The sequence below is a fragment of the Klebsiella sp. Ech2A genome (genome assembly GCF_030078455.1).
Lineage (GTDB): Bacteria > Pseudomonadota > Gammaproteobacteria > Enterobacterales > Enterobacteriaceae > Klebsiella > Klebsiella terrigena.
Genome location: NZ_JAQGFU010000020.1, coordinates 1 through 50,565, shown reverse-complemented (window position 1 = coordinate 50,565; position 50,565 = coordinate 1). Strand labels below are relative to the sequence as shown.

At 59.6% G+C, this 50,565-nt stretch carries 45 protein-coding genes; 20 read left to right on the top strand and 25 right to left on the bottom strand.

The features are described 5' to 3' along the window. Positions 1–310 (top strand): nucleoside hydrolase (locus PFH44_RS07115; RefSeq protein ID WP_283824660.1); only part of this gene is annotated, 310 nt, incomplete at its 5' end. A 5-nt stretch (positions 311–315) separates the two neighbouring features. On the opposite strand, the gene PFH44_RS07110 is transcribed toward PFH44_RS07115, so the two are convergent. Next, the gene (locus tag PFH44_RS07110) at positions 316–1,218 is read right to left on the bottom strand and encodes a LysR family transcriptional regulator (RefSeq protein WP_283824659.1); all 903 of its coding nucleotides are present in this window, start codon (positions 1,216–1,218) and stop codon (positions 316–318) included. A gap of 92 nt (positions 1,219–1,310) precedes the next feature. On the opposite strand from PFH44_RS07110, the gene PFH44_RS07105 reads away from it, so the two are divergent. The 3 genes from PFH44_RS07105 to PFH44_RS07095 all read left to right on the top strand — a co-directional run bounded on the left by PFH44_RS07105 (position 1,311) and on the right by PFH44_RS07095 (position 3,393). Continuing rightward, the gene (locus PFH44_RS07105; RefSeq protein WP_283824658.1) at positions 1,311–1,940 is read left to right on the top strand and encodes an alanyl-tRNA editing protein; all 630 of its coding nucleotides are present in this window, start codon (positions 1,311–1,313) and stop codon (positions 1,938–1,940) included. 114 nt (positions 1,941–2,054) lie between these two features. Then, complete coding sequence (locus PFH44_RS07100) at positions 2,055–2,618, top strand: glucose-6-phosphate isomerase family protein (protein ID WP_045860004.1); 564 nt, start codon at positions 2,055–2,057, stop codon at positions 2,616–2,618. Further along, positions 2,611–3,393 (top strand): glucose-6-phosphate isomerase family protein, encoded by a 783-nt coding sequence (locus PFH44_RS07095; RefSeq protein ID WP_045860002.1) that lies wholly within the window; start codon positions 2,611–2,613, stop codon positions 3,391–3,393. The genes PFH44_RS07100 and PFH44_RS07095 overlap by 8 nt, the downstream gene beginning before the upstream one ends. 80 nt (positions 3,394–3,473) lie before the next feature. On the opposite strand, the gene PFH44_RS07090 is transcribed toward PFH44_RS07095, so the two are convergent. From PFH44_RS07090 to PFH44_RS07070, 5 genes are read right to left on the bottom strand one after another with little or no spacing between them, the layout of a single operon-like run. Beyond that, the gene (locus PFH44_RS07090) at positions 3,474–4,292 is read right to left on the bottom strand and encodes a PTS system mannose/fructose/sorbose family transporter subunit IID (protein WP_045859999.1); all 819 of its coding nucleotides are present in this window, start codon (positions 4,290–4,292) and stop codon (positions 3,474–3,476) included. Then, positions 4,292–5,089, bottom strand: a complete 798-nt coding sequence (locus tag PFH44_RS07085; RefSeq protein ID WP_283824661.1) for a PTS mannose/fructose/sorbose/N-acetylgalactosamine transporter subunit IIC — start codon at positions 5,087–5,089, stop codon at positions 4,292–4,294. Before PFH44_RS07085 ends, PFH44_RS07090 begins: the two co-directional genes overlap by 1 nt. A gap of 10 nt (positions 5,090–5,099) precedes the next feature. After that, the gene (locus PFH44_RS07080; RefSeq protein ID WP_045859996.1) at positions 5,100–5,594 is read right to left on the bottom strand and encodes a PTS sugar transporter subunit IIB; all 495 of its coding nucleotides are present in this window, start codon (positions 5,592–5,594) and stop codon (positions 5,100–5,102) included. Between the two features lie 12 nt (positions 5,595–5,606). Beyond that, positions 5,607–6,035, bottom strand: a complete 429-nt coding sequence (locus tag PFH44_RS07075) for a PTS sugar transporter subunit IIA (protein WP_283824657.1) — start codon at positions 6,033–6,035, stop codon at positions 5,607–5,609. Between the two features lie 3 nt (positions 6,036–6,038). Next, positions 6,039–7,784: a class I mannose-6-phosphate isomerase gene (locus PFH44_RS07070; RefSeq protein WP_283824656.1), complete on the bottom strand. Its 1,746-nt coding sequence runs from the start codon at positions 7,782–7,784 to the stop codon at positions 6,039–6,041. 189 nt (positions 7,785–7,973) lie between these two features. On the opposite strand from PFH44_RS07070, the gene PFH44_RS07065 reads away from it, so the two are divergent. The 5 genes from PFH44_RS07065 (at position 7,974) to PFH44_RS07045 (ending at position 15,286) form a co-directional block, all read left to right on the top strand. Then, complete coding sequence (locus tag PFH44_RS07065; RefSeq protein ID WP_283824655.1) at positions 7,974–9,008, top strand: LacI family DNA-binding transcriptional regulator; 1,035 nt, start codon at positions 7,974–7,976, stop codon at positions 9,006–9,008. A 206-nt stretch (positions 9,009–9,214) separates the two neighbouring features. Further along, positions 9,215–10,036 (top strand): 4-hydroxy-tetrahydrodipicolinate reductase, encoded by an 822-nt coding sequence (gene dapB, locus PFH44_RS07060; RefSeq protein WP_283824654.1) that lies wholly within the window; start codon positions 9,215–9,217, stop codon positions 10,034–10,036. Between the two features lie 458 nt (positions 10,037–10,494). Next, positions 10,495–11,643, top strand: coding sequence for a glutamine-hydrolyzing carbamoyl-phosphate synthase small subunit (carA, locus tag PFH44_RS07055; protein ID WP_041143997.1), 1,149 nt, complete (start codon positions 10,495–10,497; stop codon positions 11,641–11,643). A 16-nt stretch (positions 11,644–11,659) separates the two neighbouring features. Beyond that, the gene (gene carB / locus PFH44_RS07050; RefSeq protein WP_283824653.1) at positions 11,660–14,884 is read left to right on the top strand and encodes a carbamoyl-phosphate synthase large subunit; all 3,225 of its coding nucleotides are present in this window, start codon (positions 11,660–11,662) and stop codon (positions 14,882–14,884) included. A gap of 168 nt (positions 14,885–15,052) precedes the next feature. Further along, positions 15,053–15,286: a YgdI/YgdR family lipoprotein gene (locus tag PFH44_RS07045; RefSeq protein WP_041143999.1), complete on the top strand. Its 234-nt coding sequence runs from the start codon at positions 15,053–15,055 to the stop codon at positions 15,284–15,286. A gap of 54 nt (positions 15,287–15,340) precedes the next feature. Here PFH44_RS07045 and PFH44_RS07040 read toward each other — a convergent pair whose 3' ends face one another. From PFH44_RS07040 to idnO, 3 genes are read right to left on the bottom strand one after another with little or no spacing between them, the layout of a single operon-like run. Then, positions 15,341–15,808, bottom strand: a complete 468-nt coding sequence (locus tag PFH44_RS07040; protein ID WP_283824652.1) for a NanQ anomerase/TabA/YiaL family protein — start codon at positions 15,806–15,808, stop codon at positions 15,341–15,343. Further along, on the bottom strand, positions 15,805–16,335 hold the full coding sequence (locus tag PFH44_RS07035) for a gluconokinase (RefSeq protein WP_133600691.1): 531 nt from the start codon (positions 16,333–16,335) through the stop codon (positions 15,805–15,807). The genes PFH44_RS07040 and PFH44_RS07035 overlap by 4 nt, the downstream gene beginning before the upstream one ends. Before the next feature lie 14 nt (positions 16,336–16,349). Continuing rightward, a complete protein-coding gene (idnO, locus tag PFH44_RS07030; RefSeq protein WP_123710145.1) occupies positions 16,350–17,114 on the bottom strand; it encodes a gluconate 5-dehydrogenase in 765 nt (254 codons plus the stop codon). Between the two features lie 288 nt (positions 17,115–17,402). Between idnO and PFH44_RS07025 the strand changes: the two genes are divergently transcribed. From PFH44_RS07025 to folA, 6 genes are all read left to right on the top strand, one after another. Next, positions 17,403–18,395 (top strand): LacI family DNA-binding transcriptional regulator, encoded by a 993-nt coding sequence (locus PFH44_RS07025; protein ID WP_045859976.1) that lies wholly within the window; start codon positions 17,403–17,405, stop codon positions 18,393–18,395. A 210-nt stretch (positions 18,396–18,605) separates the two neighbouring features. Beyond that, positions 18,606–19,556 (top strand): 2-hydroxyacid dehydrogenase, encoded by a 951-nt coding sequence (locus tag PFH44_RS07020; RefSeq protein WP_283824651.1) that lies wholly within the window; start codon positions 18,606–18,608, stop codon positions 19,554–19,556. Positions 19,557–19,646: 90 nt separating this feature from the next. After that, the gene (locus PFH44_RS07015) at positions 19,647–20,951 is read left to right on the top strand and encodes an MFS transporter (RefSeq protein ID WP_045859972.1); all 1,305 of its coding nucleotides are present in this window, start codon (positions 19,647–19,649) and stop codon (positions 20,949–20,951) included. 96 nt (positions 20,952–21,047) lie between these two features. Further along, positions 21,048–21,578 carry a glutathione-regulated potassium-efflux system oxidoreductase KefF gene (kefF, locus tag PFH44_RS07010; RefSeq protein WP_283824650.1) on the top strand — a complete coding sequence of 177 codons (531 nt, stop codon included), beginning with the start codon at positions 21,048–21,050 and terminating at the stop codon, positions 21,576–21,578. Beyond that, a complete protein-coding gene (gene kefC, locus PFH44_RS07005) occupies positions 21,571–23,436 on the top strand; it encodes a glutathione-regulated potassium-efflux system protein KefC (RefSeq protein ID WP_283824649.1) in 1,866 nt (621 codons plus the stop codon). Before kefF ends, kefC begins: the two co-directional genes overlap by 8 nt. A 155-nt stretch (positions 23,437–23,591) precedes the next feature. Then, complete coding sequence (gene folA, locus PFH44_RS07000) at positions 23,592–24,071, top strand: type 3 dihydrofolate reductase (protein WP_045859966.1); 480 nt, start codon at positions 23,592–23,594, stop codon at positions 24,069–24,071. 81 nt (positions 24,072–24,152) lie between these two features. Here folA and apaH read toward each other — a convergent pair whose 3' ends face one another. From apaH to lptD, 6 genes are all read right to left on the bottom strand, one after another. Next, positions 24,153–25,001 carry a bis(5'-nucleosyl)-tetraphosphatase (symmetrical) ApaH gene (gene apaH, locus PFH44_RS06995; protein WP_283824648.1) on the bottom strand — a complete coding sequence of 283 codons (849 nt, stop codon included), beginning with the start codon at positions 24,999–25,001 and terminating at the stop codon, positions 24,153–24,155. A 4-nt stretch (positions 25,002–25,005) separates the two neighbouring features. Beyond that, a complete protein-coding gene (apaG, locus tag PFH44_RS06990) occupies positions 25,006–25,383 on the bottom strand; it encodes a Co2+/Mg2+ efflux protein ApaG (RefSeq protein WP_041144010.1) in 378 nt (125 codons plus the stop codon). Positions 25,384–25,385: 2 nt separating this feature from the next. Beyond that, the gene (gene rsmA, locus PFH44_RS06985) at positions 25,386–26,207 is read right to left on the bottom strand and encodes a 16S rRNA (adenine(1518)-N(6)/adenine(1519)-N(6))-dimethyltransferase RsmA (RefSeq protein WP_041144011.1); all 822 of its coding nucleotides are present in this window, start codon (positions 26,205–26,207) and stop codon (positions 25,386–25,388) included. Beyond that, positions 26,204–27,193 carry a 4-hydroxythreonine-4-phosphate dehydrogenase PdxA gene (gene pdxA, locus PFH44_RS06980; protein ID WP_283824647.1) on the bottom strand — a complete coding sequence of 330 codons (990 nt, stop codon included), beginning with the start codon at positions 27,191–27,193 and terminating at the stop codon, positions 26,204–26,206. Before pdxA ends, rsmA begins: the two co-directional genes overlap by 4 nt. A gap of 183 nt (positions 27,194–27,376) precedes the next feature. Then, a complete protein-coding gene (surA, locus tag PFH44_RS06975) occupies positions 27,377–28,663 on the bottom strand; it encodes a peptidylprolyl isomerase SurA (RefSeq protein ID WP_045859961.1) in 1,287 nt (428 codons plus the stop codon). 54 nt (positions 28,664–28,717) lie between these two features. Continuing rightward, complete coding sequence (lptD, locus tag PFH44_RS06970; protein WP_045859960.1) at positions 28,718–31,063, bottom strand: LPS assembly protein LptD; 2,346 nt, start codon at positions 31,061–31,063, stop codon at positions 28,718–28,720. Between the two features lie 244 nt (positions 31,064–31,307). Between lptD and djlA the strand changes: the two genes are divergently transcribed. Next, entirely contained in the window at positions 31,308–32,135 is an 828-nt protein-coding gene (gene djlA / locus PFH44_RS06965) for a co-chaperone DjlA (protein WP_041144015.1), read from the top strand. A gap of 30 nt (positions 32,136–32,165) precedes the next feature. Here djlA and PFH44_RS06960 read toward each other — a convergent pair whose 3' ends face one another. Then, positions 32,166–32,864: a response regulator gene (locus PFH44_RS06960; protein WP_283824646.1), complete on the bottom strand. Its 699-nt coding sequence runs from the start codon at positions 32,862–32,864 to the stop codon at positions 32,166–32,168. Next, entirely contained in the window at positions 32,854–34,479 is a 1,626-nt protein-coding gene (locus PFH44_RS06955; protein WP_283824645.1) for an ATP-binding protein, read from the bottom strand. Before PFH44_RS06955 ends, PFH44_RS06960 begins: the two co-directional genes overlap by 11 nt. 286 nt (positions 34,480–34,765) lie before the next feature. On the opposite strand from PFH44_RS06955, the gene PFH44_RS06950 reads away from it, so the two are divergent. Then, positions 34,766–36,133, top strand: a complete 1,368-nt coding sequence (locus PFH44_RS06950) for a 2-hydroxycarboxylate transporter family protein (RefSeq protein ID WP_045859954.1) — start codon at positions 34,766–34,768, stop codon at positions 36,131–36,133. Between the two features lie 168 nt (positions 36,134–36,301). Continuing rightward, a complete protein-coding gene (locus tag PFH44_RS06945) occupies positions 36,302–36,790 on the top strand; it encodes a citrate lyase holo-[acyl-carrier protein] synthase (protein ID WP_045859952.1) in 489 nt (162 codons plus the stop codon). A gap of 110 nt (positions 36,791–36,900) precedes the next feature. On the opposite strand, the gene rluA is transcribed toward PFH44_RS06945, so the two are convergent. From rluA to araB, 6 genes are all read right to left on the bottom strand, one after another. Then, positions 36,901–37,560: a bifunctional tRNA pseudouridine(32) synthase/23S rRNA pseudouridine(746) synthase RluA gene (gene rluA / locus PFH44_RS06940; RefSeq protein ID WP_041144020.1), complete on the bottom strand. Its 660-nt coding sequence runs from the start codon at positions 37,558–37,560 to the stop codon at positions 36,901–36,903. Between the two features lie 12 nt (positions 37,561–37,572). Continuing rightward, a complete protein-coding gene (rapA, locus tag PFH44_RS06935; protein ID WP_283824644.1) occupies positions 37,573–40,479 on the bottom strand; it encodes an RNA polymerase-associated protein RapA in 2,907 nt (968 codons plus the stop codon). Positions 40,480–40,613: 134 nt separating this feature from the next. Next, positions 40,614–42,971: a DNA polymerase II gene (gene polB, locus PFH44_RS06930; RefSeq protein ID WP_283824643.1), complete on the bottom strand. Its 2,358-nt coding sequence runs from the start codon at positions 42,969–42,971 to the stop codon at positions 40,614–40,616. A gap of 83 nt (positions 42,972–43,054) precedes the next feature. Further along, positions 43,055–43,750: an L-ribulose-5-phosphate 4-epimerase gene (gene araD, locus PFH44_RS06925; RefSeq protein WP_283824642.1), complete on the bottom strand. Its 696-nt coding sequence runs from the start codon at positions 43,748–43,750 to the stop codon at positions 43,055–43,057. An 83-nt stretch (positions 43,751–43,833) separates the two neighbouring features. Then, the gene (gene araA / locus PFH44_RS06920; RefSeq protein WP_283824641.1) at positions 43,834–45,336 is read right to left on the bottom strand and encodes an L-arabinose isomerase; all 1,503 of its coding nucleotides are present in this window, start codon (positions 45,334–45,336) and stop codon (positions 43,834–43,836) included. A 10-nt stretch (positions 45,337–45,346) separates the two neighbouring features. Continuing rightward, positions 45,347–47,056: a ribulokinase gene (gene araB / locus PFH44_RS06915; RefSeq protein WP_283824640.1), complete on the bottom strand. Its 1,710-nt coding sequence runs from the start codon at positions 47,054–47,056 to the stop codon at positions 45,347–45,349. Between the two features lie 337 nt (positions 47,057–47,393). Here araB and araC point away from each other — a divergent pair, with 337 nt between their 5' ends. Beyond that, positions 47,394–48,239, top strand: a complete 846-nt coding sequence (gene araC / locus PFH44_RS06910; RefSeq protein ID WP_283824639.1) for an arabinose operon transcriptional regulator AraC — start codon at positions 47,394–47,396, stop codon at positions 48,237–48,239. 128 nt (positions 48,240–48,367) lie between these two features. Next, the gene (locus PFH44_RS06905; protein WP_045859937.1) at positions 48,368–49,132 is read left to right on the top strand and encodes a DedA family protein; all 765 of its coding nucleotides are present in this window, start codon (positions 48,368–48,370) and stop codon (positions 49,130–49,132) included. On the opposite strand, the gene thiQ is transcribed toward PFH44_RS06905, so the two are convergent. Together thiQ and PFH44_RS06895 are read right to left on the bottom strand one after the other, a co-directional pair. Next, on the bottom strand, positions 49,119–49,820 hold the full coding sequence (gene thiQ, locus PFH44_RS06900; RefSeq protein WP_283824638.1) for a thiamine ABC transporter ATP-binding protein ThiQ: 702 nt from the start codon (positions 49,818–49,820) through the stop codon (positions 49,119–49,121). The genes PFH44_RS06905 and thiQ overlap by 14 nt on opposite strands. Then, a partial coding sequence (locus PFH44_RS06895) for an ABC transporter permease subunit (RefSeq protein ID WP_283824637.1) occupies positions 49,804–50,565 on the bottom strand: 762 nt, incomplete at its 5' end. The genes PFH44_RS06895 and thiQ, both read right to left, overlap by 17 nt.

Sequence of the window (50,565 nt, the reverse complement as noted above, 5' to 3'; positions counted from 1 at the left end):
CACGGTGCCGACGCTCAACAGGACCGGCAAAATGCTCCACGCGCTGTTCAGCCACTACCGCAGCGGCAGCATGGAGAGCGGGCTGCGCATGCATGACCTGTGCGCGATCGCCTGGCTGGTTCGTCCCGAGCTGTTTACCCTTAAATCGTGCTTTGTGGCGGTCGAAACGCAGGGGCGCTGGACGGCGGGCACCACGGTCGTGGACATCGAAGGCCGCCTTGGTCAGCCGGCGAACGCCAGCGTGGCGCTGGATCTGGACGTCGCAGGCTTCCAGCGTTGGGTCGCGGAGGTTCTGGCGCTGGCGCCATAGGTCCTTTAGCGGCGATAAATTTTCTCGCTAAGATAGTCAATCATGGCCCGCATCCTGGCGGGCATATGCTTATTTCCCGCCCACAGCAGCCACAGCTCGCCGGAGTAGCTGCTGATAAACTCCCATTCCGCCAGCACCAGGACGATCTCCCCGCGCTCCAGCGCTTCGCGGGCGGTAAACAGCGGCAGGCTGCCAATGCCTAAATCCTGCTTCACCGCATCCAGCCGCACGGCGGTGTGGTTGGCCGCGTAGCGCCCTCGGGTCTGTACGATTTCCGTTTTGCCTTCACGACGAAATTTCCAGCGCGCATCGGCGGGCGTTTCGCCGAGGCTGATGCAGCTATGGTCGCGCAGATCCTGCGGATTTTGCGGCGCGCCGTGCTGGCGTAAATAGTGCGGGGTGGCGCAGATGACGTGGCTGACCGGCATCAGCGGCTTGCCGTGCAGCCCCGGCGAGGGAGAATGGGTGATGCGCAGCGCCAGATCGATCCCGTCGTCAATCAGGTCAAGATAGCGATCTTCGAGACGCAGGCAGACGTCAACCTGCGGAAAGCGGGCGAGAAACTCGCTCATTAGCGGATGGATAACAAACCGCCCGACGGCCTTCGGCACGCTGAGCGTCAGCTTGCCCTGCGCCACCTGCTGGGCGCTGCCGGCCGCATCCATCGCCAGGCGCGCGGATTCCAGCATCTCCAGCGCATGGGCGTAAACCGTCTTGCCGGCATCGCTCAGGCGAAGTTTGCGCGTGGAGCGGTGCAGCAGCTTGCTGCCCATCTCCCGCTCAAGGCGCGAGACGCTGCGGCTGACCGCCGAGGGCGTGGTCCCCGTAAGCCGGGCGACCGCGGAAAAGCTGCCCTGCTCGACGATTTGCACGAAGAGGGCCAAATCGGGAAGTAAGCTTAAGTTCATTTGTGCTCTCCAGGCAAAGGTGCATTGACACGGGACGGGATTATCGCTGTGCGTATTATCAATATACTGTGCGTAAAGAGAGGAGAACAACCATGACCGAACGTCTTTATTACACCAGCGATGCCACCGAAGGGCGCGCGCGGGTGGTGAGCTGCGTAGAGCAGGCCGATGGCCGCTACGCAATCGAGCTGGACCAAACGCTGTTTCATCCGCAGGGCGGCGGGCAGCCGGCGGATCGCGGCTGGATAGCGGATATCGCCGTCGAAGGGGTAACGGCGTTTGGCAACAGCATTCTGCACCTTGTCCCGCAGCCGCTGGCCCCGGGCGAGGTGACGATCCGCATTGATGGCGCGGCGCGGCGGCAGCATGCCCGCCTGCACTCGGCGGGCCACCTGATTGGCCTCGCGGGAGAGCAGTGCGGCTGGCAGCCGACGAAGGCCCATCACTGGCCAGGAGAGGGGCGAATTACCTTTACCTCAGGCGCTAACGCGGCCCTGCCGGAGGCCGGCGCGCTGCAGGCTAAAGTTGCCGCCTGGCGGGCGGAAAACCTGCCGCGCCATATCTACGTGGCCGACGGGCTGCGCAGGGTAGGGTTTGGTTCGCTGCCTGATTATCCCTGCGGCGGAACCCACGTTGCCAGCCTTTCTGAGCTGGGCGAGGTGGTGATAACCCAGGTGAAAATGAAAAAGGGTCAGCTGATCGTGAGCTACACGCTGGCGTGAAGGCGCCTTTGAAGCCCGCCTGTGACGTGCGCTACAAAGTCATCCGTCCGCTCTTGGGTTAATCGATTAATCTGCTAAGCTGATTCTGCTGTTCTCCTTGGGCCGGAGACCAATATGAATGCTATCTTTTTCCAGCCACCTCAGGTGGCGTGGGCCAGCGGCCTGTTTTCCGACGGTCCGCTGCTGCGCAAGTCGACTCGTATTGCGGATCTGCACGGCGTTTTTGCCGATGAGCGAACCCGTCTGACCATGGCGGGCGACCGGGTGGTATACGAGGTTGAAATGCTCGATACCTCCTCCGCACCGGGCGAGCTCTATACCGGCGTCACCCACCTCTATCCCGGCAAGGTCGGGGATGAGTTTTTTATGACCCGCGGGCACTTTCACGCCCGCCGTGAGCAGGGCGAAGTCTACTTCGGCCTGCGCGGCAGCGGCCTGCTGCTGCTGCAAAACGAGCGCGGGGAAACCCGTCTGGAGCAGGTTTTCGCCGGCTCGGTGCACGTTATCCCCGGCTATACCGCCCACCGCTTAATTAACACCGGCGCCGACACGCTATCGGCGCTGGCGGTGTGGCCCGCCGCTGCGGGACATGATTATGCGGCGCTGGACGGCGGCTTCAGGCTGCGGGTCGTCGAGGAGAACCGGAGGATTCAGGCAAAGGAGGTGCAGAATGGCTGATTCCGCTCGCGCCTGGGGCCTGGATATGACCATTCACCAGCGCCCGCTTGGTTTCGGCTACGGCAATGACGTGACCGGACCGATGCCGGAGATCCGTCGTCTCGATCAGATCCGCGCCTCGCTGCGCGATCCGCACTGCGAAGGGCCGGACGAGGTCTACGCGATCGCCATGGACGTGGCGCGCATGCAGGATCGCGATGAGCTAAAAAAACGCATGCTGCTGTTTGGCGTCGTGACCTACGCCGCCGGAAGGCTGGGGGAAGAGCCGGTGCGCAGCCAGGGCCATATCCACCGCATCAGCCAGCACAGCGGCTGGTCGCCGCCGGAGCTGTATGAAATCTGGCAGGGGAAGGCGATTATCTATATGCAGGAGCGGGTGGAAGACGACCCCGGCCGCTGCTTTGCGGTGATTGCCGAACCCGGCGATAAGGTGCTGGTGCCGCCGGGCTGGGGGCACGCGACGATTTCCGCCGATCCCGAGGTGCCGCTCACCTTCGGCGCCTGGTGCGATCGGGAGTACGGGTTTGAATATGATGCCGTGCGGGCGTATAAGGGGCTGGCGTGGTACCCGCTGCTGCAGGATAACCACGTCGTCTGGCAGCACAATTCACGCTATCTTCCCGGCCGCCTGCAGGCGATTACGCCGCGCCGGTACGTTGAGTTTGGCCTCACCTCCGCGCCGATTTATCAGCAGTTTATCGACGATCCCGCCCGCCTGCAGTTTATCTCCAGCCCGGACAGGACGGCGGAGCTGTGGCACAACTTCCATCCATAAAAAAACCGGGGCGATGCCCCGGTTGCGAGAATAACGGCTAAGGTGGCGCCCCGGTTTGCGAACCGGGGTATTCTTCGCGGCTAGCCGGCAAACAGACCGCTGGCGACGCCCGCCGCGGCCAGCAGCAGCAGCATGACCATCGCCTTCACCGGCGAAACGCCGCGCTTCGCCATGAGGTACCAGGTCCCCAGCACCACCACCAGCGGCAGGAGCTGCGGGAATATGCCGTCCAGCATCTGCTGGACGTGGATATTGACGCCGTCGCGGGTAATGAACTCCAGCCCGGTTCCCAGCTTCACGTAGCTCGCCGCGACGCCGCCCATCACGAAGACGCCGAGCAGCGACAGGGCCTCGCGCAGGCGGGTGGAGCGGCTGCTGACCAGCATCTCCACCGAGCCTGAGCCCATTTTGTAGCCCTTTAAAAACAGGAACCACGAGCCGGGGATAATAATCGCCAGCCAGGCGACGATATAGAACAGCGGCCCAAGGACGTTGCCGCCAGCCGCCAGTGCCATACCGATGCTCAGCAGGATAGGGATCAGCATCCCCGGGATCATCGAGTCGCCGATCCCGGCGATCGGTCCCATCAGGCCAACCTTCAGGGTGTTGATCGTCTCACCGTCGATGGGCTCGCCGTTGGCCTTTTTCTCTTCCAGCCCGAGCACCATTCCGTTGACGATCGCGCCGATCTGCGGCTCGGTGTTGTAGAAAGAGGCGTGGCGGCGCAGCATTTCCGTGCGCTGGGCCGCGTCGGGATAGAGCTTTTTCGCCACCGGCAGCATGCTCAGGCAGAAGCCGAACGACTCCAGGCGCTCAAAGCTCATCGACGAGAGGTTGTGCATCATCCACGCCCGCCAGCAGCGGCGCAGATCTTTACGGTTCAGGGTACGTTCTTCCATCAGAATTCATCCTCATCATCGACGGCCGGCCTGTTGCCCGCGGCCTGCTGCGGTTCCGGCTTATAGTTGTAGTGGATCAGCGCCAGCAGCGAGCCCACAATCACCAGCGCGACCATATTGAGCTTTAAAAAGACGATGCAGACGAAGCCGACGAGAAAATAGATCAGCATGCTGTAGTTCTTGATGATCTGTTTAAGCAGAATCGCGATCCCCACCGCCGGCAGAATGCCGCCGAGCACGTTCATCGTGGAGAGCACGATTCTCGGCAGGCTGTCCATAAAGCCGCTGATGTACTGGGCGCCAAAATAGACCGCAATAAAGGTGGGAACAAAGCGCAGCACGAAGTTACTGACCTGCGGCCAGATGGCGCTGTTCAGATAAAGGCCGCGCTCATCGCCGCGATCCAGCGCCACGTCGGCGCGATGGTTCCAGAAGGAGTTCAGCACCATCATCGCGTTGAACAAAATCGTGCCGGCGATTCCGATAGTCGCCGCCAGCGCCACCGCGACCTCCGGTCCCTTACCCGATAAAATCCCCAGCGCAATCGCCGGCCAGGCGACGAAGTTAAGGTCGGCGGGCATCGAGCCGCCCGGCGTCACCATGGCGATATACACCGCCTGGACCGCAACGCCTATCAAGATCCCGGTCTTCAGGTCGCCCAGAATCAGGCCGACCAGCATGCCGGAGACCAGCGGCCGGCTAATCAGATACCAGCCGCCGGTCAGGCCTAAAAGCCAGGGGCTGCTGAGGGCCCCCAGGTAGCAAAGAATGCCAATCAGCGTCGCTTCGATAATCATCATCCGCTCCTTATTTCAGCTTCTGCCGCGCGTCCTGCCAGCTGTAGCAGCCGGCATCCGGCACCAGACGGAATTCAACGTGATGCCCGCGCTGCACCAGCCAGTCGAAGGCGGCGATCTCGGCGGCATTAACCGACTGATTTGGCCCAATGGTGGTGGTGTCGGCGCGGGCGCTCATCGGGCCAACGTTGATTTTGCCGTTGGCATTTTTCAGGCTGATCCCCGCCGCTTCCAGGCGCTGTAAGGTGACCGGGGATTTGCCTATCACGAAATAGCGTTTCTCGCTGGCGATGACTTTGGGTAGTTTTTCAATGGCCGTGGCGGTGTCGAACAGCCAGACCTTGAGGTCCTGCACGGCGCCTTTCATCACCGATGAGAGCAGCGGGTCGGCCGCGACGGCGTCGTCAATCGCTACGATGCCGTCGCAGGGCAGCTCTTTGGCCCAGCGCGTCACGAGCTGCCCATGGATCACCCGGTCGTCAATACGTACAAAAGAGATACTCATAAGCGTTTTCCTCTAAAAATCATCTGGCTGAACGGCTAAAACCGGGTTGGCTTTAATCAGGGTGGGTACGGTTAACGCCAGCAGCCGTTCGGCAGCGGCGTGGACATCCTTCAGGTGGAGAATCTCTTCACACTGCAGCAGCATCGGGAAATTCACCCCCGCCAGCACGGCGACGGGGGGCGCTGTTTGCGCAGCGAAGGCGTGCAGGCAGGCGACGTTCCACGGCGTTCCGCTTTGCATATCGCACAGCACCAGTACGCCGTCGGCCTGCCGTCCGGCCCACTCCAGCGCGCGGGAAAAATCCTGCTTAAAGCCCTCAATGCCCGCCTGCTCGTCGAGGGTGACGGTGGAGATATAGGGCAGCTCGCCGTACACCATCCGCCCGCTGGCCAGCAGGGCGTCAGCCAGCGGGCCGTGAGTGGCAACAATAACGTTAATCATTTCTTATCCTCTTACCCAGGCTTTGATGGTGGCCAGCTGCTGTCCGATGCCCTGACCCGCCGGCGAAATGCGGTACTCCCCGACGGCGGCCGGAACGATGAAGGTCTCGGCGTAGCGCACGCTGAAGGGGGCAAAGGCGCCGCTCGGGCTATCGACTACGGCTTCCGCGCCCTCCACCAGGTTCAGAACGTTAACCCCGCCGTGGGTATGGTGCGTGACCGGCGCGCTGAACCAGTGGCGGCGGGTTTCAATAAACTCGCGCTCGTGCATGCCCGTGCGCTCCTCCCGCCAGCCTTCGCCTTCGGCAAAGGGCTCAATGCGGTTAACCAGGTTGTCGTTGACCCATTGGGTATCGCGCTGCCAGTCGATGACCTGTTCGCCGTGCTGCAGATGCACCGGGCGAGGCCGTCCGTCTAAACCTAAACGCCCCCAATCCCAGAGCTTGAAGGTGAAGATATACGGCGTCGCGCTGATTTCGAGCACCATCGTGCCGCTTCCCGAGCAGTGCACCGTACCGGCAGGGATAAGAAAGTGATCGTGCTTGCGCGCCGGGATTTGGTTAACGAAACGCCGATCGTCAAAGGCCTTCTCGCCGCGGCCGGCGGCCTGCAGATCGGCGAGCATCTCCTGCGGTTCGATCCCCGTTTTCGTCCCCAGATAGACGACGGCTTCCGGCTCCGCCTCGAGGATGTAGTAGCTCTCATCCTGGGTGTAGTGCATGCCAAACTGCTGCTGGATATATTCGGTTACCGGATGAACCTGGAAACTCAGGTTTTGCCCGCCGATAGTGTCGAGAAAATCGAAACGGATCGGGAACTCGGCGCCGAAGCGGGCGTGGACTTTTTCACCCAGCAGCGCGCGGGGGTGCAGCAACACCAGGTCCTGAGAGGGGATCTCGATCCGTACGTCACCAAAACGCAGTAACAGGCTGTTTTCCTCGGGCACGCAATCAAAACACCACGCGTAGTTGGCGGCCGTAGGATCGAGATCGAATCGTTGCTTCATCCACTGGCCGCCCCAGACGCCGGGATCGAAGAAGGGGGCGACGCGGAACGGTTGAGCGGTGGTCTGCTGCAGCCCGGCGCGCAGCGCTTCGCCGCTGACCAGGGCCGGAGCCTCTTTTACCGTGGTATCGAGTAAAAAATCGGCGCGCTTGAGCAGCGGTACCTTATGGCGATCGAAGACGCGCCACTCAATGAAAAAGGCGCGCTTGTAGCGGCGGAGGATATCTTCATCCTGGTTATCCGCGCCCCAGTTCCCCAGGCCGCTGTGGCGCATGCGCTGCTGGATCTCCCAGCGCGGCATGTCGGCGTACACCAGCAGATCGCCGGGATGAACCAGCGCCGCGCCTGGCCCGTAGATGACCACCACGCCCCCGGCTTCAGCGGTAACCTGCTGGCGCAGCTGCTCCAGCTTATTGGGATCAAAAAACTCCTCAAGATGGTGGCAGGAGAGCACGCCAAACACGCGGTCGTCGGTAAGATTGCGCGCCAGCAGAGTGTGGATGGCCTGCTCGTCGCGGCGGGCAGATTCGACGTTAAGGCTCAGCGCGGCGCCGAGCGCCGGCAGCAGATGCTGTTCCAGCTCTTCCAGCCGCACGCCCGGATAGCAGTCGATAACCAGCACGGTTTTCGCGGCCGTCGAGGCTCTGGCGCTAAGCGCGGCACGGATGGACTCCCAGCCCCGGCAGGCGTGGTCGTCATAGCCCCGAACCGCAACCTCAGGGTATTTGTTATAGGTGGTGTGCATTTTCATTCTCCATATTGGCTAAATGAAGATTAATCGATTAACCTTGTTTTGACAGCGTGGTTAACGCGATTAACCCGCCATAATCGACAAGTCAGGGGGTGAAGTGGCCTTTAATGTGAAGGCAGTCACAGGGAAAAAACCAAAATTTAGGTTATTCGATTAACCTGAGGCGAATAAACGGGAGGGATGATGACGACAGTGACGCTGGCGCAGGTGGCAGAGAGAGCAGGGGTATCAACGGCGACCGTCTCGATGGTGCTGCGTAACCGGGGACGGATTTCACAGGCCACGCGCGAAAGGGTACTGAAGGCGCTGGATGACGCGGGCTATGTTTACAATCAGACCGCCGCCAATCTGCGCAATCGCAGCAGCAATCAGGTCGGGCTGCTGCTGCACGATATTACCAACCCCTTTTACGGCGAGATGACGGCGGGGCTGAGCCATGAGATGGAGCGGCACGATCTGCTGCTGTTTCTGGCTAACAGCGAAGAGTCCGGCGAACGCCAGCAAAAATTTGTCGATTCGCTGATGCGCAATAATGCCTGCGGCATGGTGCTGTGCGCCGCGCGGGAGACGCCGGCCTCATTTTTTGAGGCCCTGAAGCGGCGCAATATTCCGGCCATTATGGTGGTTCGCCCGCTCAGCGATCCGGATTTTGATTTCGTCGGCACCGACAACTTCCTCGGTACCCAGATGGCGACGCGACACCTGCTGAAAATGGGCCATCAGAATATTGCCTTTATCGGCGGCAGCCCGAGCTCAGGCACCCGGGCGCAGCGTATTGGCGGCTTTACCAGCACGCTGCTGGAAAGTGGGATTTCGCCGAATTCGCAGTGGATTGTGACCGCGCAGGCCAGCCAGATCGACGGCGCAAAGGTGGCGGAAGTGCTGCTCTCCCGCTATCCGGAGATCACGGCGGCGGTCTGCTATCAGGATATTGTGGCGCTGGGGGTGATGCAGGCGCTGCGCAAAACGGGCCGGGAGCCGGGGCGGGATTTTGCGCTGGTGGGCTTCGATGATATTACCGAAGCGGCGCTGGTTCAGCCGGCGCTGACCACCGTATCGGTAGCGGCAAAAGAGATCGGCCGTAAAGCGGGGGAGCTGCTGTATAGCCGTATTCAGGGTAACGATGAGCCGCCGAAACGGATCATCCTGCCGCCGGCGCTGGTCATCCGTGAATCATGCGGGTTTCGCCGGGAAGAATCAGCGATATCAGGCCATTAGCGGCGCATGTCGCGCGCTATCTGCTGGGGGAACGGCGCTTCGCCAGACGATATCGTTGCAGCGGGCGATGACAAACATATAGTTTTTACTGATATCGACCGCGGTTTGTCATAAATTTCTAATTATCGGCGTTTTTGAGTAGCGGCCCATCGATGGGCTGGTTACTCTGAAAACAATTTACGTAAAGTTAACAAAAGAGAATAGCTATGCATGATGCACAAATCCGCGTGGCCATCGCCGGCGCGGGCGGCCGGATGGGACGCCAGTTAATCCAGGCGGTACAGCAGATGGACGGCGTGGCGCTTGGCGCGGCGCTGGAGCGCGATGGCTCCTCCCTGATCGGCAGCGACGCCGGTGAGCTGGCGGGCGCGGGCAAGATGGGCGTCACGGTGCAAAGCAGCCTGACGGCGGTGAAAGAGAGTTTTGACGTGCTGATCGATTTCACCCGTCCGGAAGGGACGCTGGCCCACCTCGCATTCTGCCGCGAGCACGGTAAAGGGATGGTGATCGGCACCACCGGTTTTGATGACGCCGGAAAACAGGCCATTCGCGATGCGGCGCAGGAGATTGCTATCGTCTTCGCGGCTAACTTCAGCGTCGGCGTTAACGTCATGCTCAAGCTGCTGGAAAAGGCGGCGAAGGTGATGGGCGACTACACTGATATTGAAATTATCGAAGCGCATCACCGCCATAAAGTGGATGCCCCGTCGGGTACCGCGCTGGCGATGGGCGAGGCGATTGCCGGTGCGCTAAACAAAGATCTGAAAGATTGCGCGGTCTACAGTCGCGAAGGTTATACCGGCGAACGCGTTCCGGGAACGATCGGCTTTGCCACGGTACGCGCGGGGGATATCGTCGGCGAACATACGGCGATGTTCGCCGATATTGGCGAGCGAATCGAGATCACCCATAAAGCCTCAAGCCGAATGACGTTTGCCAACGGTGCGGTTCGCTCGGCATTGTGGCTGAAGGGCAAGAAAAGTGGCCTCTTTGATATGCGAGATGTCCTTGATTTGAACGCTTTATAAGATTTATTACCCATCGTGATGTGGTTATGGCATTCAATAAGTAATTGATTGCAGAGGGCAATGTTTTATTGCCCTTTTTATTTTCAGCCAGTTTTTATCTATTTTTAATTAGAATTTATATAATTGACGCTTATCCTCCTTGTTTCTGTTATTTTTATGTAAATTTTGACCATCCGGTCTACTTTTTCACATTAATAAGCCATGTTTTACAACCCAGACGCTGCGCAAGCGTTTTCTAACGCTACTTTGTTGATCTTTTTAGCTGCTAAAGCAGCGCTAATGGGCCAGTGGCGTAAAATGATATTAAAAATATGCGCTTTAAGTTGACTTTTGCCCGACATCTCTCCAGAATGCCGCCGTTTGCCAGAAATCCATAGGTAAGCAAATTTGCATTGATTCATGCTACGCGAATGCATTAATATGCAAATAAAGTGAGTGAATATTCTCTGGAGGGTGTTTTGATTAAGTCAGCGCTATTGGTTCTGGAAGACGGAACCCAGTTTCACGGTCGGGCCATCGGGGCAACGGGCACGGCGGTTGGGGAAGTCGTTTTCAATACTTCAATGACCGGTTATCAAGAAATCCTCACTGATCCTTCCTATTCCCGCCAAATTGTCACTCTTACTTATCCCCATATCGGTAACGTCGGCACCAACGCCGCCGACGAAGAGTCTTCCCAGGTACATGCTCAGGGTCTGGTTATTCGCGACCTGCCGCTGATTGCCAGCAACTTCCGTAATACCGAAGACCTCTCTTCTTACCTCAAGCGCCATAACATCGTGGCGATTGCCGATATCGATACCCGTAAGCTGACCCGCCTGCTGCGTGAAAAAGGCGCGCAGAACGGCTGCATCATCGTTGGCGATAGCCTCGATGCGCAGCTGGCGCTGGAAAAGGCAAAAGCATTCCCGGGCCTCAACGGGATGGATCTGGCGAAGGAAGTCACCACCTCAGAAACCTACGGCTGGACGCAGGGTAGCTGGACTCTGGAGGGCGACCTGCCGGAAGCGAAGGCGGAAAGCGAGCTGCCGTTCCACGTAGTGGCCTATGATTTCGGCGCTAAGCGCAACATCCTGCGCATGCTGGTGGACCGCGGCTGCCGCCTGACGGTCGTGCCGGCAAAAACCTCTGCGGAAGAGGTGCTGAAAATGAATCCGGACGGCATCTTCCTCTCCAACGGCCCCGGTGACCCGGCGCCGTGCGACTATGCGATTGAGGCCATTGAGCAATTCCTCACCACCGATATTCCGGTATTCGGCATCTGCCTCGGCCATCAGCTGCTGGCGCTGGCGAGCGGAGCGAAGACCGTTAAGATGAAGTTCGGCCACCACGGCGGCAACCACCCGGTTAAAGATATTGATAATAACGTGGTGATGATTACCGCGCAGAACCACGGTTTTGCGGTAGACGAAGCCTCCATGCCGGCTAACCTGCGGGTGACCCACAAGTCGCTGTTCGACGGCACGCTGCAGGGCATTCACCGCACCGATAAGCCGGCCTTCAGCTTCCAGGGACACCCGGAGGCGAGCCCAGGCCCGCACGATGCCGCGCCGTTGTTCGACCATTTCATCGAGTTAATTGAGCAGTACCGCCAGTCAGCGAAATAATCAGGAGAAAAAAGCCATGCCAAAACGTACAGACATAAAAAGCATCCTGATTCTTGGCGCTGGCCCGATCGTTATCGGCCAGGCTTGTGAATTTGACTACTCTGGCGCCCAGGCCTGTAAGGCCCTGCGCGAAGAGGGTTACCGCGTCATTCTGGTGAACTCTAACCCGGCCACCATCATGACCGACCCGGAAATGGCCGATGCCACCTATATTGAGCCGATCCACTGGGAAGTGGTACGCAAAATTATCGAAAAAGAGCGTCCGGACGCCGTGCTGCCGACCATGGGCGGCCAGACCGCGCTGAACTGCGCGCTGGAGCTCGAACGTCAGGGCGTGCTGGAAGAGTTTGGCGTGACTATGATTGGCGCCACCGCCGATGCGATTGATAAAGCGGAAGACCGCCGTCGCTTCGACGTGGCGATGAAAAAAATTGGCCTCGACACCGCGCGTTCCGGTATCGCGCACACCATGGAAGAAGCGCTGGCGGTTGCCGCTGACGTGGGCTATCCGTGCATCATCCGTCCCTCCTTCACCATGGGCGGAACCGGCGGCGGTATCGCCTATAACCGCGAAGAGTTTGAAGAAATTTGTACCCGCGGCCTCGATCTCTCTCCAACCAACGAACTGCTGATCGATGAATCGCTGATCGGCTGGAAAGAGTACGAGATGGAAGTGGTGCGCGATAAGAACGATAACTGCATCATCGTCTGCTCCATCGAAAACTTCGACGCGATGGGCATCCACACCGGCGACTCCATCACCGTGGCTCCGGCGCAGACCCTGACCGATAAAGAGTATCAGGTGATGCGTAACGCCTCGATGGCGGTGCTGCGCGAAATCGGCGTGGAAACCGGCGGCTCCAACGTTCAGTTCTCGGTGAACCCGAAAGACGGTCGCCTGATTGTTATCGAAATGAACCCGCGCGTATCGCGCTCTTCGGCGCTGGCCTCGAAAGCGACCGGCTTCCCGATTGCCAAAGTGGCGGCGAAGCTGGCGGTGGGCTACACCCTTGACGAGCTGATGAACGACATCACCGGCGGCCGTACCCCGGCATCGTTCGAACCCTCTATCGACTACGTCGTCACCAAGATCCCGCGCTTCAACTTCGAGAAGTTCGTCGGCGCTAACGACCGCCTGACCACGCAGATGAAATCGGTCGGCGAAGTGATGGCGATTGGCCGCACCCAGCAGGAGTCGCTGCAGAAAGCGCTGCGCGGCCTGGAAGTGGGCGCGACCGGCTTTGACCCTAAAGTGAGCCTCGACGACCCGGAAGCGCTGACCAAAATTCGCCGCGAGCTGAAAGACGCCGGCGCCGAGCGTATCTGGTATATCGCCGACGCCTTCCGCGCGGGCCTGTCCGTCGACGGCGTTTTCAACCTGACCAACATCGATCGCTGGTTCCTGATGCAGATTGAAGAGCTGGTGCGCCTGGAAGAGAAAGTGGAAGAGGCCGGCATCAACGGCCTTGACGCCGACTTCCTGCGGATGCTGAAGCGTAAAGGCTTTGCCGATGCGCGCCTGGCTAAGCTGGCGGGCGTGCGCGAAGCGGAAATCCGCAAGCTGCGCGACCAGTACAACCTGCACCCGGTCTACAAGCGCGTGGATACCTGCGCGGCGGAGTTCGCAACGGATACCGCCTACATGTACTCCACCTATGAAGACGAGTGTGAAGCGAACCCGTCGGTTGACCGCGATAAAATTATGGTGCTTGGCGGCGGCCCGAACCGTATCGGCCAGGGTATTGAGTTCGATTACTGCTGCGTGCACGCCTCGCTGGCGCTGCGCGAAGATGGTTACGAAACCATTATGGTTAACTGTAACCCGGAAACCGTCTCCACCGACTACGACACCTCCGACCGCCTGTACTTTGAGCCGGTAACCCTCGAAGACGTGCTGGAAATCGTGCGTATCGAGAAGCCGAAGGGCGTTATCGTCCAGTACGGCGGCCAGACTCCGCTGAAGTTGGCGCGCGCGCTGGAAGCGGCCGGCGTACCGGTTATCGGCACCAGCCCGGACGCGATTGACCGTGCGGAAGACCGCGAGCGTTTCCAGCAGGCGGTTGACCGTCTGAAGCTGAAGCAGCCGGCGAACGCCACCGTGACCGCGATTGAGATGGCCGTTGAGAAGGCCAAAGAGATTGGCTACCCGCTGGTGGTGCGTCCGTCCTACGTTCTTGGCGGTCGGGCGATGGAAATCGTTTACGACGAAGTCGACCTGCGTCGCTACTTCCAGACCGCGGTAAGCGTCTCTAACGATGCGCCGGTGCTGCTGGACCGTTTCCTTGACGATGCGGTAGAAGTCGACGTTGACGCTATCTGCGACGGCGAGATGGTGCTGATTGGCGGCATTATGGAGCACATCGAGCAGGCCGGCGTTCACTCCGGTGACTCCGCATGCTCGCTGCCGGCCTACACCCTGAGCCAGGACATCCAGAACGTGATGCGCGAGCAGGTGCAGAAGCTGGCCTTCGAGCTGCAGGTACGCGGCCTGATGAACGTCCAGTTCGCGGTCAAAAACAACGAAGTGTATCTGATTGAAGTGAACCCGCGCGCGGCGCGTACCGTCCCCTTTGTCTCCAAGGCCACCGGCGTTCCGCTGGCGAAAGTGGCGGCACGCGTAATGGCTGGCCAAACGCTGGCGCAGCAGGGCGTGACCAAAGAGATTATCCCGCCGTATTACTCGGTAAAAGAGGTGGTGCTGCCGTTCAACAAGTTCCCGGGCGTTGACCCGCTGTTAGGGCCAGAAATGCGCTCTACCGGGGAAGTGATGGGCGTCGGCCGCACCTTTGCGGAAGCGTTCGCCAAGGCGCAGCTGGGCAGCAGCTCGACGATGAAAAAACAGGGCCGCGCGCTGCTCTCCGTTCGTGAAGGCGACAAAGAGCGCGTGGTGGACCTCGCGGCTAAGCTGCTGAAGTTTGGTTTCGAACTGGATGCGACCCACGGGACCGCGATTGTCCTCGGTGAAGCCGGGATCAACCCGCGTCTGGTGAACAAGGTGCATGAAGGTCGTCCGCATATTCAGGACCGCATCAAGAATGGCGAATACACCTACATCATCAACACCACCGAAGGCCGCCAGGCGATTGAAGACTCCAAGCTGATTCGCCGCAGCGCCCTGCAGTACAAGGTGCACTACGACACCACCTTGAACGGCGGCTTCGCCACGGCGATGGCGCTGAACGCCAACGCCATGGAGAAGGTGACCTCGGTTCAGGAAATGCACGCGCAAATCAAAAAATAAGCCGTGCCGGCGCTGCCGGCTGCGCAACAAAACGGGCTAACGCTATCGTCGGCCCGTTTTTTTATGTCGGCCATCTTCGGAGAGTTCTGCTTTTAACTGCCTCCCGGCTCGGGCTAACTATAATTAGCACGATAACAATACTCATTGACGGAAAAACAGGAGGATACAATGCGGAACAAAATTCTGGTGGCATCCGCGCTGGCAGCGACGGCGGTGTTGTTTGTGGCGGGGTGTTCATCAAACCAGTCGCTGAAAACCACCGATGGCAGAACCATCGTCACCGACGGCAAGCCGCAGGTCGATAGCGATACCGGCATGGTCTCGTACAAAAATGCCGCAACCGGCCGCACCGAACAGATCAATCGCGATCAGGTGAAATCGATGGACGAGCTGGATAACTAAGCGTTATCCATGGCCCCGCGAGGGTGAGTGCGGGGCCGGTTATCGCGACCGGTTCTACAGCAGGGCGTGGTCTATCTTGACGATAATTTTACGCAGCGGCGCGCCTGCATCCATGGCGCCCATCGGCCGATGAAGCTCGCCGGGAAACAGAATCGCCAGCTCCTCAGGATGTAAATGAATCAGCGTTTCGCTGCTAATCCCGGTGCAAAAGCCAATATCATGGGCGTCCTTAAACGGCCCGTCCGCGGTGATGGTCAGCCCTTTATTCCCCGCCCCAATAATCTCAACGCCTGCCAGCACGATGTGAATATCGATGTACTGACGATGGTATTCCGGGCGCTGTTCCGCCAGCGGGCGCGTCTGGCCTTCGACGACGGTGAAAAACAGGTTATCGCCATCGACCGTATATTTCCCCGGCGGCAGGGAGTGCGGCTCCTGCTGGGCGACGGCCTGCAGCGCCTGGCGAATAACCGACGGATAGAACGTATTTTTGGCCGCGGCGGCTAAGGTATCAATAATCATGCCGGCATTCCCTGTAGTGATTGAGGCTCAAGTAAATTTAATGACTGCGCCACGATGCTGGCGACGTCGGGGGCAATATCAACGGCTAAAATATCGCGCTCGCTGGCGTCCGGCGCTTCCAGGGCGGCAAACTGGCTGCGCAGCAGCGCCTCCGGCATAAAGTGCCCCTTACGCTGCTGCATCCGCTGCAGAATGCATTCGTACTCGCCGGTCAGCCACAGAAAGCGCAGGTTGCCGCTGCCTTCGCGCAGCCGATCGCGGTAGCGCTTCTTCAGGGCCGAGCACACCAGCACGCCCGACTCATTCTTCTGCTCAAGGCTAAAAATCACGTCCGCGATCCGCTCCAGCCACGGCCCGCGGTCTTCGTCATTGAGCGGCTGGCTGGCGGCCATTTTGACGATATTCTGCCGCGGATGAAGATCGTCTCCGTCGATAAATTTTGCGCCGAGCGCCTGGGCTAACGCCTGGCCGACGGTGGTCTTTCCGGTGCCTGAGACACCCATCAAAATAATGCATTGCCCTGCCATAATGCGCTCCTTACTTAGACTGCAACCAGCATACCGCCGTCGACGAACAGCAGATGGCCGTTGACGAAATCAGAGGCTTTAGAGGACAGGAACACCGCGGCGCCAACCAGCTCCTGCGGATCGCCCCAGCGGGCGGCCGGCGTGCGCTTGCACAGCCAGTCGGTGAAGGCTTTATCATCAACCAGCGCCTGGGTCATGGCGGTTTTAAAGTAGCCCGGCGCGATGCCGTTGACCTGGACGTTATAGCGTGCCAGTTCGACGCACATGCCGCGGGTCAACATTTTTACCGCACCTTTGGCGGCGGCGTACGGCGTGATGGTGTCGCGACCAAGCTCGCTCTGCATTGAGCAGATATTGACGATTTTCCCGCGCTGGCGAGCGACCATCCGCTTAGCCACCGCCTGGGAGACGAGAAATACCGCGGTTTGGTTCACGGAAATAACATCGTTCCATTCCTGCAGCGGAAATTCGGTAAACGGATGGCGCCGCTGAATGCCCGCATTATTAAATAACACATCGATAGCGCCAATTTCCTCTTCGATTTTACCAATCGCCTGCTCGACGGAATCAGCATCGGTAACATTAAATACCGCCGCGTGAGCGATGGCGCCTTCATCACGTAATTTCATGACCGCATCATCTGCACGGGGGGCAGAAATATCGTTGATAATAATTTCTGCGCCATATTGTGCAAGGCCCTGGGCCATGACAAAACCAATGCCTTGTCCGGCGCCAGTAATTAAAATTCGTTTGCCCTGTAAGCTGAAAAGATCTTTCATCTTGATATCCTGATTAACGGCTGAATATAAATGACGGTGTTCGCTTTTATTCCTGATTCACGAAAAGGCAAAGCGGAAGAACCTGTGCTCTATCTCACGGATTTTTGCCGGGTAAAACCGTGATCGAGATCACTCAAAACGGTGTTACGAAAAGGGGTTACATTAAACGTGAGGCCGGGCGTAAATTACCGTTACTCAAAGGGTTAACGAGAGTGAGGTTCGATTCTCTTTTTGTTCATCGGCAGGCATAATAACCTGATGCAGTGGACGTATTTGACGGGCAGGTAGATGAAAGCACAACGCATAACGCTCAATGATATTGCAGCGCTGGCTGGCGTAACCAAAATGACCGTCAGCCGCTATTTACGGACGCCGGATAAAGTTAAACCGGAGACGGCGGAGCGCATCGCCAGCGTGATTGCGGAAATTGGCTACGAGCCCGACCCCGACAACCCGGCGATGATCGGCGTCGTCGTGCCGCGCATTGGCGTACTGATCCCCTCCTTTCATAACCAAATCTTTGCCGACCTGCTGGCCGGTATTGAATCGGTTACCGCCGCGCACGGCTATCAGACGCTGGTGGTGAACTATGATTATGACCGCCAGCGCGAAGAGGAGCAGATAGCCGCCGTGCTGGCCTTTAACGTCAAGGGCCTGCTGCTGACCGAATCGGCTCACACCCTGCGGGCCGATAAGTACCTCAATGCGGCGAAAATTCCCGTTGCGGAAGTGATGGGCCTGACCGACAACCCGGGGCGTATCAACGTGGGCTTTGACAACTTCAAGGCCGGTTTCGATATGACCAATATGCTGCTGGCGAGCGGCAAACGGCAGATCGTCTATTTTGGCGCGATGTCCGACGTGCGCGACGAGCAGCGCTACGCCGGCTACTGCCAGGCGATGGAAAATGCCGGGCTGACGGTGGGGCGCATCGCGCCGAACAAGGTGTCGTCGGTATCGATCGGTACCGGGATGATGACCCTGGCGCGCCAGATGTATGCCCGCATGGACGGCATTCTGTGCACCAATGACGACCTGGCGGTTGGCGTGTTACAGGAGTGCCTGGCATCAGGTATCAACGTGCCGGAAGAGCTGGCGATAGCCGGTTTTCATGGCCTGGAAATCGGCCAGATTATCTCCCCGCGTCTGGCGAGCGTCCTGACGCCGCGCTTTGAAATGGGCAAGGTGGCAACCGAGATATTAATCAAAAAAATCAAAGGGCTGCCGACCATCGAAAAGGTCGATCTGCACTATCGCCTGTCGATGGGGGAGACCATATAGCGCCTGCGGCGTGGCGATGGCGCCGTGTTAGCAGAAAGTTAACGTACGATCCGCCCGAGGCCCGCAATCCGCGGGTTTTGTCTTATCGATCACGGACGGTGTAACAGCTATTTTTAACACGATTCAGCGTGATGCAGATCGCAAAATGCTGCGACAAAAACCCGTTTGATAGTGGCTACAGTCGTTATGAAACTTCAAACAGGTGATCCGATGAATAGTGCTATTACCCGATCCGTCCTTTTAGTCGCCCCCGTTATTGAGACCTTACAGGCGCAGCTGGCCGCCGAATTCCCGCTGCTGCGCCTGTACGAGCAGGAAGATCCGATCGCCTTTTTGCGCGAGCAGGGGGAGAACGTGGCGGCCGTGGTGACCCGCGGGGACGTCGGCGTGCAGAACGGGGTGCTTGAGCTGCTGCCGCACGTTGGCCTGATTGCTATCTTCGGCGTCGGCACCGACGCGGTGGATTTAGAGTACGTCCGCTCCCGGCAGATTGCCGTCTCCATTACCTCCGGCGTGCTGACCAACGATGTCGCCGATCTGGCGATGGGGCTGCTGCTTGCCGGCTCGCGCCAGCTCTGTCAGGGCGACCGTTTTGTGCGTGAAGGCCGCTGGCTGAACGGCGGCCTGCCGCTGGCAACTCAGGTCAGCGGCAAGCGTATCGGCATTCTGGGGATGGGCAATATCGGCCAGGCCATTGCCCGCCGCGCCCGCGGTTTTGATATGCAGGTGCTCTATACCGACCGTAAGCAGGTTGCCGGACTCGATTATCAGTGGTGCGCCGACCTGCATACCCTGGCCCATGAAAGCGACTTTTTGGTGATCGCCGCCTCCGGCGGTGAAGCCAACCGCGGGATTATCGATGCCTCGGTCTTTAACGTGATGCCGAAACGGGCGTGGCTTATCAACATCGCCCGCGGATCGCTGGTCGATGAAAAGGCGCTGATTCAGGCGTTACAGGACGGTGTTATCGCCGGGGCCGCTCTCGACGTTTTTGAGGATGAACCGCGGGTTCCCGCCGAACTGATTGCGCTCGACAACGTGGTCCTGCAACCGCACGTGGCCAGCGCAACCCATGAAACTCGCCAGAAAATGAGCGACGTGGTTTTTGCTAACGTCGCCGCTTATTTTTCCGGCAAGCCGCTGCCTAACGCTATTAATTAGCGCTCTTATTTTTATACCCAGCGCCAATAAGAACCTGGTGGGACAGGTTCTTAAATGACAACGATAACCTCTGCATAGAGAGTGCGAAATATGAATGATAAAATTCCCGGCACCCGCTGGCTGCGTATTATTACGCCGGTGCTGATCGCCTGTATTATTTCGTTTATGGATCGGGTTAATATTAGTTTTGCTTTGCCCGGCGGCATGGAAGAGGATTTAGGTATTACCAGCCAGATGGCCGGCGTTGCTAGCGGTATATTTTTTATTGGCTATTTATTCCTGCAAATACCCGGTGGGCGGATTGCGGTTAACGGCAGCGGAAAACGTTTTATTGCCTGGTCGCTGGTGGCCTGGGCGATCGTGTCGGTGGCGACCGGCTTTGTGACCCACGAATATCAGCTGCTGGTTCTGCGCTTTATTCTCGGCGTTTCCGAGGGCGGGATGCTGCCGGTGGTCCTGACGATGGTCAGCAACTGGTTCCCGGAAAAAGAGCTGGGCCGGGCCAACGCCTTCGTCATGATGTTTGCTCCGCTGGGCGGCATGCTGACCGCTCCGGTCTCCGGCGCCATTATTGCCGCGCTCGACTGGCGCTGGCTGTTTATTATCGAAGGGCTGCTGTCGCTGGTGGTGCTGGCGGTGTGGTGGTTCATGATTAGCGACCGTCCGGAAGAGGCCCGCTGGCTTCCGGAGAAGGAGCGCGACTATCTGGTCACCACCCTCGCCGCCGAGCGGGCGGCAAAACTTGCTGAAGATGCGGTGAGCAACGCGCCGGTAAAAGACGTGTTCCGCAATTCCGGGCTGATGAAGCTGGTGATCCTCAACTTCTTCTACCAGACCGGCGATTACGGCTACACCCTGTGGCTGCCGACCATTCTTAAAGGGCTGACCGGCGGCAATATGGCCAGCGTCGGCCTGCTGGCGGTGCTGCCGTTCGTCGCCACCCTCGCCGGGATCTACGTGATTTCACTGTTTAGCGATCGCAGCGGCAAGCGCCGGCTGTGGGTTCGCTTCTCGCTCTACAGCTTCGCCGCGGCGCTGGTGGCGTCGGTGGTGCTGCGCGACCACGTGGTCGCCGCCTATATCGCGCTGGTTATCTGCGGCTTCTTCCTTAAATCGGCCACCAGTCCGTTCTGGTCGATGCCGGGGCGGATTGCCTCAGCGGAAGTGGCCGGCAGCGCGCGCGGGGTGATTAACGGTCTCGGGAATCTCGGCGGCTTCTGCGGCCCCTACCTGGTAGGCGTGATGATCTATTTCTACGGGCAAAACGTGGCGGTCTGCGCGCTTGCCGGATCGTTACTCATTGCCGGAACCATGACCTTCCTGCTGCCGAAACGCTGCGACCTTGTCGTCAGCGAGCCTGAGGTCAGCGTCGGCAAGCAGCCGCGGAACGCGTAAAGCTAAGGCGACATAAATCACAGTTATCATTGTAAGCGTTTCGATTAACTGACTACACTCTTGCAGATTACAACAAGAGTTAACGCAGGCTAATCAATGATTCTGATAATTTATGCCCATCCCTATCCGCATCACTCGCATGCGAATAAGCGGATGCTTGAGCAGGCAGGGACGCTGGACGGCGTAGAAATACGCTCTCTTTATCAACTTTACCCCGATTTTAATATCGACGTCGCCGCCGAACAGGCGGCGCTGGCCCGCGCGGATCTGGTTATCTGGCAGCACCCCTTACAGTGGTACAGCGTCCCGCCGCTGCTGAAGCTGTGGATGGATAAGGTGCTGTCGCACGGCTGGGCCTACGGCCATAACGGCATCGCGCTGCGCGGTAAATCGCTGATGTGGGCGGTCACCACCGGCGGCGGCGAAAGCCACTTCGATATTGGCTCCTTCCCCGGTTTTGAGGTGCTGGCCCAGCCGCTGCAGGCCACCGGCCTGTATTGCGGGATGACGTGGCTGCCGCCGTTTGCGATGCACTGCACTTTTATCTGCGACGATGAAACCCTCCAGGCGCAGGCGCGCCACTATCGACAACGCTTAATCGCATGGCAGGAGGCGCACAATGGATAGCCATACGCTGATACAGGCGCTGATCTATCTCGGCTCTGCCGCGCTTATCGTACCGATTGCCGTGCGTCTTGGCCTCGGCTCGGTGCTGGGATATTTGATCGCCGGCTGTATTATCGGCCCGTGGGGCCTGAAGCTGGTGACCGACGCCGAGACGATCCTCCACTTCGCTGAAATCGGCGTGGTGCTGATGTTGTTCGTTATCGGTCTCGAGCTTGACCCGCAGCGCCTGTGGAAGCTGCGGGCCTCGGTATTTGGCGGCGGGGCGCTGCAGATGGTGGCCTGCGGGGCGCTGATTGGCCTGTTCTGCATGCTGCTGGGCATGCGCTGGCAGGTGGCGGAGCTTATCGGCATGACGCTGGCGCTGTCGTCCACGGCGATCGCGATGCAGGCCATGAATGAACGTAACCTGACGGTTTCGCAAATGGGGCGTAGCGCCTTTGCGGTGCTGCTGTTTCAGGATATCGCGGCTATCCCGCTGGTGGCGATGATCCCGCTGCTCGCCAGCAGCGGCGGCTCCACCACGCTGTGGGCGTTCGCCCTGTCGGCGCTAAAGGTGGCGGGTGCGCTGGCGCTGGTGGTGGTGCTGGGTCGCTACCTGACCCGGCCGGTGCTGCGCTTCGTTGCCCGCTCCGGCCTGCGGGAGGTGTTCAGCGCCGTAGCCCTGTTCCTGGTCTTTGGTTTTGGGCTGCTGCTGGAGGAGGTCGGGCTATCGATGGCGATGGGCGCCTTCCTGGCCGGGGTGCTGCTGGCCAGCTCTGAGTACCGTCACGCGCTGGAAAGCGATATTGAACCGTTCAAAGGCCTGCTGCTGGGGCTGTTCTTTATTGGCGTCGGGATGTCGGTAGATTTTGGCACCCTTGTGAGTCATCCCCTGCGCATTTTGATTCTGCTGGTCGGCTTCCTGGTTATTAAAGGCGTCATGCTGTGGCTGATTGCGAAACCGCTCGGCGTACCGCGCGCCCAGCGCCGCTGGTTTGCGGTGCTGCTGGGGCAGGGGAGCGAGTTTGCCTTCGTGGTATTCGGCGCCGCGCAAATGGCCGAGGTGCTGGATAGCGAGTGGGCCAGGGCGCTGACCCTGGCGGTGGCGCTGTCGATGGCGGCGACGCCGATTCTGCTGGTGCTGCTGACCCGGCTGGAAAAATCATCCTCCGGCCAGGAGCGCGAGGCCGATGAGATTGATGAGGAGCAGCCGCGGGTGATTGTCGCCGGCTTTGGCCGCTACGGGCAGATTGCCGGCCGCGTGCTGCTCTCCGGCGGCGTGAAGATGGTCATCCTCGACCACGATCCCGACCACGTTGAGACGCTGCGCAAATTTGATATGAAGGTGTTCTACGGCGACGCGACGCGGGCCGATCTGCTGGAGTCGGCGGGAGCGGCAAAAGCGGAAGTGCTGATCAACGCCATCGACGATCCGCAGGCCAGCCTGCAGCTGGTTGAGCTGGCGAAAGAGCACTTCCCGCATCTGCAAATTATCTCGCGGGCCCGCGATATCGATCACTATATTCAGCTGCGCCAGGCCGGGGTCGAGGCGCCCGAACGTGAAACCTTCGAGGCGGCGCTGAAATCCGGGCGCATGGCGCTGGAGGCCCTCGGCCTCGGCGCCTACGAGGCGCGCGAGCGCGCCGATCTGTTCCGCCGCTTCAATATCAAAATGGTGGAAGAGATGGTGGAGATGGCGGAAAACGATTCGGCCTCTCGCGTGGCGGTCTTTAAGCGCACCAGCGATATGCTGACCGGCATCATCAACGAAGACCGCGCCCATCTGTCGCTGGTCCAGCGCCACGGCTGGCAGGGTACGGAAGAGGGCAGGCACACGGGTGATATCGCCGATGAGCCGGAGAATAAGCCTTCAGCTTAAGGGATAGCGCGTCGTTCTAATCTGGCGACTCACGAGGCTGACGTGGGCTCGCCAGCAAATCCGAAAATTTTCGTATTCTTTACCCTCCGTCCAGTCGACGAAGTATTATGCTTTCCGTATAGTGGCGGCAATTTTTTGTATTTGGGAAATATTCAATGATCAGTCTGATTGCGGCGTTAGCGGTGGATCGCGTCATCGGTATGGAAAACGCCATGCCATGGAACCTGCCTGCCGATCTCGCCTGGTTTAAACGTAATACGTTAAACAAGCCGGTGATTATGGGTCGTCTGACCTGGGAATCTATCGGTCGTCCGCTGCCTGGCCGTAAAAATATTGTCATCAGCAGCCAGCCCGGGAGTGACGATCGCGTGCAGTGGGTTAAATCGGTTGATGAAGCGATTGCCGCCTGCGGCGACGTTGAAGAGATGATGGTGATCGGCGGCGGCCGCGTGTACGAGCAGTTCCTGCCGAAAGCCCGGAAGCTCTATTTGACGCATATTGATGCTGAAGTGGAAGGCGATACCCACTTCCCGGATTACGATCCGGACCAGTGGGAGTCGGTATTCAGCGAATTCCACGACGCCGACGCGCAGAACTCGCACAGCTACTGTTTCGAAGTTCTCGAACGTCGCTAAGTCCGTCCCCGGTAGCGCCGAGCTTCCGGGAACAGGGCTTCTCAGATTACCCGGATAGCGCGCAGCTATCCGGGATCTTTCTCAGGAGGCGACCGCCTCACCTTCACCCAGATCCTTCTGCCGGTTCGACGGCTGGATGAAGTACGCCTTGTCTTCCCAGCGCAGGCAGGTGAGATCTCCCCCCCAGCAGCAGCCGGTATCCAGGGCATAAATGCCGTCAGGCGTCCCGCGCCCCTCCAGCGAAGCCCAGTGGCCAAAGGCAATGCTGTACTCATTTGCTACCGGTCCGGGGATGGTAAACCACGGCTTCAGGGGCGCCGGGGCGTCCTCCGGCGCTTCTTTGGCATACATATCCAGCTGCCCGTTCGGGAAGCAGTAGCGCATGCGGGTAAAGGCGTTGGAGATAAAACGCAGTCGCGCAAGGCCGCTCAGCTCGCTGCTCCAGTTGTTGGGCATGTCGCCATACATGGCGTCGAGGAAGAACGGATAGGAGTCGCTGGAGAGCACCGCTTCAACGTCGCGCGCGCACTGCAGCGCCGTTGGCAGATCCCACTGCGGCGTGATGCCGGCATGGGCCATCACCAGCTTTTTCTCTTCATCAATCTGCATCAGCGGCTGGCGGCGCAGCCAGTTGAGAAGCTCATCGGCATCCGGCGCTTCAAGCAGCGGCTTGAGGCGATCTTTCGGCTTGTTGCGGCTAATGCCGCCGAAGACCGCCAGCAGATGGAGATCGTGATTGCCGAGGACAATACGCACGCTGTCGCCCAGGGATTTTACGTAGCGTAAAACCTCCAGCGAGCCCGGGCCGCGGGCGACTAAATCGCCGGTGAGCCACAGCGTATCGCTGCCGGGAGTAAACGCAACCTGCTTTAATAATGCGATCAGTTCATCGTAGCAACCGTGAACGTCGCCAATAAGGTATGTAGACATGGTTTTAGTGAATGAGCGTTGGTACTGCGAGACGGAAAACAGGGATGTCGACGGAGAACGGCGCGCCGTTCACGTCGATCATAGCGTAATGTCCCTGCATGGTGCCCAGCGGCGTTTCAATAACCGCGCCGCTGGTGTATTGAAACTCCCCGCCAGCGGGAATATGCGGCTGCTCGCCGACAACCCCTTCACCCTGAACCTCAGTCTCACGACCGTGACCGTTGGTGATAAGCCAGTAGCGGCCAAGTAGCTGAACCTGACTCCGCCCCAGGTTGCGGATGGTGACGGTATAAGCGAAGACGTAACGATCGTTTTCCGGAGAAGACTGCGATTCGATATAGACGCTCTGTACCTGTACACAAACTCGGGGCGAATTAATCATGGTTAGCTCTCCTTGGTGGGCGAGTTTTCAGTTAACCAGTTAGCTAGCTGACAATACTGCGCCACGGAAATATTCTCTGCACGTTTCGCCGGGTCGATGCCCAGCTCGGTCAGCACTTCAACGCTGAACAGATTGCCGAGGCTGTTGCGAATCGTTTTCCGGCGCTGGTTGAACGCTTCGGTGGTGATTCGGCTCAGTACGCGAACCTCTTTGACCGGATGCGGCAGCGTGCGGTAGGGCACCAGGCGCACCACGGCGGAATCGACTTTAGGCGGCGGCGTAAAGGCGGTCGGCGGGACTTCAAGCACCGGGATTATCTGGCAGTAATACTGCGCCATGACGCTCAGTCGGCCATACGCCTTGCTGTTCGGACCGGCAACCAGACGATTGACGACCTCTTTTTGCAGCATAAAGTGCATATCGGCAATGGCATCAGTATAGCTGAACAGGTGGAACATCAGCGGCGTGGAGATGTTGTAAGGCAGGTTGCCGAACACGCGCAGCGGCTGACCCATGTTCTGCGACAGCTCGCCGAAGTTCATGGTCATGGCATCCTGCTGATAAATGGTCAGCTTTGGCCCTAAGAACGGGTGCGTTTTCAGGCGGGCGGCCAGGTCGCGGTCCAGCTCGATAACGGTGAGCTCGTCCAGACGTTCGCCTACCGGCTCGGTCAGCGCGGCCAGGCCCGGGCCGATTTCGACAATCGCCTGACCTTTCTGTGGATTAATTGCCGAGACAATACTGTCGATCACAAACCGATCGTTGAGAAAGTTTTGCCCGAAGCGTTTACGGGCTAAGTGGCCCTGATGGACTCGATTATTCATTGCGTATTAACAATCATTTTAATGGCGAGATTAAGCGCCGTGATAAAACTGCCGACATCCGCTTTTCCCAGGCCCGCCAGTTCCAGCGCGGTACCGTGGTCAACGGAGGTTCGAATAAAGGGTAAACCGAGCGTAATGTTCACGCCGCGGCCGAAGCCCTGGTATTTTAGCACGGGAAGACCCTGATCGTGGTACATCGCGAGCACCGCATCGGCGTGGTCGAGATATTTGGGCTGAAAAAGGGTATCAGCCGGCAGCGGACCGCTGAGATTCATCCCCAGGGCGCGCATCTCTTCCAGCACCGGAATGATGGTGTCGATCTCTTCCGTGCCCATGTGGCCGCCTTCTCCCGCGTGCGGGTTCAGGCCGCAGACCAGCACGTGCGGATGGGCAATACCAAACTTGTGCCGCAGATCGTGGTCAAGGATGGTGATGACTTCACGCAGCAGGTCGGGGGTAATGGCGTCACTGATCGCTTTCAGCGGCAGATGCGTGGTCGCCAGCGCGACGCGAAGCTCCTCCGTTGCCAGCATCATCACCACTTTACTGGCCTGCGCCCGCTCTTCGAAGAACTCGGTATGCCCGGTGAAGGCGATCCCGGCGTCGTTGATATTGCCTTTATGGACCGGCCCGGTAATTAATGCCGCAAACTCGCCGTTCAGGCAGCCGTCGCAGGCGCGCGCCAGGGTTTCCACCACGTAGCTGCCGTTGCGCACGTCCAGCGCGCCGGGCGTTACCGGGGCGTTCAGCGTGACGGGAAGCAGGGTCAGGGTGCCGGCGCGCTGCGGGGCGGCGGGGCGGGACGGGTCGTAGGGCTGAAGCAATAAAGGAAGACCGAGCCGTTGGGCTCGGTCAGATAACAGTGCGCCATCGGCGCAAACCACCAGTTCAACCGGCCAGTCGCGCTGCGCAAGCTGCGCGACGAGGTCAGGACCAATCCCGGCAGGTTCCCCGGGAGTGATGACAACACGATTCATACACTTCATCCTTCAGGCTATTTCCTGGTTGGCTACGCCGTTGGCGGTTCATCCATGAGCCTCGCCCGTTTGGGGCCGTCGCAGGCAACGTTAGGGTCAGCGGCATCGCCCCGCGGGCTCATCGGTGGGCCTGGGGGCGCTATGCGCTTGCCGCCCAATACGCGAGGAACGTCTGGCGTATCGGGCGGTAAATTAGTTACTCAGAACTTTGACGTAAGCGCTGGCGCGCTGTTCCTGCATCCAGGTCGCCGCTTCTTCCGAGAACTTACGGTTCATCAGCATCCGGTAGGCGCGATCTTTCTGCGCCGCGTCGGTTCTGTCAACCTGGCGGGTGTCCAGCAGCTCGATCAGGTGCCAGCCGAAGGAGGAGTGCACCGGAGCGCTGGTCTGGCCTTTGCTCATGTGCATCAGCGCATCGCGGAACGCCGGGTCGAAGATATCGGTGGTTGCCCAGCCCAAATCGCCGCCCTGGTTAGCAGAGCCCGGATCTTCAGAAAACTCTTTCGCTGCCTTAGCGAAGGTGGTTTTGCCGCTCTTAATGTCCGCTGCAATCTGCTCCAGCTTGGCCTTCGCCTGGGCATCGTTCATGATCGGCGACGACTTCAGCAGAATGTGGCGAGCGTGGACTTCGGTCACGGAGATGTTCTTGCTTTCGCCGCGCATATCGTTAATTTTCAGGATATGGAAACCAACGCCGGAGCGGATCGGGCCGACGATGTCGCCTTTCTTCGCGGTGCTCAGCGCCTGGGCGAAGATCCCCGGCAGCTCCTGAATACGACCCCAGCCCATCTGGCCGCCTTTCAGCGCCTGCTGGTCGGCAGAGTAGCTGATCGCCAGCTTGCCGAAGTCCGCGCCGCTGCGCGCCTGCTCAACGATAGAGTTCGCCTGCTCCTGCGCGGCAGCAACCTGGTCAGAGGTTGGGTTTTCCGACAGCGGAACCAGGATGTGGCTCAGGTTGAGCTCGGTGCTGGCATCGTTCTGATCGCCAATCTGTTTTGCCAGAGATTCAACTTCCTGCGGCAGCACGGTAATGCGGCGACGTACTTCGTTATTACGCACTTCTGAAATCAGCATCTCTTTGCGGATCTGATTACGGTAGGTGGCAAAGTTCAGACCGTCATAGGCCAGACGGCTGCGCATCTGATCCATGGTCATATTGTTCTGCTTCGCGATGTTGGCAATCGCCTGATCGACCTGGTCGTCAGAGATTTTCACGCCCATCTTCTGGCCCATCTGCAAAACAATCTGGTCCATAATCAGTCTTTCGAGGATCTGATGACGTAGGGTGGCATCATCCGGCAGCTGCTGGCCGGCCTGGCCGGCGTTAAGCTTAACCGATTGCATCAGGCCATTGACGTCGCTTTCAAGAACAACGCCATTATTGACGACAGCCGCTACTTTATCGACAACCTGTGGGGCAGCGAAACTGGTATTCGCGATCATGGCGATACCGAGAAGCAGCGTTTTCCAGTTCTTCATACTTTTTCCATTTCAATTAACCGCAAATGCGGATTACGTTTTAAACCAGCCACATCACAGGGAGTTCTGGTACGGTAAAATGTTCGAACGCAGCATCTGCTGGGTGCCGAGACCGTAGTTGGAGCTCAGGCCGCGTAGCTCAATGTTGATGCCAAAGGTGTTATCGTATTTGCTCTCGCCGTTGCCGCTGTTATCCCAGCCGTTGATCTTACGTTCATAGCCGAGACGAATCGCGTAGCAGCAGGAGTTATACTGCACCCCTAACATCTGGTTGGCGCTCTTTTTGGTATTGGTATCAAAGTAGTATGCGCCGACGACGGACCAGCGATCGACTACCGGCCAGCTGGCGGTCATACCCACCTGAGAAATACCGTTTTTGTACTGCTCAGCGGTTGAATACGAAGGCAGCGTGGCCTGAATGTATTCTGGGCTGGCGTAACGATAGTTAAGTTGGACTAAGCGGTTTTCGTCGCGACGGTATTCAACGGTGCCGTTACCGGTTGCGACGTTATCCAGACGCGTATCGTACTGAATTCCCCCGCGTAAACCCCAGTCATCGGCGATGCGCCAGTAAGTATCTCCGGCCCAAACCAGTGAACCCCTTGTGTCGTTATTCTCCCAGTTGATGTTGTCATCACCGGTACGTGACTCGGTGAAATAATAGATTTGACCAACGGAAATATTAAAACGTTCAACGGCGGCTGCATCATATACGCGAGACGTGACGCCGGTGGTGACCTGGTTTGCGGATGCAATACGGTCCAGGCCGCTGTAGGAGCGGTCGCGGAACAGGCCGCTGTAGTCCGATTGCAGCAGGGTGGAGTCGTAGGAACCGATGTGGCTCTGGTCGCGATACGGGATATACAGGTACTGCACGCGCGGTTCCAGAGTCTGGGTAAAGCTCTCCTGCATGTCGCGCTCGAAGACCATTTTGCCGTCGATTTTGAACTGCGGCATCACGCGGTTAACAGACTCTTTATAGTCCGCGTTGTTCGCCGCGTTGTAGTCGTCGAGGTTGCTCTGCTGGTAGTGGGTCGCCAGCATCTTGGCTTCGGTATTGATGCTGCCCCAGCCGTTAGACAGCGGCAGATTGATCGTCGGCTCAAAGTGGACGCGGGTCGCTTCCGGCATGTTGCCGTTAGTATTAACGAAGTGCACCGCCTGCCCGTACAGATGGGTATCAAACGGACCGACGTCGTTCTGGTAGTAGTTAACGTCCAGCTGCGGCTGAGCGGCATAGGAGTTGCTCGAATCGCGGTTAAAGACCTGGAACTGTTTGGTCGACACGGTGGCGTCGAAGTTCTGGTTGACGTAGCCGGCGCTGAATTTCTGCGTGGCGTAGCCGTCGGTACTGGAACCGTATTTCGAGCTGAAATCGTTAAAGTAGTCCGGATCGCTGACCTTGGTGTAGTCGGCGTTAAGGCGCCACACCTGGTCGATGACCCCGGAGTGGTTCCAGTAGAACAGCCAGCGGCGGCTGTTGCTGTCGCTGGAGTGATCGTCCTGGTAGATCTTATCGGACGGCAGGTAGTCAAACTCGAAGAGACCCGTGCCGGCTTTGGTCAGATAGCGGAATTCGTTTTCCCACATCACGCCGCCGCGCTTGTTCATATAGTGCGGCGTCAGGGTGGCGTCGAAGTTAGGTGCGATATTCCAGTAGTAGGGAAGCGAGAACTCGACGCCATTTTTGGTGCTGTATTTGGCGTTAGGGATCAGGAAGCCGGAACGACGCTTATCCCCGACCGGCAGCTGCAGGTAAGGGCTGTAGAAAATAGGCACCGAGCCGAGCTTAAAGCGCGCGTTCCAGATCTCCGCCACCTGCTCTTCGCGGTCGTGGATAACTTCACTGCCGACGACGCTCCAGGTGTCAGAACCCGGCAGACAGGAGGTAAAGCTGCCGTTTTCCAGAATGGTGTAGCGGTTTTCACCGCGCTGCTTCATCAGATCGGCCTTGCCGCGGCCCTGGCGGCCGACCATCTGGTAATCACCTTCCCAGATATTGGTATCTTTGGTGTTCAGGTTTGACCAGCCTTTCGGGCCTTTCAGGATCACCTGATTATCATCATAGTGAACGTTGCCCAGCGCATCGACGGTGCGCACGGGCTGAGGCTGGCCCGCTGCCTGCTGCTGATGAAGCTGAACCTCATCCGCCTGAAGACGGCTATTCCCCTGATTAATATCGACGTTACCGGTGAATGTGGCATTATCCGGATAGTTGCCCTTCGCATGATCGGCATCGATCGTCACCGGCAGCTCGTTAGTTTTACCTTCAACGAGGGGGCGATTATAGCTTGGGACGCCAAGCATACACTGCGTGGCGAGATCGGCAGCGAGGCCCTGTTGGCTATACAAGGCGCTGGCAATCATGGTGGCCAGTAGGCTGGGAATACGTTTTTTCATACGTTGTATTTGTTGTTCCGTCATCTTGTGGCAGCGGCTTGCAAACGGTCAGAGCCTAACGTACTCATCTTCATCGCGCTAGTGTTAATCCTGCCCGTTTCAATCCCGAGCGTTAGGCACCGTGTAGAATGACGAGTATGATAAAGCAAATTATAGGCTATGTCCCACAATTGACCGAAGCGTCAGTGCTTTGTAACGTGCGGTCATATATAGCTTAACTGGCGGCATAACGTTTGGGGAGTCTATGCAGTATTTGGGAAAAATAATTGGGGTTGCGGTTGCGCTGATGATGGGCGCGGGCTTCTGGGGCGTGGTGCTGGGCTTATTAGTCGGCCATATATTCGATCGCGCGCGCCGTCGGCGGATCAACGTTTTTGCTAACCAGCAGGAGCGACAGTCGCTGTTCTTTTCCACCACCTTTGAGGTGATGGGCCATCTGACCAAATCGAAAGGTCGCGTGACCGAAGCCGATATTCACGTCGCCAGCATCCTGATGGATCGCATGAATCTACACGGCGAGTCGCGCACGGCGGCGCAGCAGGCGTTTCGCGTAGGGAAATCAGATGATTACCCGCTGCGCGAGAAAATGCGCCAGCTGCGCAGCGTCTGTTTCGGCCGCTTTGATTTGATTAGGATGTTTCTGGAAATTCAGCTGCAGGCGGCCTTCGCCGACGGCGAATTACACCCTAACGAACGTGAAGTTCTGTTCGTCATTGCCGACGAGCTGGGGATCTCCCGCGCCCAGTTTGAGCAGTTTCTGCGCATGATGCAGGGCGGAGCCCAGTTTGGCGGCGGCTCGCAGCAGCACTCCTCCAGCCAGGGCCGCGGTCAGGCCGGCTGGCAGCAGGCGCAGCGCGGGCCGACCCTTGAGGACGCCTGCAACGTGCTGGGCGTGAAGCCGACCGACGACGCGGCAACCGTCAAGCGCGCCTACCGCAAGCTGATGAGCGAGCACCATCCGGATAAGCTGGTGGCGAAGGGCCTGCCGCCGGAAATGATGGAGATGGCGAAGCAGAAGGCTCAGGATATTCAGAAGGCCTGGGAGCTGGTCAAAGAGCAGCGCGGCTTCTGATTTGCCGACCTCTCCCGCCGGGGAGAGGTTTCAGGACGGGTTCCTGGCGCGGCGGTACATCCGCCGCGGATGGCCAATTTTACCATACAGCATTTCCACTTCCAGAAAGCCCGTTTCCACGCAGTGCTCCAGGTAGCGGCGGGCGGTCGTTTTACTCAGGCCGGCGTCGTTCACCACCTCATCGACCGAAAAGCAGTGCGCTTCCCGCCCGTTAAACAGGTTCTGCACCAGCGCCAGCGTTTTTTCCTCAATCCCTTTGCTGCCGCTATCGGCGCGAAAGTTTTTCGCCTGCAGCTGGTACAGCGAATCGACGTTTTGCTGATCGACAATCTTCCACTCCCGCTGCTGGTCGTAAAACTGAACGAAGCGCTCGAGAGACTGGCTCAGCCGTTTCCAGGAGACCGGCTTCAGGATGTAGTCGAAGGCCCCGTTGCGAATGGCCAGGCTGCAGGTTTCCATGTCGCTGGCGGCGGTAATAAAGATAACCGAGCAGTTGGCGCTTGCCAGCAGCGGGTCGGTCATCAGCGTCACCCCCTTACCGTCGGGTAAATAGTTGTCGAGCAGCACCAGCTGCGGCGGGCTGGCGTTGAGCATCTGTCGCGCCTGGGTGAGCGAGGCGGCCATGCCCGCCAGCCGCATGCGCGGGTGTTTTTGAATCAGCTCGGCGTGCAGCCGCGCCAGCTCGCTCTCATCTTCGACGATCAGTACATCGACCAGGTCATGATGCATAGTGTGCCCCTTGTGGCGGGTGGGCCGGACCGTCGGCGGGAATAAACAGCGTAAAGATGGCCCCGCGCGGCGAGTTATCGGCAACCTCGATGGTGCCGCCAGCCTGAGTGACATAGTGTTCAATAAGATACAGGCCGATGCCGTGATCGCCACGGGTTTTAGTGGTGACGCCGCGTTCGAAAATTCGCTCGCGGATCTCCGGGCGGATGCCGACGCCGCGATCGGCCACTTCAATCATCAGCTCCCGGGCGCTGAGCTTAATCAGCACCTCTACCGGCTCGTGCGGCAGCTCGGCGCGCTGGGTGGCTTCGATGGCGTTATCCAGCAGGTTGCCGATAATCGAGATGAGCTCCGATTCGATTAACGACGGCAGCGGCCGGTCGATGTGGCAGGCGGGGTCGAAGCTCAGCTCGACGCCTTTCTCCCGCGCCCGGGCGGCCTTACCCAGCAGCAGGCCGCAGAGCGTCGGCGAGCTAAAGCGGGATGAAATAAAGTCCAGCAGCTCCTGGGCATGCTCCGACTGCGCCTGAATATAGCGAATGGCCTCGTCGTAGTGGCCCATGTGCAGCAGGCCGGAAAGCGTCGTCATGCGGTTCAGCTGCTCATGGCGCATGATGCGCAGGTTATCCACATAGCGCTTCACCTGGCTTAGCTGGGCGCTAAGGGAGTTGATTTCGTCCCGGTCGCGGAAGGTGATCACCCAGCCCTGCAGCGAGTTTTCCAGCATGATGCGCACCCGGCTGGCGAGGACGGTGAGCTGGTTGAAGCGGCAGAGCTCGTCGTGCGTGTCGCTTTCCAGCATCTCGCCGCCGGCGAAAAAGGGCTGCGGCACGATGACGCTATCGATCGACTGCCCGCGCAGCCGGTGCGCGGGCAGGGTCAGGCCGAGCAGGCTGCGGGCGGCGTGGTTAATGACCTTGATGCGGCGGGTGTGGTCGATAACGATAACCCCTTCATAGATCGATTCCATCATCGCCTTTTGCTGGCGCACCAGCAGGCCGATTTCCCGCGGCTCGAGGGAGAAGATCTGCTTCTTGATGCTGCGGGTGAAGTACCAGGAGAAGATAAACAGCGCAACCAGCAGCAGCACGGCGGCGACGAAGATATTGATGACTTTTTGCAGCGTGATGCTGTCGAGGTAGCTGGTCAGATAGCCGACGGAAACAATCCCCACCACCCGACCCGCGTCGTCACGCACCGGCGCTTTGCTGCGCAGCGAAATCCCGAGCCCGCCTTTGCGGATGGTGGTAATGGTTTTCCCTTCCAGCACCGCCTGATTATCGCCGCCAACCAGTCGGGTGCCGACCCACTCCGGGTGCACGGAGTGGAACAGATGCACGCTCCGCGCGTCGCCAACAACAATAAAGCTGGCGTCGCTGTGGGCGGCGATTTCCTGCATAAAGGCGTTTATCGCCTGCGGATCCCTGCGGGCAACCTGCTGGCGTAAATTGGGCATCAGGGCGATCTCTTCGGCCTGTATTTTGGCGCGGGTGCTCATTTCCTGATAAAGCTGATGGCTGGCATCGAAATAGTAATACACGCCCAGCAGGGCAAAGAGGATCGAGAAAAATGCCACCAGGGAAATAAACAGCTTAAATTGAAAGGAAACTTTCATAGGCCTTGTACAGAGTCTCAGTAAGGCGGGCAAGTCACGAGCGGCCGCTTACGCCGGGGTCAGGGAACAGAATCGATCCGCGAAGCCTATTTATAAATGATCTCCAGGGCTGCAACAAAAAACCATAAAAACCACGCTAATAAATCAGAGATATATCACGCCGGGAATAGAAACCATAAAAACCATAGTGCCCATTAAAACTTCATTTTTAATCTGGCAACCCTCACATTAAGTCGGCTTATTCCCCCCTAGTCTGAAGATGAATAATAACTAAAGGGCTAAACCTATGAGCACCACTGACGATGCATTCTCTGCGACCCTCGACCCCATCGATACCCCAAAGGCCACGCTGAAGCAGCGCTGGTGGCACGTTATGGACAACCGCAAAGTCGGGATTATCCCGCTGCCGCTGTTCCTGCTGGCCGGGGGCTTAATTGCCCTGGACTGTCTGGGCGGCAAGCTGCCGAGCGACATTGTGGTGATGGTGGCGACGCTGGCCTTTTTTGGCTTCGCCTGCGGCGAGTTTGGCAAGCGCCTGCCGGTTCTCGGCAAGCTCGGCGCGGCGGCGATCTGCGCGACCTTTATTCCCTCGGCGCTGGTTCATTACGGCCTGCTGCCGGACGTGGTGGTGGAATCCACCACCAAATTCTACAAGTCGACCAATATTCTCTATCTCTACATCTGCTGCATTATCGTCGGCAGCATTATGAGCATGAACCGCACCACGCTGATTCAGGGGTTCCTGCGCATTTTCTTCCCGATGCTGTGCGGTGAAGTTGTCGGCATGCTGGTCGGCGTTGGCGTCGGGACCGCGCTGGGCCTGGAGCCATTCCAGGTCTTCTTCTTTATCGTCCTGCCGATTATGGCCGGCGGCGTAGGGGAAGGGGCGATACCGCTGTCGATTGGCTACGCCGCGCTGATGCATATGGATCAGGGCGTTGCGCTGGGCCGCGTCCTGCCGATGGTTATGCTGGGCAGCCTGACGGCGATTGTCATCTCCGGCAGCCTGAATCAGCTGGGCAAGCGCTTCCCGCATCTGACCGGCGAAGGCCAGCTGATGCCGAACCGCAGCAACGAAACGCATCATGAAAGGGTCGGCGACGAAAGCTCTGACGGCAAAACGGACGTGGCGACGCTGGCGTCCGGAGCGCTGCTGGCGGTGCTGCTCTATATGCTGGGGATGCTGGGGCAAAAGATGATTGGCCTGCCGGCGCCGGTGGGGATGCTGTTCCTGGCGGTGCTGCTGAAGCTGGCTAACGGCGTATCGCCGCGCCTGCAGGAGGGCTCGCAGGTGGTGTATAAGTTCTTCCGCACGGCGGTGACCTATCCGATTCTGTTTGCCGTTGGCGTCGCGATTACGCCGTGGCAGGAGCTGGTGAACGCCTTCACTATCACCAATCTGCTGGTGATTATCAGCACCGTCTCCGCGCTGGTGGCGACCGGGTTCTTCGTCGGTAAAAAAATCGGTATGCATCCGATCGACGTGGCGATTGTCTCCTGCTGCCAGAGCGGACAGGGGGGGACCGGCGACGTGGCGATCCTCACCTCCGGCAACCGCATGAACCTGATGCCGTTCGCCCAAATCGCTACCCGCATCGGCGGCGCGATCAATGTCTCTTTGGGCCTGCTGTTTCTTAGCCACTTTATGGCGTGATTTAGTTCTGCGCTAACAGGAAAAACTGCTATTTCCCACCACGGGACGAAGAAAATTTCTTTGTCCTGTATCCTAAATTCTGTGCATTTAGCGATACAATCAGCAGCGAAATCCGTTATCGCGACGGCCCCTGCCGCCGTTATTTTATTCAGTGAAGGAGAGGAATTAATGTCCGTGGATACTCCCGCCCGTGCGGGCGCCAGCGTTGAAAACCTGCTGGCGGTGAAAGCGCAGCGTGAAGCTCGTCAGAGCGAGTTGTTAACCCATTATCAGCAGCCGGTTATTTCGCTTACCCTGGTGACGCCGGGCGCGGAGAAAGACAGCATCCGCTATCGCAACATGATGGGCGTGGCGCTGCAGGCTTTCGATCAGCTGCTGTGGAAACACCGCTGGCAAACGCTGGACCGCCGGGTGCAGTGGCTGCCAACCGGGCCGGAAGCGCTGTGGTGCGTTAAGCACTCTGCCAGTGAAATCAACGCGCTGTGCGCGGAGCTGACGCAATCCCATCCGCTGGGGCGTTTATGGAATATCGAAGTGATTTGCCCGACGGCAGGCCCGCAGGGCCGCTCGTCCGCCGCTGAGAGCAACGATCGCCAGCCGCAGCAGTCGGCCGCTCACGTAGAGCAGATGATTGACGCGTGGTTTGCCCGCGACTAACGGATGATAGCGTGAGGAGCCCCGTTCCGGCTGCGTTTAGCGCAGGGGCGGGGTAGCCCGGGCAAGGCGTTTAAGCCGCCGCCCGGGAAACAGAAGTCAGAAACTCGCGGTCAGAAGTCGACCGGTGCGCGGAAGGTCATCGCGTTGCCGAAAGCGGGATGGGTGATGGTCAGCATCTCCGCGTGCAGCAGCAGGCGCGGGGCCATGGCCAGCGCTTCCGGCGTCGCATAAAAGCGGTCGCCGAGAATCGGATGACCGAGGGCCAGCATATGCACGCGCAGCTGGTGCGAGCGCCCGGTAATCGGCTTCAGGCGCACGCGGGCGCTGTTATCGTCCGCGTACTCCAGCACCTCATACTCGGTTTGCGCCGCCTTACCGGTTTCGTAGCACACCTTCTGCTTTGGCCGATTCGGCCAGTCGCAAATCAGCGGCAAATCCACCAGACCTTCTGCTTTCTGCGGGTGACCCCACACGCGGGCGACGTACTGCTTCTTCGGCTCGCGCTCGCGAAACTGACGCTTCAGCTCGCGCTCCGCCGCTTTGGTCAGCGCCACCACAATCACGCCGCTGGTGGCCATATCCAGCCGGTGAACCGACTCGGCCTGCGGAAAGTCGCGCTGCACGCGCGTCATCACGCTGTCTTTATGCTCCTCCAGGCGCCCCGGCACGGACAACAGGCCGCTCGGCTTGTTGACCACCATAATGTGCTCATCCTGATAGAGGATAACCAGCCAGGGATCCTGCGGCGGATTGTAGTTTTCCATCGCCATATTCGCGTTCCGTTACTGGTGAGTGACGACGATTAAGCGCAGCGCATCGAGACGCCAGCCGGCCTGGGCCAGCGCATCCATCACCTGCTGACGGTTGCTCTCAATGGCCGACAGCTCGTCATCGCGGATGTTCGGGTTCACCGCCTTAAGCGCTTCCAGACGCGACAGCTCCGCCGACAGCTTGTCGTTAGCCTCATCGCGCGCCGCGTCGATCAGCGCCTGAGCGGCTTTAGCGACCTGCGCTTCGCCGAGCTGGAGGATCGCGTGAACGTCCTGCTGCACCGCGTTGACCAGCTTGCTGCCGGTATGGCGGTTAACGGCGCTCAGCTGGCGGTTGAAGCTCTCGAACTCCACCTGGCCGGCGAGGTTGTTGCCGTTCTTATCCAGCAGCATGCGCACCGGCGTGGCCGGCAGGAAGCGATTAAGCTGCAGCTGCTTCGGCGCCTGCGCTTCGACGACGTAAATCAGCTCGAGCAGCAGCGTGCCGACCGGCAACGCCTTGTTCTTCAGCAGCGAGATGGTGCTGCTGCCGGTATCGCCGGAGAGGATCAGGTCCAGGCCGTTGATAATCAGCGGATGCTCCCAGGTGACGAACTGCGCGTCTTCGCGGGAGAGGGCGACGTCGCGCTCGAAGGTGATGGTGCAGCCGTCTTCCGGCAGGCCCGGGAAGTCCGGAACCAGCATATGATCGGACGGGGTCAGCACGATCAGGTTCTCGCCGCGATCGTCCTGGTTGACGCCGACGATATCAAACAGGTTCATGGCAAAGGCGATCAGGCTGGTGTCGTCATCCTGCTCTTCAATGCTTTCGGCGAGCGCCAGCGCTCCTTCGCCGCCGTTAGAGTGGATCTCCAGCAGGCGGTCGCGGCCCTGCTCCAGCTGCGCTTTCAGCGCGTCGTGCTGCTGGCGGCAGGATTTAATCAGCTCGTCGAAGCCGTCGGTGGTTTCCGGCGCGGCAAGATAGTTAATCAGCTGGTCATGGACGCTATCGTAAACGGTACGGCCGGTCGGGCAGGTGTGCTCGAAGGCATCAAGCCCTTCGTGATACCAGCGGACCAGCACCGACTGGGCGGTTTTTTCCAGGTACGGCACGTGGATCTGAATATCGTGCGCCTGGCCGATACGGTCCAGACGGCCAATACGCTGCTCCAGCAGATCCGGGTTAAACGGCAGATCGAACATCACCAGGTTGCTGGCGAACTGGAAGTTGCGGCCTTCGGAGCCAATTTCAGAACACAGCAGCACCTGCGCGCCGGTATCCTCTTCGGCAAACCACGCGGCGGCGCGGTCGCGTTCAATGATCGACATGCCTTCGTGGAAGACCGCAGCGCGAATACCTTCCCGCTCGCGCAGCACCTGCTCCAGCTGTAGCGCGGTGGCGGCTTTCGCGCAGATCACCAGCACCTTCTGCGAACGGTGGCTGGTCAGGTGGCCCATCAGCCACTCGATGCGCGGGTCGAAGTTCCACCAGGTTCCGCTATCGCCTTCAAACTCCTGATAGATCTGCTCCGGATAGAGCATATCGCGAGCGCGCTCTTCGGCGGTTTTACGCGCGCCCATAATGCCGGAGACCTTGATGGCCGTCTGGTACTGCATCGGCAGCGGCAGGCGAATGGTGTGCAGTTCGCGTTTCGGGAAGCCTTTCACGCCGTTACGGGTGTTACGGAACAGAACGCGGCTGGTGCCGTGGCGGTCCATGAGCATGGAGACCAGCTCCTGACGCGCGGACTGGGCTCCGTCGCGATCGCTGTTGGCGGTTTGCAGCAGCGGCTCGATATCCTGCTCGCCGATCAGCTCGCCGAGCATGTTCAGATCGGCATCGCTCAGCCTGTTGCCTGCCAGCAGCAGGGCGACGGCGTCGGCCACCGGGCGATAGTTCTGCTGCTCTTCAACGAACTGGGCAAAGTCGTGGAAACGGTTTGGATCCAGCAGGCGCAGACGGGCGAAATGGCTCTCCATTCCCAGCTGCTCCGGCGTGGCGGTCAGCAGCAGGATCCCCGGCACGCGCTCGGCCAGCTGTTCAATCGCCTGATATTCACGGCTCGGCGCCTCTTCGCTCCACACCAGGTGGTGCGCCTCATCGACGATCATCAGGTCCCATTCGGCGTCGCACAGGTGCTCAAGGCGCTGCTTGCTGCGGCGAACAAAATCCAGCGAGCAGATAACCAGCTGCTCGGTTTCAAACGGGTTGTAGGCATCGTGCTGCGCTTCGGCATAGCGCTCATCGTCAAACAGAGAGAAGCGCAGGTTGAAGCGGCGCAGCATTTCGACCAGCCACTGGTGCTGCAGGGTTTCCGGGACGACGATCAGCACGCGCTCGGCGGCGCCGGCAAGCAGCTGCTGATGCAGGATCATCCCGGCTTCGATGGTTTTACCGAGCCCGACTTCATCCGCCAGCAGCACGCGCGGGGCGTGGCGACGGCCAACGTCGTGGGCGATGTGCAGCTGGTGCGGGATCAGGCTGGTGCGCTGGCCGCGCAGGCCGCTCCACGGCATCCGGTACTGCTCGCTCTGATATTTACGCGCGCGGTAGCGCAGCGCAAAGCGGTCCATACGGTCGATCTGCCCGGCGAACAGGCGATCCTGCGGCTTGCTGAAAACCAGCTTGCTGTCGAGCAGCACTTCACGCAGGACCACGTTAGCTTCTTCGGTATCCAGACGGGTACCGGTATAGGCCAGCAGGCCGTTCTCTTCATTAACTTCGTCAACCTGGAGCTGCCAGCCTTCGTGGCTGGTGATGGTGTCGCCCGGATTAAACATCACGCGGGTGATCGGGGAGTCGTTGCGTGCGTACAGACGATTTTCGCCGATGGCGGGGAAAAGAAGGGTAACCATGCGCGCATCCAGCGCTACGACCGTCCCTAATCCCAGTTCGCTCTCTGTGTCGCTAATCCAGCGTTGACCAAGTGTAAAAGGCATATGTGTTCGGCTCTTTAGTTCTTAAATTGCAGGCAATAGTTGATCATCTCCGAAATAGGCTGGAGAGGGATCAAGATTGGGTCCAGGAGTGGAAAGGGCGCTATGGTACTGGATGCTGCGGTGATAGTCACCTGTCAAAATAGCCCCAGCTGCCCTGTCACTATTGTAGCAAAATCATCGTCGACAAAGGGAAGAATTCCTTCCGCGACCGGCTGTAATTGTTTCGACAAATAGTGATCGTAATCGAGCGGCGACTGCTGATAATCGACCGGTTCCGGCCCGCCGGTGGTCCAGACATATTTGATGCTGCCGCGCTGCTGGTACTGCTGCGGCCTGCCCAGCCTGACGTTGTGCTCGTCGGCAAGCCTTGCCGCGCGGACGTGCGGCGGAACGTTGCGCTGATATTCCGCCAGCGGCCGGCGCAGCCGCTTGCGGTAGATCAGCCGATCGTCGAGCTCGCCGTTCATCAGCCGATTAATCGTCTCCAGAACGTAGTCGCGATAGGGCTGGTTGCGGAAAATGCGCAGGTACAGCTCCTGCTGAAACTGCTGGGCCAGCGGCGTCCAGTCGGTTCGCACCGTCTCCAGCCCTTTAAAGACCATTCTCTGCTCCTGCGCCTCCTGAATCATTCCGGCGTAGCGCTTTTTGCTGCCGGTATCGGCGCCGCGGATGGTCGGCATTAAAAAGCGGCAGAAGTGGGTTTCAAACTCCAGCTCGAGGGTGCTGGTGAGGCGCGATTTCCCCAGCTCTGTGGCCCACCAGCTGTTGACGTAAGCCACCAGCGACCGGCCGATTTTCGCCGCCTCTTGTTCATCATGGGCGCGCCTGAGCCAGACAAAGGTGGAGTCGGTGTCGCCGTAGATAACGTCATAGCCCTGCGACTCAATCAGCGCTTTGGTCTGGCGCATGATGGCGTGGCCGCGCATGGTGATTGACGAGGCCAGGCGCGGGTCGAAAAAGCGGCAGGCGCTGGTGCCGAGCACGCCGTAAAAGGCGTTCATAATGATCTTCAACGCCTGCGATAGCGGCTTGTTTTTATGCCGCTTGGCGTCGTCGCGCCCGTGCCAAATCTGGCCGACGATATCCGGCAGGCAGTGCTTCTCGCGGGAGAAGCGCGCGCCGAGAAAGCCTTCGGTGCTGTGCTCGTCATCGGGCTGGGCGCCCCCTTCGACGAGCCCCACCGGGTCAATCAGAAAGGTGCGGATAATCGAGGGGTACAGGCTTTTGTAGTCCAGCACCAGCACCGAATCGTACAGGCCGGGACGGGAGTCCATCACGTAGCCGCCGGGGCTGGCCTGCGGCGGCACTTCGCCGAGATTGGGCGCAACGTAGCCCAGCCGGTGCATGCGCGGAAAATAGAGGTGGCTAAAGGCGGCCACCGACCCGCCGTGGCGGTCGGCGGGCAGGCCGTTCACCGTGGCGCGCTCCAGCAGAAAGGGCACGATCTCCGTTTTGTGGAAGATGCGCGTCACCAGCTCGCAGTCCTGCAGGTTGTAGGTTGCCAGCGCGGGCTTATCCTCGCTGAAGCGGCGGTCGATTTCGTCCATCCGATCCCAGGGATTATCAATCGCTTTACCTTCACCCAGCAGCTCGCGCGCGACCGCCTCAAGCGAAAAAGAGGGGAAGTTCCAGAACGCCGATTTCAGCGCCTCAATGCCGTCGATAATCAGCCGCCCGCTGGCCTGGGCGAAGAATACTCCATTTTTAAAACCGTGCTCGCGCCACTCCAGCTCGCTGTTGCCGCGGCCGAGCAGCAGCGGAATACGGTAGCGCTCGGCGTGTTTTTGCAGCACGCGCAGGTCGAACTGGACGACGTTCCAGCCGATCAGGATATCCGGGTCGTGGGCGGCAAACCAGGCGTTGAGCTTTTCCAGCAGCTGCGGGCGGCTGGCGACGTACTCCAGCTGAAAATCAACCGCGGGAGCGGCCGCCGGCTCTGGCCCGAGCATGTAGACAACCCGCTGGCCGCAGCCCTCCAGGCCGATGCAGTACAGCTCGCCGTGGCGGCTGGTTTCGATATCCAGCGAGACCCATTTCAGCGGCGGCCGGTAGTGCGGGCTGGCCTTCATGCGGGCGTTGATCAGCCGCCCGCCGCGCGCTTCGCCTTCGACCCAAACCGGAGCGGTAATAAAGCGCTCCATCAGATAGCGTTCCGGGGGGCGGACATCGCCTTCGTAGACGGTGACGCCCTGTTCGCGCAGCTTCTTTTCCAGGCGCATCAGCTGGCGATGGGCGCGGCAGTAAAGGCCGAAAACCGGCTGGCGGTGAAAGTCTTTCAGGCTCAGCGGGGCGAGGCGCAGGCCGTTTTCGCCCTGCAGCAGGCGCTCAGCCTGGGCACGCTGCGCTTCGGGGATAAAGGCCACGGACTCCTGCGGCGGCAGGGTGACCTGAAGGGGACCGTCGTCGGTTGCCAGCCAAAAGGTCAGCTCCGTGCCCTGGGGGGTATCCCGCCAGTGACGGGTCAATAAAAAACCTTCTCGTGGCTGAGTCACGCCGCGCTCTCATCAAGTCAAACCAGGCCTGAGTATAGCCTGGTTGATGACAAGGTGCTGGGGTTTTATACAGGTATTTGACGCTACTGCCCGTAATAGGCCTTCGCGCCGTGCTTGCGTAAATAGTGCTTATCCAGCAGAGTTTGCTGCATCTCCGGCAGCTGCGGCGCCAGCTGGCGGCAGAAAATCCCCATATAGGCGATCTCTTCCAGCACGATGGCGTTATGCACCGCGTCTTCCGCGTTTTTGCCCCACGCGAACGGGCCGTGGGAGTGCACCAGCACGCCGGGCATTTGCGCCGGGTCGATGGCGTTCTCGCGGAAGGTTTCGACGATAACGCGCCCGGTTTCCCACTCATACTCCCCGTTGATTTCGCCGTCGGTCATCAGGCGGGTGCAGGGAACCGCGCCGTAGAAGTAGTCGGCGTGGGTGGTGCCGGTCGCCGGGATGGGCTGGCCCGCCTGCGCCCAGATGGTCGCATGGCGCGAATGGGTATGGACGATACCGCCGAGGGTCGGGAAGGCCTGGTACAGCAGGCGATGGGTGGGGGTATCCGACGAGGGTTTCTTTTTCCCTTCCACCACTTCTCCGCTTTCGAGGCTCACCACCACCATATCCTCAGCGCTCATCGCGCTATAGTCGACGCCCGACGGCTTGATCACCAGCAGGCCCCGCTCGCGGTCGACGGCGCTGACGTTGCCCCAGGTTAAGGTCACCAGGTTGTGCCTGGGCAGCGCGAGGTTTGCTTCCAGCACCTGACGTTTCAGATCTTCTAACATTGTGTACTCCGAATTGCGGGTCAGCGCGGTTTCCCCTTTTCTCCTCTTTGCCGCGGCGCAGAGGGAGAAAAGGGGACGACCTCTTAACGTTTACCGGCGTAATAAACTTCGTTCCAGCGCAGCGCGTCTTTGAAAGAAGGCAGGCGGGTTTCGTTATCAATCACGGTCAGCTCGATATCCTGCAGCTCCGCAAACTGGCGCATATCGTCGAGCGTCAGGGAGTGGCTGAAGACCGTATGGTGCGCGCCGCCGGCAATGATCCAGGCTTCGGAGGCGGTGCGGAGATCCGGCTGCGCTTTCCACAGCGCGTTGGCAACCGGCAGCTTCGGCAGTTCGTGCGGGGTCGGTACCGTTTCAACGGTGTTAACCAGCAGGCGGAAGCGATCGCCGAGATCGATCAGGCTGGCGACGATCGCCGGGCCGGTCTGGGTGTTGAAGATCAGGCGCGCAGGGTCGGCTTTACCGCCGATGCCCAGCGGCTGGACGTCGAGGATCGGTTTTTCCGCCGTGGAGATGGTTGGGCAGACCTCCAGCATATGCGAGCCGAGCACCAGATCGTTGCCGTTGTCGAAGTGGTAGGTGTAATCCTCCATAAAGGAGGTGCCGCCCTGCAGACCGGTTGACATCACCTTCATGATGCGAAGCAGGGCGGCGGTTTTCCAGTCGCCTTCGCCCGCAAAGCCGTAGCCCTGCTGCATCAGACGCTGCACGGCGAGGCCCGGAAGCTGCTTCAGGCCGTGTAAATCTTCAAAGGTGGTGGTGAAGGCGTGGAAGCCTCCCTGCTGCAGGAAGCGCTGCATTCCCAGCTCGATACGCGCGGCATCGAGAACGTTCTGCCGCTTATCGCCGTGCACCTGCGCCGCCGCGGTCAGGCGGTAGCTGCTTTCATACTCATCAACCAGGGCGCTGATCTCGCCTTCGCTGACGTCGTTGACCACCTGCACCAGATCCCCCACCGGCCAGGTATTGACCGAGAAGCCGAATTTGATCTGCGCGGCGACCTTATCGCCATCGGTGACCGCCACTTCGCGCATATTATCGCCAAAGCGGCAGACCTTCAGATGACGGGTATCCTGCTTCGAAACCGCCTGGCGCATCCACGAGCCGATGCGCTGATGGGCGTCGCGATCCTGCCAGTGGCCGGTCACCACGCTATGCTGCTGGCGCATACGGGCGCCAATAAAGCCAAACTCGCGGCCGCCGTGCGCGGTCTGGTTGAGGTTCATAAAGTCCATATCGATGCTGTCCCACGGCAGCGACGCGTTGTACTGGGTGTGGAACTGCAGCAGCGGTTTATTGAGGATGGTCAGGCCGTTAATCCACATCTTGGCCGGAGAGAAGGTGTGCAGCCACACCACCATGCCGGCGCATTTATCATCGTAGTTAGCGTCGCGGCAGATGTGGGTGATTTCGTCCGGCGTGGTGCCCAGCGGCTTTAATACCAGCCGGCACGGCAGTTTTGCCTCGGCGTTCAGGCTGTTCACCACGTGCTCGGCATGCTTCGTCACCTGACGCAGCGCTTCCGCGCCGTACAGATGCTGGCTGCCAATCACGAACCAGACTTCATAGTTAGCAAAAATCGTCATTTGGGTGTCCTTAATGGGTGAGAGCTGGCTGAGATTGCGAGGCTTTTTCCGCCTGTGCAGCCGAAGGGAGATACTGTTGTTCAGCGCTGACTGACCATTGCTGGTAGCGCTGATAGAGCTGTTCGAAGCGCTGAGCCTGGGCCGGGCGCGGCTGCAGGGTGCTTTCCACCCGGCTTGCCATATGCTGCTGGGCCGTTGGAATATCGCGATACACGCCGGCGGAGACGGCGGCAAAGATGGCCGCGCCCAGCGCGCAGCACTGATCGGAGGCGACAATCTGCAGCGGGCGGTTCAGCACGTCGCAGCAGGCCTGCATGATGACCGGGTTTTTGCGCGCGATGCCGCCCAGCGCCATCACGTTGTTGACCGGGATCCCCTGGTCGGTGAAGCACTCCATAATGGCGCGCGCGCCGAAGGCGGTTGCCGCCACCAGGCCGCCAAACAGCGCCGGCGCATCGGTGGCAAGATTCAGATCGGTGATGACCCCTTTCAGGCGCTGGTTAGCGTTTGGCGTACGCCGTCCGTTGAACCAGTCCAGCACCACCGGCAGATGATCGAGGGAGGGATTTTTCGCCCACGCCTCGGTCAGCGCCGGCAGCAGCTGCTTCTGGCTGGCGCGGATCGGCTCTTTCAGCTCCGGATGGGCAAGCGCCAGCTGCTCCAGCGGCCAGCCGAGAATGCGGCCAAACCAGGCGTAGATATCGCCAAAGGCCGACTGCCCGGCTTCCAGACCGATAAAGTCGGGCACCACGCTGCCGTCGACCTGGCCGCAGATGCCTTTCACCGTGCGGGAGCCAACGCTGTGCTTATCGGCAATGAGGATGTCGCAGGTGGAGGTGCCGATAACCTTAACCAGCGTATTCGGCTGCGCGCCGGCGCCCACCGCGCCCATATGGCAGTCGAAGGCGCCGCCGGAGATGGTCACCGTTTCCGCCAGACCCAGGCGCTGCGCCCATTCGGCGCTAAGCGTGCCGACCGGCACGTCGGCGGTCCAGGTGTCGCTAAACAGCGGCCAGCTGAGGTGCTGATTGATAATCGGGTCGAGCTCGTCGAAGAAGCTGGCCGGCGGCAGGCCGTCCCAGTCGGCGTGCCACAGGGATTTGTGCCCGGCGCTGCAGCGGCCGCGGCGAATATCCTGCGGGCGGGTGGTCGCGGAGAGCAGCGCCGGAACCCAGTCGCACAGCTCAATCCATGAGGCTGCTGCCTGCGCAACGGCGCTATCCTGACGGGTGACGTGGAGGATCTTGGCCCAGAACCATTCGCTGGAGTAGATGCCGCCGATATAGCGGGAGTAGTCCTCTTTGCCCGGCTGGTGGCACAGGCGGGTGATGGCCTCCGCCTCTTCCACCGCGGTATGGTCTTTCCACAGCACGAACATCGCATTCGGGTTGTTGGCGAACTCTTCCCGCAGGGCCAGCACGTTGCCGTCGGCGTCAATCGGCGCCGGCGTCGAGCCGGTGCTGTCAACGCCGATACCGACGACGGCGGCGCGCTGCTCGGGGCTCAGCAGCGCCAGCACGCTTTTCAGCGCGGCTTCCATTGATTCAATGTAATCACGCGGATGGTGGCGAAACTGATTATTCGGGGCGTCGCAAAACAGCCCCTCCTGCCAGCGCGGGTACCACTCTACGCCGGAGGCGAGCTCTTCGCCGGTGGCGCATTCCACCGCCAGAGCGCGAACTGAATCACTACCAAAATCGAGGCCAATCGCAATTGCCATGCTGTTACTCCATGCTGAAAACCATTCATGGTGAAACAGTAGATATCCTCAGGAAAAACCGTCAGGCCGTATTCGCTAATCTTATGGATTATATTGCTATGCCATCGCAAAGTGTGACGCCGTGCAAATATTCAATGTGGACTTTTCTGCCGTATTTATAGACACTTTTGTTAGGCGCTGGAATGGCTTACGTTGAGCGTTGTTGTCGATTTTTGCTGAAATCAGGCGGGTTTTAATTCGAATTTCAACCCGCATCCCATTACGGGAAGCGCGCTTAGCGATAAAATAACGAATATGGACAATTGGTGTCCAGTACCTCTCCGGGAGAGCTGAGTTTATGGCTGAAACACAAAACGATCCTTTGCTACCGGGCTACTCTTTTAACGCCCACCTGGTGACGGGGCTGACGCCGATTGATGCGGAAGGCTATCTGGATTTCTTTATTGACCGCCCGCTCGGCATGAAAGGCTTCATCCTCAATCTGACGATCCGCGGTGAAGGGGTGATCAACAACCAGGACGAGCAGTTTATCTGCCGGCCTGGCGATATTTTACTCTTCCCGCCGGGGGAGATTCATCACTACGGCCGCCATCCTGATGCCCGCGAGTGGTATCACCAGTGGGTCTACTTCCGCCCGCGGGCCTACTGGCATGAGTGGCTGAACTGGCCGACGATTTTCGCCCACACCGGATTTTTCCGTCCCGATGAGCAGTGGCAGACGCGCTTTGGCGAGCTTTTCGGCCAGATCGTTGACGCCGGACAGGGAGCCGGGCGCTACTCTGAGCTGCTGGCGATCAACCTGCTGGAACAGCTGCTGCTGCGGCGCATGGAGGCCATTAACGAATCTCTCTATCCGCCGCTGGATAACCGGGTTCGCGACGCTTGCCAGTACATTAGCGATCACCTGGCGGACAGCCATTTTGATATCGCCAGCGTCGCCCAGCACGTGTGCCTGTCGCCGTCGCGGCTGTCGCACCTGTTCCGCCAGCAGCTGGGCATTAGCGTGCTGGGGTGGCGGGAGGATCAGCGGATCAGCCAGGCCAAGCTGCTGCTGAGCACCACGCGAATGCCCATCGCGACGGTGGGACGCAACGTTGGCTTTGAAGATCAGCTCTATTTCTCGCGGGTATTTAAAAAATGCACCGGCGCCAGCCCGAGTGAATTCCGTGCGGGATGTGAATAAAACGTAAATAAAGCGAAATGATGCCCCGGAAAATTGTCACAACCGGTAAACTATTCAGACAATTGATGGCTTGACGAAGGCGCGACGGCTCTGGAGAATCCGTGCTTCGTTTTTAAACCGGGCACACTATGCAAGCATTGCTGGAACATTTTATCACCCAATCCACGGTCTACTCGCTGATAGCCGTGATGCTGGTCGCCTTTCTTGAATCGCTGGCGCTGGTCGGGCTGATACTGCCGGGCACGGTGATGATGGCCGGGCTGGGCGCGCTGATCGGCAGCGGTGAGGTTAACTTCTGGCAGGCGTGGCTGGCGGGGATCGTCGGCTGTTTATTCGGCGACTGGATCTCATTCTGGCTCGGCTGGCGGTTTAAAAAACCGCTGCATCGCTGGTCGTTTATGAAGAAAAACAAAGCGCTGCTTGATAAGACCGAGCACGCGCTGCATCAGCACAGCATGGTCACGATCCTGATCGGGCGCTTCGTCGGGCCGACGCGGCCGCTGGTGCCGATGGTTGCCGGGATGCTCGACCTGCCGGTGGTGAAATTTATTCTGCCGAATATTATCGGCTGCCTGCTGTGGCCGCCGCTCTACTTTTTGCCGGGCATTCTTGCCGGCGCGGCCATTGATATCCCCGCCGATGAGAACAGCGCCAGCTTTAAGTGGCTGCTGCTGGGCGCCGCGCTGCTGGCGTGGCTGGCGGGCTGGCTCTGCTGGCGCCTGTGGCGTAGCGCGAAAACAAGCGATCGTCTGACCCGGCTGCTGCCGCGCGCGCGGCTGCTGTGGCTGTCGCCGCTGGCGCTGGTGCTGGCGGGCGTGGCGTTAACCCTGGTAATTCGCCACCCGCTAATGCCGGTCTATCTCAATATTCTGCACCAGGTTATCGCGCGCTGATCCCGAGCAGATGAGAGGCGCTGCTGCTGCCGCTTAAGAGCGCATCGGTGGCGCCATCCCAGGTGATGCGCCCGTCGGCCACCACCAGCGACCGGGGGGCGATGCGGGCGGCATCCTCCACGCTATGCGACACCATCAGCAGCGTCAAACTACGGCGCTGGCAAACCTCCGCAACCAAAGTCAGCATCTCCTGGCGTAGCGCCGGATCGAGCGCGGAAAACGGCTCATCCAGCAGCAGTATCGGCTGCTCGCGCACCAGACAGCGCGCCAGCGCCGCGCGCTGGCGCTGGCCGCCGGAGAGCTCGCCGGGAAGTCTCTCCAGCAGGGAATCGATGCCCATCTGTTCGGCAATGGCCAGCAGGCTGGCGTTTTGCCCGGCGCTCAGCTTAAGGCCGGGGTGCATGCCGAGGCCGATGTTCTGCCGGATGGTGAGATGGTTGAAGAGGTTATTTTCCTGAAACAGCATGGATACCGGGCGACGGGCGGGCGGCGTCGCGGTATGCGGCTCGCCGTCAATGACGATGCTGCCGCTCGCCGGCGGCAAAAAGCCGGCGATCAGGTTCAGCAGCGTGCTTTTTCCCGCCCCGCTGGGGCCGAGCACCGCAATGCGTTCGCCCCGCCGTACGGAAAGGGTGAAACGCATCGGCAGGTGTTGGTACAGCCAGGTTACATCATTCAGTTTTAACATCACGCCCCGGTAGCTTCTCAATCACGGTAAAGAGGACAAAGCACAGCGCCAGCAGCAGCAGGGCGGTCACGGCGCCGTCCTGGCTGCGATAGGCGCCAATCTGCTGATACAGATAGAACGGCAGGGTGCGGAAATCGTCGTTGCCGAACAGCGCCACCACGCCGAAATCACCGATCGACAGCACGCAGGCAAAGGCCAGCGCCTGGGCCAGCGGGCGCTTCAGGGCGCGCAGCTCAACGACCCTCAGGCGGGTAAAGCCGCTTATTCCCAGCGAGCCGCAGAGCATGCCGTAGTGCACGGCGACGTCGCGCATCGGGTTTTCCAGCACCTTCAGCGCGTAGGGGATGGCCATCAGCGCATTGGTGAAGATAACGATGCCGTCGGCGGAGTCGGGCAGGCCAACGCTATTATTGAGCAGTAAAAAGAAGCCGGTCGCGAGCACAATCCCCGGCATGGCGAGGATCAGCATCCCGCTGAGCTCCAGCGCCTGGCCGGTCAGCGGTCGGCTGCGGATGCGCAGCTCGCGGCTGCTCCACAGCAGCATCATCGTCAGGATAACGCTGAGTATGCCGGCGGCCAGCGCGATGCGCAGGGAGGTCGCCAGGGCTTGCCATAGCTCAGGCTGGGCCAGCACCCGCGCCAGATTGTTATTCAGGCCGTCGATGACGACCGCCAGCAGCGGCGGCAGCAGCAGCAGCAGCGCGACGGCAATCAGCATGAAGTCGGTGAGGCGGCTGTGCAGGCG

Coding starts and splice junctions, on each gene's coding strand:
- PFH44_RS07110 (WP_283824659.1), bottom strand. CDS start 1,218: ATGAACTTAAGCTTACTTCCCGATTTGGCCCTCTTCGTGCAAATCGTC.
- PFH44_RS07105 (WP_283824658.1), top strand. CDS start 1,311: ATGACCGAACGTCTTTATTACACCAGCGATGCCACCGAAGGGCGCGCG.
- PFH44_RS07100 (WP_045860004.1), top strand. CDS start 2,055: ATGAATGCTATCTTTTTCCAGCCACCTCAGGTGGCGTGGGCCAGCGGC.
- PFH44_RS07095 (WP_045860002.1), top strand. CDS start 2,611: ATGGCTGATTCCGCTCGCGCCTGGGGCCTGGATATGACCATTCACCAG.
- PFH44_RS07090 (WP_045859999.1), bottom strand. CDS start 4,292: ATGGAAGAACGTACCCTGAACCGTAAAGATCTGCGCCGCTGCTGGCGG.
- PFH44_RS07085 (WP_283824661.1), bottom strand. CDS start 5,089: ATGATTATCGAAGCGACGCTGATTGGCATTCTTTGCTACCTGGGGGCC.
- PFH44_RS07080 (WP_045859996.1), bottom strand. CDS start 5,594: ATGAGTATCTCTTTTGTACGTATTGACGACCGGGTGATCCATGGGCAG.
- PFH44_RS07075 (WP_283824657.1), bottom strand. CDS start 6,035: ATGATTAACGTTATTGTTGCCACTCACGGCCCGCTGGCTGACGCCCTG.
- PFH44_RS07070 (WP_283824656.1), bottom strand. CDS start 7,784: ATGCACACCACCTATAACAAATACCCTGAGGTTGCGGTTCGGGGCTAT.
- PFH44_RS07065 (WP_283824655.1), top strand. CDS start 7,974: ATGACGACAGTGACGCTGGCGCAGGTGGCAGAGAGAGCAGGGGTATCA.
- dapB (WP_283824654.1), top strand. CDS start 9,215: ATGCATGATGCACAAATCCGCGTGGCCATCGCCGGCGCGGGCGGCCGG.
- carB (WP_283824653.1), top strand. CDS start 11,660: ATGCCAAAACGTACAGACATAAAAAGCATCCTGATTCTTGGCGCTGGC.
- PFH44_RS07045 (WP_041143999.1), top strand. CDS start 15,053: ATGCGGAACAAAATTCTGGTGGCATCCGCGCTGGCAGCGACGGCGGTG.
- PFH44_RS07040 (WP_283824652.1), bottom strand. CDS start 15,808: ATGATTATTGATACCTTAGCCGCCGCGGCCAAAAATACGTTCTATCCG.
- PFH44_RS07035 (WP_133600691.1), bottom strand. CDS start 16,335: ATGGCAGGGCAATGCATTATTTTGATGGGTGTCTCAGGCACCGGAAAG.
- idnO (WP_123710145.1), bottom strand. CDS start 17,114: ATGAAAGATCTTTTCAGCTTACAGGGCAAACGAATTTTAATTACTGGC.
- PFH44_RS07025 (WP_045859976.1), top strand. CDS start 17,403: ATGAAAGCACAACGCATAACGCTCAATGATATTGCAGCGCTGGCTGGC.
- PFH44_RS07020 (WP_283824651.1), top strand. CDS start 18,606: ATGAATAGTGCTATTACCCGATCCGTCCTTTTAGTCGCCCCCGTTATT.
- PFH44_RS07015 (WP_045859972.1), top strand. CDS start 19,647: ATGAATGATAAAATTCCCGGCACCCGCTGGCTGCGTATTATTACGCCG.
- kefF (WP_283824650.1), top strand. CDS start 21,048: ATGATTCTGATAATTTATGCCCATCCCTATCCGCATCACTCGCATGCG.
- kefC (WP_283824649.1), top strand. CDS start 21,571: ATGGATAGCCATACGCTGATACAGGCGCTGATCTATCTCGGCTCTGCC.
- folA (WP_045859966.1), top strand. CDS start 23,592: ATGATCAGTCTGATTGCGGCGTTAGCGGTGGATCGCGTCATCGGTATG.
- apaH (WP_283824648.1), bottom strand. CDS start 25,001: ATGTCTACATACCTTATTGGCGACGTTCACGGTTGCTACGATGAACTG.
- apaG (WP_041144010.1), bottom strand. CDS start 25,383: ATGATTAATTCGCCCCGAGTTTGTGTACAGGTACAGAGCGTCTATATC.
- rsmA (WP_041144011.1), bottom strand. CDS start 26,207: ATGAATAATCGAGTCCATCAGGGCCACTTAGCCCGTAAACGCTTCGGG.
- pdxA (WP_283824647.1), bottom strand. CDS start 27,193: ATGAAGTGTATGAATCGTGTTGTCATCACTCCCGGGGAACCTGCCGGG.
- surA (WP_045859961.1), bottom strand. CDS start 28,663: ATGAAGAACTGGAAAACGCTGCTTCTCGGTATCGCCATGATCGCGAAT.
- lptD (WP_045859960.1), bottom strand. CDS start 31,063: ATGAAAAAACGTATTCCCAGCCTACTGGCCACCATGATTGCCAGCGCC.
- djlA (WP_041144015.1), top strand. CDS start 31,308: ATGCAGTATTTGGGAAAAATAATTGGGGTTGCGGTTGCGCTGATGATG.
- PFH44_RS06960 (WP_283824646.1), bottom strand. CDS start 32,864: ATGCATCATGACCTGGTCGATGTACTGATCGTCGAAGATGAGAGCGAG.
- PFH44_RS06955 (WP_283824645.1), bottom strand. CDS start 34,479: ATGAAAGTTTCCTTTCAATTTAAGCTGTTTATTTCCCTGGTGGCATTT.
- PFH44_RS06950 (WP_045859954.1), top strand. CDS start 34,766: ATGAGCACCACTGACGATGCATTCTCTGCGACCCTCGACCCCATCGAT.
- PFH44_RS06945 (WP_045859952.1), top strand. CDS start 36,302: ATGTCCGTGGATACTCCCGCCCGTGCGGGCGCCAGCGTTGAAAACCTG.
- rluA (WP_041144020.1), bottom strand. CDS start 37,560: ATGGCGATGGAAAACTACAATCCGCCGCAGGATCCCTGGCTGGTTATC.
- rapA (WP_283824644.1), bottom strand. CDS start 40,479: ATGCCTTTTACACTTGGTCAACGCTGGATTAGCGACACAGAGAGCGAA.
- araD (WP_283824642.1), bottom strand. CDS start 43,750: ATGTTAGAAGATCTGAAACGTCAGGTGCTGGAAGCAAACCTCGCGCTG.
- araA (WP_283824641.1), bottom strand. CDS start 45,336: ATGACGATTTTTGCTAACTATGAAGTCTGGTTCGTGATTGGCAGCCAG.
- araB (WP_283824640.1), bottom strand. CDS start 47,056: ATGGCAATTGCGATTGGCCTCGATTTTGGTAGTGATTCAGTTCGCGCT.
- araC (WP_283824639.1), top strand. CDS start 47,394: ATGGCTGAAACACAAAACGATCCTTTGCTACCGGGCTACTCTTTTAAC.
- PFH44_RS06905 (WP_045859937.1), top strand. CDS start 48,368: ATGCAAGCATTGCTGGAACATTTTATCACCCAATCCACGGTCTACTCG.
- thiQ (WP_283824638.1), bottom strand. CDS start 49,820: ATGTTAAAACTGAATGATGTAACCTGGCTGTACCAACACCTGCCGATG.